We start from the raw sequence: 56876 nt of genomic DNA, 5'->3' as shown, positions 1-56876 counted from the left end.
CTGCCGCAGCCGGCGGTGGCGAAGCTGGCGGAGGCCACGATCAAGGCGGTGAAGAGTCCCACCTCGGTGGAGCGGCTCAGCGCGGACGCGGCGCTGGTGGCGGGCAGCACGCCCGAGGAATTCGCCCGCTTCATCGCGGCCGAGCAGCAACGCTGGAAGCCGATCGTGGCGCGCGCAGGCATCAAGCCGGACTAGGCGTTGCCGCCGTCGCTCCTATACTTCAAGGCACCGGCCCCAGGCCGGTGTCAGGAGGCAATATGGGACGCAAGTACATCGATTGCCGCGACTATCCGAGCGAGAAAAACTGCACTGTGGCGCTTAGCGCCGACAATGAAGACGAATTGCTCGAGGCTGCGGTCCAGCATGCGGTGGCGGTGCATCAGCATCAGGATTCCCCTGAACTGCGCACGCAGCTGAAGTCCTTGTTCAAGGAGGGTGCCCCGCCGGCCTGAGCGCCGGCGGTGTCAAGCGAGAGGCGGGACCGGCCAGCGGCTGATCCCGCACTTCCGGCACGCGGCTAGCGATCCTGATAGGGGTCGTACCAGGCCCTGCGCAGGTGCACATCCCCATCCTGACGATGGATGTGCAACTCGGCGTTCTCGCGCCGGGCCATGTCCCAGCCGGCGGCAATGGCCGCTTCCATGGTCGTGAATCGCTGGGGCTTGAAATCGAGGCCATCAAACTGCAATAACCAGCCAGTCTCCGCGGGCAGAACGCGAATGATGCGCGATTGCATATCGCTTCCCTTTCCAGGATGTTCTTGTTTTCTCCGGACCGCTACGCAGCCCAGCGCAACTCCGCAACTCCGCAACTCCGCAACTCCGCAACCCCGTATTCGCCGCTATTTTCTTTCGAGAAATTTATCGCTAGCCTAGATGCGTACCAAGGTACGGAGTCAAGCGCGATGCATCACACCATGACAATCGGGAAGCTCGCCAAGGCAGCAGGGGTTGGCGTGGAGACGGTGCGTTACTACCATCGGTGCGGGCTGCTGCCGGTGCCGGAGCGCGCCTTTGGCGCCGTTCGCCAGTATTCGGACGAGAGCCTGCAACGGCTTCATTTCATTCGCCGGGCGCAATCGTTCGGCTTCACGCTGGACGAAGTCCGCGTCCTGTTGCGCCAGGACGATGGCGACATGTGCGGCACGGCGCGCGCGCTGGCCGAACACAAGCTCGGGCTTGTGGAAGATCGATTGAAGGATCTGCTACGCCTGCGGGACGAACTGAAGACCCTCATCGCGCAATGCCATGCCAATGGCAGCGGGACGTCCTGCCCCTTGATCGATAGCTTGTCCAACGTCAAACGCTTACCTCCGCCACCCGGGCCCTGAGCCGGGGCGCGGCGAAGTCCAGGAAGGCGCGCAGCTTCAGCGGCAGCAGGCCCTGCCCGGTGTGGACCAGGCTGATGGGCCACGGCGGCGGCTCGAACGCTTCGAGCACGATCTGCAACGCGCCCGCGCGCAGGGCGCCCGCCATCTCATATTCTCGATTTTTGGGAGGGTGATTCCCGATCGTGCCAGATTATCTTTATGGATGGAAGGATCTAGTATCGGGCGAACCCCCTCAATCTGGAGTCCCTCCCGTGTCGACGCTTTCGAACCCTCACCCCCACACCCTGCGGAAATCCGCCTCCGTCAGGCACCTGCCCGTCAACCTGTTCGCGTCGGTGATGGGGATCGCCGGGCTGTCGCTGGCGTGGCGGCAGGCCAGCCGGGCCTTCGGGGCCAGTCCGCTGATCGCCGAAGGCGCCGGCCTGCTGGCGCTGGCTGTGTTCGTCGTGCTGGGCGCCGGTTATCTGGTCAAGGCGGTTCGACTACCCGGCGGCGGAGGCCAGCGAGTACCGGCACCCGGTGGCGGGGAATTTCTTCGGCACCATCACCATCGCCATCACCATCGCCATCCTGCTGCTGTCTACGGTGGTCGCTCCGCTGAGCCAGGCGCTGGCCGAGGGGATGTGGACCGTGGGCACCGTGGCGACCCTCGCCATCTGCTTCGCCAGCTCCAGCCAACATGACCCAGCGCGTGGATACCTTCGCCGCCTTGCTGTTCTACTTCGGTCTGTTCATCTTCCTGGCGCTGGCGCCCAAGGAGTATCGCCATCGTGGTGCTGTTCGTCCGGACGCTGCACATCCTGGTCAACGGCGATTTGCTGGGCGGTTAATCCCGCGCCCGGGGGCTTGCCGGGCCCACTGGCATCTAGACTGATTCCGTTGCAGCTTAACTTTGCGCACTGCGCGAAAAGCCGGGGCCCAAGCAATGGAGGACCCATCATGCACACCGTCGTCAGAACGTATTCAGGAAGCGGCGCCAGCGAGCTATTCGACCTGCTGGCACAACACAAGGACGAGATCGAACCGTTGATGCGGGAAGTTCAGGGCCTGCTCAGCTACACGCTGGTGCGCGGAGACGCCGGCGGCTTTTCGGTGACCACCTGCACCGACAAGGCGGGCACGGACGAAAGCGTCAAGGTCGCCAAGACCTGGATCGCGGAGCACGCCACCGGAATCTCCGTGGGCGCACCGACGATTACCGAAGGTACGGTGATCGTGCAGTCGAAGTGATGGATAGGGGCAGGGTGCGGCGGTTCCTCGAAGGTAGAATCGCCGCCATGACTGGCCCCGATGACACCACCGAGTTCTGGCGCGACCCCGCCATGCCCTGCGTCGAGAGCCGCCGGGCGTGCCAGAGCCGTGCGGCCTATCGGCCGCATAGCCATCCGACCTGGTCGATTGGCGCCGTGGATGGCGGCGCCAGCGCTTTCACGGGCACCGGCCCCGCGCCGGTGACGCTGCACCCCGGAACGCTGGTGATTGTGCCGCCGGGCCACGTTCATGCCTGCAACCCGGCGCCGGACAGCGCCTGGAGCTACCAGATGCTCCATCTTGAGCCCGGCTGGGTCGCCGCGATCTGTGCGGAGGAGGGGGCGGATGCCCTTGGCGCGACGGTTCGGGTGACGCAGCGGCCGGCGCACTACCAGGCGTTCTGCCGGCTCAATGCGCTGCTTTTTTCCGCCGCCAGCATTCCCGAGAAGGAAGCCGCGCTGATTCTCTTTGTGGGCGACGCCCTGCGCCTGGCCGGGCAAGCCATCGACACGAACCCGCCCGGTGCGGCCGTCTGGCGCCAGCGGCTGGCCGCCGTGTTCGCCGCGCTGGCCAACTCGCCCGTGGAGGGCCATCAGCTCGCGGCACTGGCAGAGCTGGCTGGCCTGAGCCGCTACCAGCTGATTCGCGCCTTCCGCCGGGCCACCGGCATGACGCCGCACGCGTGGCAGGTCAACCAGCGCGTCAACATGGCCCGCGAGCACCTGCGGGCCGGCGAGGCGATTGCCGATGTGGCCTACCGGCTTGGTTTTGCGGATCAGAGCCACTTCCAGCGCGTGTTCAAGGCGCACGCCGCCGTGACGCCGGCCCGGTATCGGGCCTGATCGGGCCTGATCCCCCCAATCCTGCAATTTCCTTCAAGACGCGGCCCGTGCGGGGCGGCAGACTCCGCCGGTTTCCTCAGCGAGTCCGCGTCATGCACCTATTCCTCATCGTCGCCACGGCCCACTTTCTGGCGCTGCTGTCGCCCGGCCCCGACTTCTTCCTGATCGCCCGCACCTCACTGGCCGCCGGCTGGCGACGCGCCGCCGGGGCGTGTCTCGGCATTGCGCTGGCCAACGGCGTGTTCATCACCGGGGCATTCGCGGGGGTCTCGGCCATGCAACCAGACAGCGCGCTATTCGGCCTGACGCAACTGGCCGGCGGCCTGTACCTGCTCTATCTCGGCTGGCAGTTCGTGCGGTTCGCCGGGGCCACCCCGCTGGGTGCGGCGAACCAGGGTGGCGGAGCGGCCACCGGCTTGGCGCAGGCGGTGGCCAGCGGCTTCCTGTCCGGCATCCTCAACCCCAAGAACGCCTTGTTCTACGCCAGCCTGGCCGCCATGCTGAGCGGGCCGCACGCCAGCGCGCCGTGGAAGGTGGCGTACGGCGTGTGGATGTTCGCCGCGGTGCTGGGGTGGGACCTGCTGGTCGCGGTGTCCATCGGTCACGCGCGCGTGCTGCGGCGCTTCTCCCGGGCGCTGCCGAAACTGGAACGGGCGGCGGGCGGCATGCTGATCGTGTTCGGGGCGGGGGTGCTCGTGGTGGTGGGCCGGCGGGCAATCGGGGCGATGCAACGGCTTTAACTCGCTTTGCCAAAAGTTTCACTTGCCCGTCAGATTTGGCACTCCATACTGGTTCGACCACGTCTGACTATGGCACGGGAGACTATATGGGGCGGCCGGGACGTTGTGTGAGGACGCGGATCGCACTGGGCGCCGCAGCATTGTTCCCCTCGGCACTGCAAGCGCAGACGTCCATGTGCAGTACGAGTATCAGCGGAACGTTCTCGGTTGGCGTGTTCTGCCAGCCGACAGCGGGTACGGCGGCCAATATCGGCACCCTGACGGGCACCACGTTCAATACGACGGCCGGGGCCAGTATCCGGGCGACCACGTCCGCAGCCAACGCCACGGCAACCGTGGCGGGCACCACCATCATCAACCAGCCGGCGGCGGCCGCGAACGGCGTGACGGCCCAGGTCACCGGCACCGTCACTGCCGGCAATGCCGCCGCGATCCTCGACGGCGGCACCACGTCGATCACCATGCAGGGCGCTGGCCTGGACGGGGTTGGCGTAATCAACCTGAGCCCGGGCAGTTCGACGATTACCGTGACGCCCGGCACGACGCTCAACATCACGAACCGGGTCGGCGGGAACGAGCACGACGGCCTGGACATCACTGCCAACGGCGGCGGCAGCGCCGCCATCGTGCATCAGGGCAGCGGGACCATTTCGACGGTCGGCGGCCACGGCATGAACGTGAAAACCACGGCGACCAGTGCGGGCGCGGTCTCGGCGACGGTCGGCAGCGGCGTGACCTTCCTTATCGACAACACCACGGCAATCGAGGATCCGTCGGACCCGGGTCTCGAGGCGGGCCCCGCCAATCATGCCGGTATACGCGCCTACAGCCCCGGCAGCGGCGCCATCACCATCGACAGCAACGCCACGGTCCGGGCGACCGCGACCAATGCGTTCGGCATCATGACCGATGCCGGTACCGGCACCACCCGCATCCGCAACGGCGGCGCCATCACCACCGACGGGCTGAACGGCTTCGGCATCCGATCCAGCACGCAGGGCGGCGACGTCGCGGTGGTCAACGAGGGCGCCATTTTGGCCACGGGGCAGGCGGGGCATGGCATCTATGTCACATCGGGGCTGACCACATCGGGCTCGCTGTCGGTCGACAACCGGGCGCCGATCACGGTTGGCGCCACGGGGAATGCCGAGGGCTCACGCGGCATCTATATGATCGCCCGGGCTGGCGGGACGGCCACCGTCACGGGCACCGGTGACATTACAGTGTTCGGCAACGCTGCAACGGTGCGCGCCTTCGGCATTACCGTTGGCGCGGAAGCCGGGGCCGTCACCGTCGACTATTCGGGCAACATCACCACCTACGGCGACGGCTCGGCTGCCATTCGCGCGCATTCCGTCAGCGGCAATACGCAGGTGACCTACACCGGTGCCCGCCTCGAAACCTTCAACGGCAATGCCAACGGGATCTACGCCACCACGGGTGCGGCGACCAACACGGTCGGCATCACGGCGCAGGGCACGATCATCACGCACTCGGACAATGGCGGTGGAGAAGGATCCGGCGGCGGTTCGTTCGGTCTGCAAGGCACCAGTCTGGGCGGCGATGTCGACATCAATTTCCTGAGCGGCAGCATCGACGTGAATGGCAGCGGCGCGGCCATCGTGGCGGGCAGCGGCTACAACGGCGGCACTGGGCTGGGGAAAGTCACCGTGCAGAATGCCGGCACGCTGACGGCGCGCGGCAACGCCCAGCGTGGGATCGCCACGCTCTCGGGAACGGGCGCGCAGACCATCATCAATCGCGGCGCGATCCAGACGCTTGGCGCGATCGACGCGCAGGGCATCCTGGCGCGGGGCAGCGGCGCGGCAGCGATGTCCGTCGTCAATGAAGGGGCGATCTCGACCGTCGGGAACAATGCGTCGGGCCTGGAGATCACCTCGGTGGGCGGCGCGGTCGATGTGCAGAACCTCCAGCCGGTTCGGGCGGGATGGGGCACGAGCGCGGGCATCGCCACGGCCGGGCTGACACAGCTCGTGCGGAATGCGTCTTCCATCGAGGCCCTGAGCGATCAGGCCGTGCGTGCCGACAGCAACGGCTCGGCGGGATCGTTCCGGCTCGACAACACTGGCACGATGACGGGTGTTGTCTCGGCGGCAACGTCTGACGTCACGCTCAACAATAGCGGCACGTGGAACCTGCGCAGCTTCGCGGATAGCACGGGAAGCGGCTCGCGGGACAGCTGGAACGTGGCAATCGCCAACCTCGGCACGGGCCTGAACAACACGGTCGATAACGCCGGCACGCTTGCGCTGGCCGCGCAGCCGGTGTCAGGGGCGGGCGGCACGCGGCAACCGGCCGACGCCATCGTCACGTTCAACCCGGCCGGCGCTTATCTGCCGCTGGGCCAGACGGCCAACACGCCGGTAGCCGGCGGCGCGGTGCAGGGGCAGATCCTTGGCGTGCAGACGTTCACCAACAGTGGAACCATCGATCTCACAGGCGGCGGTACGGCGGTCGGCAACGTGCTCTTGATCGGCGGCGGCCAGACGGCGGGGCAGTACGGCGGGGGACGCTATGTCTCCAATGGCGGCACACTGAAGCTCAATGCCGTGCTCAATGAGGGCGGGCCTGCCTCGCGTGCCGACATGCTCGTTGCGGATGCCACGGCGACCGGCTCCGGCGGCGCCACGCGGATTCGGGTCAACAACGTCGGCGGACAGGGTGCGCTCACGGTCGCCAACGGCATTCCGCTCGTGGAAATCCTGAGTCCGGCGGCCAGCGACAGTGCGCCCGGCGCCTTTGCGCTGGATGGCCGCGCCGTGGCCGGCGCCTACGAATACCGGCTGTTCCAGGGCGCGCCGGATGGCAGCGCCGCAAACGTCTGGTATCTGCGGTCCGAACAGGACCCAGGCCCGACCCCGCCTCCAACGCCGGCCGGCGCGCTCTATCGCCCCGAGGTGGCGGCCTACCTGGCCAACCAGCGCCTGGCCGGGCAGATGTTTGTCCATAGCCTGCATGACCGGCTGGGCGAGCCGCAGTATGTAGAAGGACAGGATTTCGACCGCGAGAACGACAAGCCGCGCTCAGGCTGGTTGCGCGCGGTAGGCAAGTGGGAGGGCAGCCACAGCAGCAATGGCGTGTTCAAGACCAGCACGGACGCCTTCCTGCTCCAGGGCGGCGCCGAACTGGCCAAGTGGAAGGTCTTCGGCGAAGCCGCGCGCGCGCACCTCGGCCTGATGGGCAGCTACGGCAACGCCTGGACGGACGCGCAAGCGCAGGGCAACGCCTTCCGAGCCAAGGGGCGGGTAGAAGGGTGGAGCGTGGGCGCCTACGGCACCTGGTACCAGAATGACGAACACAAGCTCGGCGCCTACGTGGACACCTGGTTCCAGTACGGCTGGTTCACCAATCGCGTGGAGGGCGACCTGCTGCCGGTGGTCCGCTACCACGCGCAGGGCTTCGCCGTATCGGCGGAGGGCGGTTACGCCATGCCACTGCGCCACGATTGGGTCATCGAGCCGCAGGGCCAGTTGATCTACGTCGGCTACAGTGAGGACGACATCACGGAGCCGAATGGCACGCGCGTGAGCGGGGCGGATTCGCACGGCTGGATCACGCGGCTCGGGGCGCGACTGCATCGCACCTATGTGCGCGATGACGCGCGCAAATGGCAGCCGTACCTGACCCTCAACTGGTGGCATACCAGCGTGGGCAGCAACGTGTCGTTCAATCAGCTTCCCGTGGGGAGCATGTACCCGGACAATCGGTACGAAGTGAAAATCGGCGTCAATGTGGACTTCCGCAAACGCTGGACCGGCTGGACCAATGTCTCGGGCGCGTGGGGCGCGCAGAGCTTCTACCAATATGTGGTGCGCGCGGGGGTGAAGTACACGTGGTAGGGGGTCTTCAGCCTCAAGACAGGATCATGATGATGACCATCCCCGAGATCGTGAGGAGCGTGTTGCCGACGGCATAGCACACCGTATAGCCGAGACCCGGAACCTGACTCTGTGCCACTTCGCAGATCATGCCCAGTGCCGCCGTGGTGGCCCGGGCGCCGGCGCAAGCCCCCAGCAGGATGGCCGGGTGAAAGCGGAATACGTACTTGGCCAGGAACATGCTGACCAGCAACGGCACAGTGGTAGCGAAGATGCCCCAGAGCAGCAGGCTGATGCCGAGCTTCTGCAGGCCCGCGATGAAGCCCGGACCGGCGGAGATGCCCACCACGGCGATGAAGACGTTCAGGCCGACCGAACTCATGAACCAGATCGTGGGCTCGGGAATCTGGCCGAACGTTGGCCGTATCGCCCGGATCCACCCGAACAGCAATCCAGCGATGAGCGTGCCGCCGGCGGTGGAAATCGTCAGTGGGATGCTGCCCAGCCTCAGCACGGCCGCGCCCACCAGCGCACCGATCAGGATGGCCAGCGACATGGAGGCCACATCCGTCACTTTGGTCGGGCGGTCGATGTAACCCAGTTGCCGGGCCGCAGCGTTGATGTCCTGGGTTCGGCCCACCACCGTGATCACGTCACCACGGTAAAGCTTGGTCTTCGGCAATAGCGGAATGCCGGTTTCGGTCGGCCCCCGCTTGATGTGCTTGAGAAACACCCCACGCGCTCCCGGCCAGCGGGCCAGTTCGCGGAGCGTGCGGCCATCCACCGCCTTGTTGGTGACATAGATGTCGACCCCCTCGGTCTGCACATCGAGGAGTTCGGCATCCTCGACCTCCAGGGACATCGGCCCCATCCGTTCGATCAGCTGGTCACGCTTGCCGCCAATTGCGACGATATCGCCGGGCGCCAGCTTTGTGTCCATCGCCGGTTCGATGATCCCGCCATCGCGCCGAATGCGCTCGATGAAGGCGCGATGGCCCTCCGGGGTGTGGGCTTCCAGGTCTGCAACCGTCCTGCCGATGAACGGACTGTCCGCCCCAACGCGATAAGCGCGGATCTCGAAGTCATGCCATTCCGTCCCCGCTTCGGCGGCTTCTCCTGCGCCGAGTTCCCGCTCGTAGTCCTTGCATGCGGCAACAAGATCGATTCCCAGCAGCTTTGGCCCGAGCTGCGCGAGGATCAGGGCTGACCCCACCGTGCCAAAGATATAGGTAACGGCATAGGCGATGGGCATGCTCTCCAGCAGTTCGCGGGTCTCGTCCGGCGGCAGGCCGAGGCGGTTGATGGCATCGGTGGCCAGGCCCATCGAGGCGGAGATGGTCTGCGATCCCGCGAACAATCCGGCCGCCGAGCCCAGGCTGTAGTGGGCCATGACCGCCGCCCCGGTCACGGCAGCCAGGGAGAGCAGGCATGACACGGCCGCAAAAATGACCTGGGGCACGCCGTCACGGGCGATGCCACGCACGAATTGCGGGCCGACGCTATACCCCACGGCGAAGAGGAACATCAGGAAGAACACAGCCTTGACGTTGGGTGAGATGGTGACGCCGAGCGTGCCGATGGCGATGGCGACGAGCAGGGTTGCAGTGACCGCGCCAAGGCTGAAGCCCTTGAAGCTCTTGCCCCCCACCCAGTAGCCAATGCACAGCGCGAGGAAGATGGCGATCTCCGGATACGCCTTTAACGTCGATGCGAGCCAGGACATGGTGATACTCCATTGTCAGCAAGGGATACGGCGTGGATTCCATCTCTTCGTCCAGAACCACGCGGGACTGTGCGCCGGCTCCCAAGCGACGCTCATTGGGCTCGAAGCGATTCGGCGAGCCGGAGGAGGTTGTGCGGGTCCACCCGGATCAGGCCGCCGCGCGGGCTATCGATGTCCGCGATCAGCATGAACGACGCCGCGACAACCAGTGGCAGCACGAACAGCATCCTTCGCTCCGAGCGCGACTTCCTGACTGCGTATCCGATGAGTACATTGCTGCAGATCGCAACCAGCAGCATGAACAACCACGCGGCACTCGGAATGCGGTTCCACCACGCTGCCTGCGTGTAGCCTTCGCTGTTCAGTACATCGTTCATTCCCGCCGCCACCAGCGCGAGGACCACATTTGGTTCGGCGATGGCGTTCCGCTGCACGATGGTCCAGAGCTGCGTCTGCAATGCCGAAGTCTCGGCATTGGCGTGTTGGAGTTGCGTAGCGTCACGGATCGTGTAAAAGCGCAGCCGCTGGTCCAGATACAGCCTGAGCAGGTTACGAGTCTTCTCTGCGTCCTCACCAGGCAGAAATCCCGCGCGGAGGAATTCCGTGCCGATGGCGTTGGCTTCCGCTTCCTCGTAGTTCTTGCGCAAATCGTAGCGATTCACCGCCATGGCGAAGCTGAAGCCAATCAGCAAGGCCAGCAGTGTCAGCACGGAACCCTGGATGACGCCGTCGCTCGAATCGGATCGCTCTGCTGCATCGCGCTCCTGAAACAGCAGGCGCGAGCCGAGCCATTCGGCCAACCATAACGTGATGAGTGTGATCAGGAACACCAGTAGCGGGTAATCCTTGACGACCAGTTCCACGGTCTTCTCCGATAAACGAGAGCGTCTCAGCGCGCGCGGGGAAATAGATTGACCACCCGATTGGCCAGGGCGCGTGCCACGGCGTACGGGAGGCAGATCAGTACTGGCCCGAGCACGGCCGCCGCACCGGGATGCACCACACCATAAATAAGCAGTTGCGCCAGGGCATCCAGCGTAATGCCCATGGCCAGCAAGTCGCGTACTGCAGACAAGCCGCTGCGCAGCAGATCCTTGCGATGCGCGGCATCGGTGACCAGGGCATGGATATAGGGGAGGCGTCCCGCATGAGCATCGCGCCACCCGGCACGAACGCCGAGAATGACGGCAATCAGCGGTTGCAGGACAAAACGCATCCGGCCAGGGCCCGTGAGACGTTGCGGCAGCTCCTCAAGAAACTGGTGCGAGAAGAGATAGATTCTCCCGGTCTCGAACGTCTCGCGCACGGCCGACGGCAGCGCAGCTACGAGGATCAGTACGGCGATGACAGTCAGGACAGTGCTGACCTTCCTGCGCTCGATATTCATAAGGCCTCGCCAGATGCGTAAGACTCCCCCTTCACAGATAAGGAAAGGCGATTATCTCCATCCGCCATTGCGCTATATCAACCTGTTCGCGCGAAGTGCGCTGGAATTGCTCAGTCGTCTTCTTGTCGGGTATCCGACACGCAAGGGCGAGCCGCCCTGCCATTTTTGTTGATCTGCAGCAAGCATTTCAGTACGACATCACCTAGCGTGGACATTACCCAGTGGGCCGAGGGCGTAAGCGACTGTCGCGAGCGCGTGGCGCTGGACAAAAAGAATCCCGAAGGACGCTTCGTCCATTGGGTTAAGCGCTAAGCGAGGTGAATAATGGCCGTCATTTCAGACAAGGTTACCGCCTACGATGAATTCAATTTCAAGGTGCCCGATGATCAATTTCCGAAGGAGGGCATGTCAGCGCGTGCAGCGGCCGCGGTGGTAATCAGTGAAGAATGGACCGACGCGAATCCGATGCTGAATATGTCGTCTTTCGTGACGACGTGGGCGGAGCCGGAGGCGAGAGAGGTTGCTGCGCGCAACATCTTCAAGAACTATATCGACCACGATATGTACCCGCAGGTCTTCGCGAACGAGCAACGGATGGTGCGCTGGCTGCATCAGCTCTGGAACGGGCCCAAAGGTGCGGAGCCCTATGGCACGGCGACCGTCGGCTCGTCCGAGGCCTGCATGCTTGCGGGCCTCGCGCACAAATGGAACTGGCGGCAGAAACGCCAGGCGGAGGGCAAGGACGCCACGCGACCCAATATGGTGACGGGCGGCAACGTGCAGATTGTCTGGAAGAAATTCCTGCGCTATTTCGATGTCGAGCCACGCATCGTACCGCTCAAGCCAGGTAACTATCGGCTGACTGCCGAAGACCTTGACAAGTACGTTGACGAAAACACGATTGCTGTCGTCGCGATTGCTGGACAGACATTCACCGGGGAAGACGACGACATCCAGGCCATTCACGACTGGCTGGACGCCTACGAGCAGCGCACAGGCATCTCGGTGCCGATGCATATCGATGGGGCTTCCGGCGGCTTTGTGAACCCGTTCCTGTACCCCGATTACAAATGGGATTTCCGTCTGCCACGGGTGTTATCGATCAATGCCTCGGGCCATAAGTATGGGTTGACGCCGCCGGGGCTGGGATGGGTGATTTTCCGCGAGCGCAAGATCTTCAACGAGGATCTGGTCTTCTATGTGAATTATCTCGGCGGGGAGATGCCCACCGCCACGCTCAACTTCAGCCGCAACGCGTTCCAGGTCGCCGTGCAGTACTACCTCTTCCTGCATCTCGGCTTCGATGGGTATCGGCGGGTCATGAAGCACACCTTGGACAACGCGATTGCATTGCGCAAGGTTCTGGTCGAAAGCGGGTATTTCGACATCATGAACGAGAGCCAGCGCATTCCGGTAGTGGCTGTGACCCTGAACAAGAAGTTCAAGAATTTCAACGAATTCGACGTCTCGAACAAGGTAAGGGAGCGCGGCTGGGTATTGTCTGCCTATACGATGCCGCCGAACGCGGAGTCGGTGACGAGCCTGCGCGTTGTCATTCGGCCGCACATCAATCACACCGTGGCGATGTTGCTCGCGCAGGATATCGTCAAGGCCTGCCAATACCTCGAAAAGAATGGCGGCAATGCGAAGCCTCCCATGCTCCACGCCAAGGAGAAGACAACGCAGGTCAAGTGCTAGTGGGAGGAGTGGAGGGGCCTATTGGCCTCTCCCTGCCTATATTTCCTCCCTCTGCGCCTCGATGCGTCCGTCCCGGATGGCTGCGAGAAAGGCTCGATAATCTCCGCGATTCTGCGAGCAGTACTCTGTGGCGAATTCGCAGATGGCGTCGTCAAACGTTTGGCCGGAGCCCATGTATCCGGCGATCACGGCGGCATCCCCGGAGCGCGCATGGGCGCGGGCCAGCGCGTGGGCGCACATCCGTCCATACTGGCGAAGCATGCCGGTGTCCCAGTCTTCAATCACCGCGCTGAGTTTCATGTCGCGCAACTGTCGGACGAAGAAGTCGCGGCCGTTCTTGCCTCGGGTCCACCCAAGAAAGACGTCGCTGGCCGCCTGCATCAGGCGCTGCCCGGCGACGACGCGCTCGCCATGATTCTCATGCTGGCTCGCGCCCGCGTACGGTTCCAGCACCGATGCTCTTGCTTCCTTTACCTGCAGGAAGATGGGATCGTTATCGGACGCCAGGAACAGGGCGACGGCGCACATTGTGCCGACGCTGCCGACGCCAACCACCTTGACGGCAAGATCCACAAGGTGAAAGCGGTCGAATAGCACGCGGGTGTGGGCCGGCAGGCTGTCGCGATAGACCGACAGCGCCTCGGAGAAACCTGATGCCATGCCGGGCGCCAGTTCCTCTGTCGGATGGAAGATCAGCGGTGGCTCGTCCTTGATACGCGGCGTGGTGCCCGCATCCGTGACGAGCTTCGGATAGAGGTAGTCCGGAACCGATTTGCGTCGTTCCGCCTCGAGGCGCTCGGCCAGACGCTTGCGCGCCTGCGCAACCACCGCGGGGTCGCCATTACGATCCTCATACTTCTGCAGATCAATCCTGTCGTACCAGACGTCCAGCGATCGCATCCAGCCATAGTTGAACATGCGCTCGCGATACTCCCTGACCAGGTCGGTCACCACGCGGGCCGCGTCGGCCTTTGGCAAGGCAAGATGTTCGGCGGCGATGGCGGCGCTGGCCGCCAGACGCTTGAGGTCCCACTCGAATGGCGCCGGCAGCGTTTCGTCGAGATCGTTGATATCGAAGATCACGTTGCGCTCTGGCGTGGCGAACCCCCCGAAGTTCATGAGGTGCGCGTCCCCACACGCCTGCACGCGGATACCACTGGTCGGTGTGGTGCTGAGGTCCGCCGCCATGATGGCCGCCCCGCCTCGATAGAAGGCAAACGGGGAGGCCGCCATGCGGCCGAATCGGATGGGTACCAGCTGGAGGATCCGCCCCTCATTCGATGCCTTCAGGCACTCCACGGGATCGATGCGGTTTGGCGGGGGATGCCAACCGGCCTGCGATGCGCGCGGGGCCATGTCGCGCAGGGCGCGGCCTTTGGCGGCGCGTTCGTCCGCCGTCAGGTAACCCGCCGGATGTGTCGGGACTGCGGTACTCATCTGGCGTTTGTCTAGTTTCGTCATCCCGGACTCCTTTTCTCAAACCGGATCGCCCCGCAGCAAGGCCGGCTCGCGCTGCGCTGTTTCGTATCCATGATCGCTTTCCACGATATCGGCGACTGACGTCTGCCGGTCTATCTCGCCCACACTGTGGTCCAGCCCTTCCGCGCGAAGCAGGGTTCGCGCCTCGCCGAGTGCGCCTACGAGCCGTAGCTGTACGCCCGCCGCATGCAGCTCGTCGGCAAGGGCGGCCAGCATGCGTGCCCCCGCGATATCCACGGCGGGAGCGGCCGAGAGGTCGCAGATGACCCGCGACAACGGTCCTGCGAACTTGCGGCACTCTTCGCGAATGCGGGCACGGACGTGGTCGACGTTGAAATAGAGCAGCGAGGCCTCCGGGCGCAGCACGAGCGTGTGCGGCACGGGTTCGTTCTCTGGATGGCGCTCAGCGTCTGAAAATGCCCGCGTACCCGGTATCCGTCCCAGCACCGCAACATGCGGATGCGCGGCGCGCCGGATGATCAGCACCATTGAAACCAGCACCGCGATGATCACGCCTTTCAGGATGCCGAGCAGAAGCACGGCGGCGAACGCCACCATGGAGACCACGAACTCGAACCGGCTCACGCGCCAGACGTGGCGAAGCTCCGTCAAATTGACCAATCCCTTCACTGCCACCAGGACGATGGCTGCCAGCACGACAGTGGGCAGGTCTGCCAGCAGGCCCGTGAGGAAGATCAGGCACAGCGCAACCGCGATGGAGGCGAACACGAGTGCCAGTGGGGTCTTCGCGCCGGCCTGGTCATTGACAGACGACTGGGAGAGTCCGCCTGCGACCGGGTAAGCCTGGAACAGTCCCGCCGCCAGGTTCGCCGCACCCAGGGCCAATAGCTCCTGCCGCGCATCGATCTCATACTGATGTGCCTGCGCAAGTGCCCGCGCGGCCGATACGCTCTCTACGTAGGATAGGAGCAGGCATGCAAAGGCCAGCGGCACGATGCCGTCAACGTCCCGCAGCCGCAACTCCGGCACCCGAAATGCTGGCAGGCCCTGCGGTATGGCCCCCACCACCTTGAACCCTAGCGGCTCCAGCGAGGCGATCGACGCGATCACAATGGAGACCATGACCACGGCGAGTGCAACGGGCTTGCCGGGCAGGAATCGTTCCCCCAGCAGCAGTACCACGATGACTGCTGCGCCAAACGCCAGCACTGTGATGTTGGTATGTGGAAGCTGGGTGGCGAGGATTTCCACGCGCTCGAAGAAGAACTCGCCCCCGCCTTTGACACCAAACAGTTTTGGCAGCTGGGTCAGGGCGATGGTCAGGGCCGCGCCGGCCTTGAAGCCCAACAGGATGGTCTCGCTGATGAAATTGACGAGTGAACTGAGTCTCAACAGCCATGCCAGGAAACACATCACGGCGATCAGCACGGCAGTCAGCGCGCAAATGGAAGCCCAGCGCGCCGGGTCTCCGGCGGCCATCCCGGCCACGGTGACGCCAACCAGCATTGAAATGGCCGATGTCGGTCCAATCGCGAGCTGGCGCGATGTGCCGAATACTGCATAGAACAGGCCGCCGACCAGGTAGCAGTAGATGCCGTACTCCGGCGGCAATCCGGCAAGCGAGGCATACGCCAGGGATACCGGAATGCCATACGCGGCCAGCGTGACACCTGCCACCGCATCGTGTGGAAGATATCCCCACGAATAGTTGGACAGCCATTGCCATGGCGGAAACACAGCGCGCCAGCCAGTTGACGACGGCGCCGGTGGTTGCGATGCGTCTGGATTCGCGAGCTGCTCGCGCATGACGTCCTCCCCATCTTCGTGGAACCGACCCCGACGCGGCTCTGGCCTTCGGGTATATGAAGAGATCTGCGCTTTATTCGCAGGACGGGTTTAGCGGTGCTTCGGTACGATTGACAGCATCTAGCAGCAACTTGCTACGGGCACATAACAGGGTTTCGTCGAAGCGTGCCCTGGCATCGCTAAGGCCCGCCACGTCCTGGTGCTTCGCGCGTGGAGACTTAAGCAGCATATCGATCTCCGCATGAAGTTCGTCACCCAGATCGCGCACGAACTCCGGACGCAACATGCCCTGCGAGATCAGGTGAGACAACTGATAGAGGAGGGCGCTCAGACCCTCGGCGTCCGAGGCCGGGCCCTGCTGTCGAGGGCTGTTGCGCTTGTGCATACATCGTCTCCTGCCTGTGTTTCGCTACTGCAGCGTCGCCAATTGGCAAACAGACGTTCTGGTATGCATGTCATCTGCTGCGTTCGATCGGACGTCTGTCGAACAGTCGCGACTGCTTTCCATGAAAAGTAGGCGACATTCACAGGCTATCGTTGACGCAACGCAAGCCATCGAAGGGCGGCGGGAGACGTGGCACATCCTTCCCGGACTAACGACCACGATCCGGGCTTCGGGCGTCGAAATGCGTCACCACGTGCTAGTGACGTGGAACGTACTCGTCGTGAGTGGATCCGCTGCGGGAGCTCCTGGTCAGCCCCTTCAGGCGCCGAACAGGATCTCCGCCACCTTCCCGGCTGCTGCCTCGAGCAGCGGGCGGCGTGCCAGCATCTCGTCAAGCGGCAGACGCGCGGTCGGCGCATGTACCGCCAGCGCGGCCAGCACCTTCCCCGATGCATCACGTACCGGTACGGCCATGGCATTGAGGCCGAGCGAGTCCTCTTCCTGGTTGATCGCATAGCCCTGGCCGCGGATGGTGGCCAGTGCGGCCTCGAGGTCCGGCACGGTGACCAGCGTGTTGCGCGTGAAGGCGGCAAGTTCCAGGCGCGGCAGCAGTTCCCGCCGCTGGGCGCCTGGCAGGTGAGCGAGCAGCAGTTTGCCGATGGCGGTGCAGTGCGACGGGACGCGGCTGCCGGGGCGCAACTGCACGCGCAGTGGCCAATGACATTCCACGCGGTCGACGTAGAGCACCTGCTCGCCGTCGAGCACGCCGATATTGCAGGTCTCGCCGATCTCGGCTACCAGCTCGGTCAGGATCTGGCGTGTGGCCAGTGACTGGCGCGGTGCCGACAGTGCCGACACGCCGATCTGGCGCAGGCGCGCACCAAAGATAAAGCGGTCACTACCGGTTTCACGTGCGATGAGCCCGAGCTCCTCAAGCTGGCGCACCACACGATGGACGGTCTGCTTGGGCATCGTCGTGAGTTCGGCGAGCTCGCTAAGACTTAGTGCGCGCACGTGTTCGCCCAGTGCTTCCAGAATGCCAACGGCCTTCTCGAGCGCTGAGCCTGTGGTGCGGGTGCGTTCGTTCTCTTCCATATCGATCATCAACAAAGGCCTATCGCCACAAGGGCGCCAGCGTCAGCAATGCTGACGCGCACAATACCAGCAGTACATACCTGCGAAAGCCATCGGCACCGCCTAGCGCAAACAGCCGCTCGCCGGCCATATGGCCCCCGATCATACCGACGCCAGCAATGGCGTAATCGCTCACGCTCATCACGCCAAACGCGCCGCGCATGCCGAGCGTGGTCACCGAGACCATGCCGAGAAGCAGGAATACCGATGTCGCGGTCAGCCGGGCCTGGCGTGGCTCCAGGCCGGGAATCGCCATCAGGCCCGCCATCAGCGGCGGCCCCGATACGCCGGCCATGCCCTGTGCCACGCCGGCGCAGACACCCACCACCATGAGTCGGGACGGCGTCATCGTGCGGATCAGCCGCCGGCCCGCCACGATGATACCGATCGACAGTAACAGGATGCTTGCCAGCGCGACGCGCATTGCGGGCTCTGGCAACCACTGCATCAGCGCGAGGCCGGGCACCATGCCGACCACGCCTCCCGCACAGATGCGCGCCAGCAGCCGCCAGTCGAGCAGCCGGTACTCGCCCGCCACGATTGGCAGCGTGCTCAACGTTTGGAACAGCACCGCGATCGCGACCGCCTGCGCCGGTGACCATACCAGCGACAGCAGCGGAACCGCTACCAGAGAGAAGCCAAGTCCCGATACCGCGCGCACGAGTGTGCCCGAGAATACGATCGCGGTGGTGGCCGCCAGCGGCATCCAGCTCGTGCTAGTCATTGGACCGTTTGCGCAAGATCGATTCGACGCGTGCGGCCGCTTGCAATAGCGCGGCATCCTCGCCAAGGCGGCCGACCAGTTGAACGCCAACCGGCAGGCCATCGCGCTCGCCGACGGGCAACGTCAGCGCGGGGAGGCCGGACAGTGTCCACAGGCGCTGTGGCGCACGCGAACCGGACCCCTCGGCAAGCAGCGGAGCCACGCCAATCGTGGCCGGCGCCAGCGCGACCTCGCCGGGACGCAGCATGGCATTGAGCCGCATGGAAATCGCGGCCTGCTGCGCGATGGCCTCATCGAAGCGCACGGCACTCACCTGATCGCCACGCTCGACCATTGCCATCAGCTTCGCCGACACCTGGCCTGCCGGCGCGGCGCGAAGCGTTGCGCCATGACGCTGGGCGAGTTCGTAGGTGAGCAATATATCGGTCAGTTCAGCCTCCACCGCCACGATATCGGCGTCGATCGTGAGTGGATCGAGACCGAAACCCGCACCGCGCAGGTACTGATAGCACGCATCGAGCGAAGACGATACCGGTGCCGATACCTCCTCCGGGAACCACGGCTGCAACACCCGCAGTGCCAACGGCGTGTTCCCGGACACTTCGGCCGGGCTATCGGTCAACACGTGGTCCGCCGCCATCACATCCGCCACGCTAGCGGCCAGCAGGCCAGGGTGGTCCAGCCGCGCGGACAGGCACAGCATGCCCGTGGTCGGGTAGCGCCCGAAACTCGGCTTGAATCCCACTACGCCGCAATATGCGGCGGGCCGGATGATCGAGCCGATGGTCTGTGTGCCCAATGCAAGCGGCACCAGGCCCGCGCCCAATGCCGCTGCCGAGCCGCTTGACGAAGCGCCCGGAGAGCGCAGCGCGTCGCGCGGGTGCACAGTGGCCGCAGCGGCTGCGAGCGCGTACTCGGTGGATGCCGTGATGCCAATCGGCACGGCGCCGGCATCTATCAGCCGCTGCAACAGCGCGGCATTCCCGGCGGGCCTTCGCCCGGCATGCAGTGGAGATCCCCAGGCGCAGGGCTGACCCGCCGCATCGATGACCTCCTTGACGGCCACCGGCACGCCATGGAGCGGCCCGTGCGCATCGGCGGAGAGGGCGTCTAGTTCGGCTGCGCGACGCATCGCGCCCAATGCATCGAGTTCGACAAATGCGCGTAGCGTACGGTTACGCTGCCGCGCGCGGACCAGCGCGGAAGCGATGCGCTCCTGCACGCTGGCCGGGGGGTACGACGAATTAAGGGCTTCCATGTTCCTATCAGTCCGACACCATCGCGGGTGCGGTTCCATACGTCTTGCGCAACTCATCGTCAAGCGCGGTCAGGATGGTTGACTCCAGTTCACGGAAGCCGGGCGTGCCCAACGTCCGCGGGTACGGCAGGTCGACATGCTGGTCGAGCTTGATGCGGCCCGGCCGGCTGGTCATCACCACCACGCGCGTGGCCAGGAACAATGCCTCCTGCACCGAATGGGTCACCAGCAGCACGGTCTTGCGGTGCTCGCGCCAGATCCGCAACAGTTCCTGCTGCAGGAAGCCACGCGTCAGCGCATCGAGCGCGCCGAACGGCTCATCCATCAGGATCGTGCTCGGCTCCGTGGCAAACACGCGCGCCAGCGCCACACGCTGTTTCATGCCGCCAGAGAGCGCATCGGGCCGCGCGTTGCCGAATTCGCCGAGACCCACCAACTCGAGGTAGCGGTTGGCAATGGCTTCGCGCTCCTTGCGCGGCACGCCCTGCTGACGCAGCCCGAAAGCGATATTGTCCCGGATGTTGAGCCATGGGAACAACGCGTACTGCTGGAACACCATGCCGCGCCGCATATCGGGACGGGTCACCTTTTCTTCGTCCACAAGCACCGAGCCCGCGCTTGGCGCCTCGAAGCCGGCCACGATATTGAGCAAGGTGCTCTTGCCGCAGCCGGACGGGCCGATCAGCGCGACAAACTCGCCGGCGGCGATGTCGAGCGACACCGGCCGCAGGGCTTCGACCGCTTCACCGGCACGCGTGTGGTAAAGCTTGGAGACATTGTTGATGACCACGCCTTCACGGGTCGGGTTGGACACAGCCTGGTCCATGTTCACTCCTTGAAGCCCAGCCGATGGCCAAGCATGCGAAAGCCGGCATCGATCAGGATACCGAGCAGCGCGATGATCACCATGCCCGCCAGCACCTGGTCGGACCGCAGGATCTCCATGCCATTGGCGATCAGGTAGCCGAGTCCCTTGTTGGCGGCCACCAGTTCCGCCGCGATGATCGCGGCCCAGCCGATGCCGAACGAAATCCGCAGGCCCACGAGGATGGTCGGCATTGCGGCCGGCAGGATGACCTGCCAGAACAGCCGCGCGTCCGAATTGCAGCCGAGCACGCGCCCGGCACGCACGAGCACAGGATCGACGGCCTTCACGCCCGAGACCGTGTTCAGCAGGATCGGGAAGAAGGTGGCGATAAAGATGATGAAGACCTTGCCCGCCTCGCCGATGCCGAACCAGAGGATCGCCATTGGAATCCAGGCCAGCGGCGAGATCGGCCGGAACAGCTCCACCAGCGGTTCGAGCACGCTGGCAAGCCGCGGCCGCGTGCCCTGCAGCAGCCCCAGCGGAATCGCCACGAGCGCCGCCAGCAGCCAGGCCGCCAGCACGCGGCCGAGGCTGGCGCCGATGTCGCGGAAGATCGTGCCGGACGCGAACAGGTCATACAGGGTGTACGCGGTCAACTCCGGTGAGGGCAGTACCGCCGGACTGGGATGGGTCATGACCACCACGGCTTCCCATACCAGCACCACGGCGATCATCGCCGCAAGGTAAGGGAACACGCGGCTGGCCACGGACCGGGAAAGCGAAACCATCAGCAACTCCTTTGCGACGATGGACGATCAGGGCTTTTCGGCGGCCAATGCCTGGCGTGCCGGCTCGGGCGCGAGCTTTGGCTCGTCACCTTCCTGCAGGATGGAAGCCTGCTTGAGGAACGACGCGTAGACTTTCAGGGTTTCGGCATCCGGCACCATGTCGGTCGAATAGACCGAGATGCCTTCCTTCAACGAATACTCGATTACCTTCGGCGGAAAACCGATCTCCTTGGCCCACATCTCCACGGCCTTCTGCGGCTCCCTGTTGATCAGCTTGATGGCGCGGATCTGTGCGGCCATGATGTCGCGCACGAGGTCTGGGTGGGCATCGATAAATTCGGTACGGCCATAGAAGCCGTCACCCACGTAGTGACCACCCTTGAGCGGCAGGATTTTCTCGGCCTTGAGCAGCACGCGCGTCTTGCCGCCAGCGAGTGCCATCGAGATGTGTGGATCCCAGGTAATGCCGGCATCGACACTGTGCTGCTCCACCAGCGTGCCTACCTGCGAGCCCGAGGTCTTGAACAGTTGCACGTCGGACGCTTTCAGGCCCGCTTTCTGCAAGGCGTTGAGCAGGAGGGGATATTGCTGGGAGCCCTCCCCGGGATAGGCAATGCGCTTGCCTTTGAGGTCGGCGATTGTGCGCACCGGCGAGTCGGAAGGCACCACGATGGCGGTCTGTTCGAGAATCGTGATACCAAGCAGTTTGGCCGGCAGCCGCGCCGAGGCCACCACGGCCGGGCCCATGCCTGCCGAGGCCAGGTCGAGGTTGCCTGCCGCCATCGCCTGATTCTCGGGCGCGCCGTACGGGAAGCTGTGGAACTTGAACGTGACGTTGTACTTGGCTTCCAGCGGTGCCAGATAGCCGGCGGCCTTGGCGATATAGATGGGCTGCGTGGCGGGTTGCACACCGATATTGACAACTTGCGCAGCCCCTGCGGAGAACGTGGTGGCGGCAAGCGCCAACCCAAGTACGTCGCGTGCGCGACGGGTGACGGAACGGAGAAACATGCTGACTCCCTGGCGCACGTCAGTGGGGTGCGCAAATGGTTGAACGACTTTTTAAATTTTCGGGACCATACGTCCCAAAAATTTGATTTTTCTTATGCAAAAGTCGGGCCAACCCGAAAACCACCGGGAGTCATTCCATCAAAGCGGCGGATTGGCGAAAAAAGCGGAGGACTGGTGCGCCACGGCCCCTTTTTGGGGCCACGCTTTGGTGCATCGGCGATTTGGCAAGCCGGTTGCGTTTCCCGAACGCCACATCGCATTACACCGAAGGACCGAACGATGACGAAGTACCTAATCTCCTTTCCTGGAAAGGCAATGGCAGTCCCCGCCGAGGAATTTGCCGCGGTGGGCGAAGCTGCGCGCGAGGTCATACGCGAGGCGAAGGCTGCTGGTGTATACGTGTTCGGGGGCGGCATCAACGCGGATGTCGCACCACTCATGGTCGCCCCAGACGGCACAGTCACAAGCGAAACCTATCCCCAGACGAAGGAGTTCGACGGCGGCTTCTGTGTCCTGGAGCTCCCGTCGCGCGAAGCCGCCATCCAGTGGGCCGCACGGATCGCCAAGGCTTGCCGCTGCGCGCAGGAACTCCGCGAGTTTGGGTATGACCTGGAGAGCTGACGGGCAGGGCCCGTATCCGCTGCGATCGCCAGGCGACCGGCTAGCTTCTGCGTTCGGCCAGTTTCGGCTATTCGCGGCCAGCTTCCAAATGGCCGGAGCGGTCAAGGAACCGCCGTCGGCAAGTGCCGTGCATGTCACACATCGATCACTGCGCGATCTCGCCGATATAGCGCCTGGAAGTACGTTTCTACCGCGAGAGCCATGATCCGGGGGCCGGGATGCGACATTTGAATTCAGCCCAAGTACGACATTAGGAAAAACGGCCGATCTCCGTTGCACTGTCGGTCGAGTGTCCCCGTCCCGCATTCATTCAGCCGCCCCCTCCAGAACAGCGAGCGCCGCCGCGCAGGCCCCGCGTAGCTGCTCGCGCATCAGGTCCTGAACGTCGGCGGACTGCAGAACGATCGCGTCGCGAATGCGGACGGACTGGTCGAACGAGGCGCGCATGCGGCCCCCGCGAACCATGGCGATGCGGCGCAGCCGCCTGACCGGTCCCATCAGGCTCAGATGGGTTTCCTGCAGCGTTCGGTTGTCCGCGATCGCCATGATGATGGTGTAGAAACGGTCGAGCGCATCGACGTAGCTTGTCGCATCGCCCGCATCCACTGCCACGCGCATTGCGGTCAGGACATCATCGAGCTGGGCCGCGCCCAGCGGCGTGATGCGCGCCGCGGCTTCCTGTACCGCGAGGCATTCCAGCGCTGCCCGCACCGTATAGATTTCCTCCACATCCCTGCGCGTGACTGTTCGCACATGCGCGCCGACGCGAGGCAGGATCGTCACGAGGCCTTCGCGTTCCAGCTGGACGAACGCTTCCCGCATGGGCGTGCGGCTCACATTGAGCTGTTTGGCGATCTGCACCTCCGACAGCCGGCTGCCCGGCGACAGTACCCCCTCCACGATTGCCTCACGCAACGCAGGCACGACCAGAGCTTCACTCAACGAGTCGCTGAACCCCGCCGGCGTCCGCAGACGCTCGTGATACTTGCTCGCAATGGCTTCCAGCGTCAGCGCCTTCCCTTCGGTTCTCGATGCAGACATTGACTTCTCCCAGATCTTTGCATACCCTGTATACAGGGTATTCGAAGTATACACCATTGCACCTTTGGGGGCCATATGGCACCAGCATCGTTTTCACCGCCAGTGCTGATCGAACGCGCTGGCGGCGTCCTGACCTTCGTCCTCAATCGTCCAGAGGCGGGAAACGAAGTGTCGGCGCCCATGTTCGAGGCGATGGTGGCTGCGCTGCGCAGGGAAGTCGAACGACCGACCGCGCGCGTGTTGCGCCTCCGCGCGGCAGGCGAGGTCTTCTGTGCGGGGCGCGAGCGAGCGGGGCGCGACGCGGAGACCCTGCACGCCGAAGTCAGCCGCCTCATCGAACTGAAACGCTTGCTGCGCTCCACCTCGCTCATCTCCGTCGCGCAGGTACAGGGCGACGCGCTGGGATTCGGGTTCGGCATCGCGATCCTCTGCGACTTCACGCTGGTGTCGTCGCGCGCGTCCCTCGGCTTTCCCGAAATGCGCAAAGGCCTGCCGCCAGCCGCCATCATGGCCTACCTCGGCAACTACGGCCGCCCCAAGCAACTGTTTCCCATGCTGCTGTTCGGCGACGCCATGACGCCCGCCGACGCCCTGCAGGCGGGCCTGGTCACGCAGATCGCGGCGCCGGCACGCCTGCAGGCAGAGACCGACGCGCTGATCGCGCGCGTGGTCGGCATTGACGACGCCGGTGCGCGCCAGTGCAAGGCGTTTTTCCAGGCCGCGCAAGAAGGGTCGGTCGAGCAGAACTTCCGTTGTGCGACGGAACTGCTTACCGCTACGAGCCTCCGCATCATGCAGCGTGCCGGTCATTAAAGGATATTTCCATGGACTTCGACAATACATCGCGCCATGAGGCGCTGCTCTTCATCGATGGCGAGTGGGGGCAGGCCCCTGACGGACGTACGCTGGAGATCGTCAATCCGGCCACGGGCGATGCCATCGGCGTGCTCGCCGTGGCGTCTTCACACGATGTGGACCGCGCGGTCCGCGCGGGGCATGCGGCGTTCGAGAGCGGGGTGTGGCGCGACATGCCGATCCCGCAGCGGGCGCGCGTGCTCGATCGATTCGCGGACCTGTTCGAGGCGGACCTCGAACACCTCTATCAACTCGAAACGCTCAACAACGGCAGGCCGATCAACGAGACGCGCGCGCAGATCGCACGCCTGCCGCAGTTCTACCGATATTTCGCCGCGCTCGCGCTCACGCGCCGCAGTGACGTCATTCCGGTCGAAAGTCCTTATCTCTGCTACACGCAGCGCGTACCGCTCGGCGTGGTCGCCTTGATGACATCGTTCAACCACCCGCTGATGATCCTGTCCAAGAGCCTCGCGCCCGCTCTGGCCACGGGCAACAGCGTGGTGATCAAGGCGTCCGAGCAGACCCCGCTCACCACCGTGCGGCTCGTGCGTCTGTTGAGCGAGGCGGGCGTGCCAGACGGCGTGGTGAATGTGGTGAACGGTGTGGGAAGTGAAACCGGCGCGGCGCTGGCCAGCCATCCGCTGGTGCGGAAAATCGTCTTTACAGGAGGCACGGAAGTCGGGCGCGCCATCGGCGAAGCGGCGGCGCGCAGCTTCGCCATGACGACGCTCGAGTTGGGCGGCAAGGGTGCCGCAATCGTGTTCGACGACTTCGATCTGGAGCGCGCGGTCAATGGTGCGGCGTTCGCCGCCTTTATCGGTGCCGGACAGACCTGCGTCTGCGGCGCCCGCATTCTCGTGCAGCGATCGATCTATCGCGCATTTCTCGAGCGCTTCCAGGCGAAGGTGGCCGCCATTCGCATTGGCGACCCGTCGGATGCCCAAACGCAACTCGGCCCGGTGATATCCGAACGGTCACGCCGGCGCATCCTCGCCATGCTCGACCGCGCGAAAGCGGACGGCGCGAAGGTGCTGACAGGCGGCTGCGCACCGGCCGCTTTCGCGCGAGGCTTCTATCTTGAACCGACGGTCTTCTACGACGCCGACCCGCAATCCGAGATCTGTCAGGAAGAGGTATTCGGGCCCGTGACGGTCGTGATGCCGTTCGAGGACGAGGCCGACGCACTGCGCATCGCCAATGGCACGCGGTTCGGCCTCGCGGCATCGGTGTGGACGCGGGACGTAGCACGCGCGCATCGGATCGCCGGCAAGCTCGAGTTCGGCCTGGTCTGGATCAACGACCATCACCGGCTCGACGCGGCCTCGCCGTGGGGCGGTTTCAAGCAGAGCGGTGTGGGTCGTGAGACCGGCGTCGAGTCGTTCGACCAGTTCAGCGAGCCACGTGCGGTCACGATCAACACCTCCGGGAAGACGACGGACTGGTATGCCGAAGATGGCGAACCGAAGCGCCTGAACTGACCGGACGACGACGCACGGCGACAGGCTTTCGAGGAGCACGCGTGGATATGGACCTGCTGGACGCATCCCCGGAGGATCGCCGCAAGCCAAGAGTGGCATGCCGGCGGCTCGCGCGCGAGGGCACGACGCTCGCACTGGCCCTGTTGCTCGGCGCGTGCGCCGTTGGCCCGGACTATCGCAGGCCTGCGGTGGAGATCCCGCAGAGCTTCAAGGAAGGCGTCAGCTGGCAGCGCGCTCAGGCGAATCCGGAGGCGTCGATATCGAGTACGTGGTGGCGCCAGTATCGGGACAACACGCTCGATGGACTCGTCGAGCGCGCGCTGGATGCCAACCAGTCCATCGTAGCCGCCGAGGCGGCGTATCGCGTGGCATTGGCGACTGTGCAGGTGAACACTGCCGCGCTGTTTCCGATCGTGACGGCGGGGGCGTCCGGCGCGCGCACCGGCACCGCTACGGGCGTGACCCAGGCCGGGGCAGGAACCTCATCGATCGGCAGGACGGCGAGTACCGGTGTCTTCAACAGCGTGAGCGCCAGCGCTTCGGTATCGTGGGAACTCGATCTATGGGGCGCGATCCGACGCCAGATCGAGTCGGCCAAGGCCAGCGCGCAGGCCAGTGATGCCCTGCTTGCCGGTGTGCGGCTATCGATTGCAGCCAGCGTCGTGATCGACTATCTGGCACTGCGGCAGGCCGACTATGACATCCATTCGCTGGAGCGGCAGCAGGACATCGACCGCAGCATTCTCGACATCACGCAGGCATCCTTCCGCGAGGGAGCGTCATCGAGCAATGACGTACTGGTCGCGCAGGACGTGCTCGATGCGGTGGTCGGGAACCTGCAGGCAGCAAGGATCGCACGCGAACAGGACGAGCATGCGATCGCCGTGCTGACGGGCGTACCGCCGGCCGCATTGTCGATCGCGCCGGACCCCGCGTACGCGTTCCGCGCACCGGATGTGCCGCTGGAACTGCCATCGCAGTTGCTGGAGCGGCGGTACGACGTGGTCAGTGCCGAACGCCTCGCCGCCGCTGCCAATGCAAAGATCGGCGCGGCGATTGCGGCGTTCTTCCCGACGCTGACGCTGTCCGCACAGGGCGGCTTCCAGAGCAATACGTTCGCGCGCCTGTTCTCATTGCCGAGCCACTTCTGGACGCTCGGTCCCGATGTCGCGGCGACGATCTTAGATGCGGGAGAGCGCAGTGCCGAGGTGAGCGTGGCACGCGCGAGCTACGACCAGCAGGTGGCCACGTATCGCAATACGGTGCTGACCGCATTCCAGAGCGTCGAAGACAGCCTGTCTTCGCTCAACCATCTCCGCGCGCAGGCGGCGTCCTCGGCGGACATACTGGCTCGCAACCGCCAGCTATTCGCCAGCGTGCAGGCGCAGCGCCGCATCGGCACCGCGAGCGTCGAGGATCTGCTCGATCAGCAGCTCACGCTGATCGAGGCGGAGCAGAGCTTGCGCGATACCCAGTCCGCGCTCGCGCAGAGCGAAGTCACCCTTATCAAGAACGTCGGCGGCGGTTGGGAGGCCTTGCCATGAAGTTGTCTCCATCCAGGGCGCTGGTACTCATTCTGGGCGCGGCCATGCTCGCTGCCTGTTCCCATAGCACGCCACCGGCACCGCCGCCTCCGACGGTGGACGTCCTGACCGCGCACGCGCAAAGCATCCCGCTGATTCGTCAGTTCGTTGGCCGGCTGTCCCCGTTCTACAGCGCCAACGTCACGGCGCGCGTGTCGGGCGTGCTGGACAAGCGCGTCTATGCCGAGGGCACGGCAGTGCGGAAAGGGCAGGTGCTCTTCGAGATCGACCCGTCGTTCTACAAGACGCAGCTCGACAGCGCCGTGGCGCAGCTCGCGCAGGACCAAGCGACCTATGTCGACGATCGTGTCACCGCCGAGCGTAACCGCGCGTTGCTGCCGGTGGGATCGATATCGCAGCAGACCGTCGATAACTCGGATGCGGCTGAGCGCAGTGCCGCCGCGCGCGTACAGGCGGATCGCGCGTCGGTGGAGAGCGCGCGCATCAGTCTCGGCTACACCCGGGTGACATCGCCGATCGCCGGTATCGCGGGGCAGCAACTCGTGACGGCAGGCGCGATCGTCGGCAACGGCACCAACGATGCCGGTACGGCGGGCACGTTACTCACGACCGTCCAGCAGATCGACTCGGTCTACGTGAACTTCACCATGAGTTCGGCCGACCTGACGTCGCTGCGCCAGTCCGCAGACCATGGCGGCGTCGATCTGGTCAGCCAGAATGCGACGACGGTGCAAGTGAGCCTGCCCAACGGCGCGCCCTACGATCACACTGGCACGCTCGACTTCTCGGACGTGGCCGTGAACGCGACCACCGGCGCTGTCAACCTGCGGGCGCTGGTCTCCAATCCCCGGCACCTGCTGCTGCCGGGGATGTACGTCACGCTCACGGCAGACTTTGGCCGTCAGAACGATGTCTTCCTGATTCCACAGCCCGCGCTGCTGCGCGATACCCGCGGGGCTTACGTACTGGCGGTGGGCGCCAATGACAACGCAGTGCGCAAGGATGTCGAGACAGACGGCAGTCAGGGCACCGACTGGATCGTCACCAAAGGCCTCGCTCAGGGCGACCGGATCATCGTCACGGGTCTGCAGGCCGTACGCGAAGGCGGCCAGGTCTCGGTGCGCAAGTAGGAGGTATGCATGGCTGGCTTCTTCATCGATCGACCCGTATTTGCGTGGGTCGTCGCTATCCTGATCTCGCTGTTCGGTGCCATTGCCATGCGCAGTATGGGCATCGACTCGTATCCGGAGATCGCGCCGCCGCAGGTGACCGTCACGGCCAACTATCCTGGCGCCAGCGCGGCGACGATGGAATCGACGGTGACGCAGGTCATCGAGCAGCAGCTCACCGGCATCGACAACTTGCTGTACTTCAGCTCTAAATCGAGCGCCAACGGCCAGACCGTCATCACGCTGACGTTCGCCACCGGCACCAACCCGGACATCGCGCAGGTGCAGGTGCAGAACAAGGTGACGCTGGCCACGCCACTGCTGCCCGCGCAGGTAACCCAGCAGGGCGTCGTCGTGGCCAAGGCCAGTCCGGACATCCTGATGTTCATTGCCTTGCGCTCGAACAGTCCCGCGGTAGACGCGCCGCGGCTGAGCGACATCCTCGCGTCGCAGATCCAGCCGGTGATCGGGCGGATCAGCGGGGTGGGCAACACGACGCTGCTCGGCTCGGAATATGCGGCGCGCATCTGGATCGATCCCGACAAGCTGCAGGGCTATGGGCTGTCGACGACGCAGGTGCTGAACGCAGTCAATTCCCAGAACGCACAGTTCGCGGCGGGGTCGCTCGGTGCGGACCCGGCCGTGAAGGGGCAGGTCTTCACGGCAACGGTATCCGGCGACAGCCTGTTCTCATCGCTGCAACAGTTCCGCGACATCATCCTGCTGTCGAGAAGCGACGGCACGACGGTGCGGCTCTCCGACGTGGCGCGGGTCAGCTTCGGCGCGCAGACGTACGGTATCGCACCGGTCTATGACGGCAAGCCCGCCGGTGGGATGGCGGTCTTCCTGCTGCCCGGTGCCAACGCGTTGTCGGTCGCCAATGCGGTCAAGGCACAGATGGCGTCGCTTGCCCGGGATCTGCCCGCCGGGGTGACGTGGAGCGTGCCCTATGACACCACGCCATTCATCACGGCCTCGATCACCGATGTGGTTCACACGCTGATCGAAGCGATCGCGCTCGTGTTCATCGTGATGCTGGTGTTCCTGCAGAATCTCCGGGCCACCATCATTCCCACGCTTGTCATTCCCGTGGCGCTGTTGGGCACGTTCATCGGCCTTTCGCTGCTGCACTACACGCTCAATCAACTTACGCTGTTCGGCATGGTGCTGGCGATCGGTATCGTGGTCGACGACGCGATCGTAGTGATAGAGAACGTCGAGCGCATCATGAGCGAGGAGGGCACCGAGCCCAAAGCCGCCACGCACAAGGCCATGCGGCAGATCACGGGCGCCATCATCGCGATTACGGTGGTGCTGTCAGCGGTGTTCGTACCGTCCGCGCTGCAGCCAGGCGCGACGGGCATCATCTACGCCCAGTTTGCATTGACCATCGCCGTGTCGATGATCTTCTCCGCGTTCCTGGCCATGTCGTTCACGCCGTCGCTGTGCGCCGCCATCCTGAGGCCGGTCCACCCCGACAATAAAGGACTGGTCTTCCGCTGGTTCGATCGCGGTTTCGGGTGGATGTCGCGCACCTACATTGGCCACGTCAGCCGCGCCGTCCGTCATGCGCCGCGATGGATGATGGGCTTCGTGCTGTTCGTCGTGCTGGCGGGCTTCCTGTACACGAAGCTGCCAACAGGCTTCGTGCCGGACGAGGATCAGGGCTTCATCCTCGTGCTCGTGAACCTGCCGTCGGGATCGACGCTCGCCAGCACGAGACGCGTCATGGGCGAAGTCCGCGACAAGCTTCTCCACAGCCCGATCGGGAAGGACATCAATGCCATGTTTCAGCCGGTCGGCTTCAGCTTCGTCGGCACGAGCGAGAACGTCGGCATGACGTTCATCAAGCTGACCGACTGGAGCCAGCGATCGCAGAGCGCGATGGCGCTGATTCCGCAGGTCAACCAGATCCTGCATGGCGTCACCGAGGCGCAGATCTTCGCGACCGATCTGCCGACGATCCGCGGATTGAGCCAGTTTGGCGGCATCGACATGTACCTGCAGGCGAGGAGCGGGCAGTCGCGTGACCAACTGGAGGCCGCCGAGAAAACACTGCTCGAGGAAGCCGGCAAGAGCCCCGATCTCTACGGCATCCGCGCCAATTCGCTGCCGAGCGCGCAGCAATTGCACATCGCGGTGGACCGCACGCAGGCGGAGTCCATGGGACTGTCGCTGACGGATGTCTACAACACGATTCAGATGGAACTGGCGCCGTTCTTCGTGAACCAGTTCACGTACGGGGGCCGCGTCAAGCGCGTGTACATCCAGGCGGACGCGCCATTCCGCATGGGCATCGATGCGTTCCGGCACCTGTTTACGCCCGCGCCTAACGCTGCCGGCACGACGAACGCCGGCTCGCCCGCCACAGCGGCGACGCATGCACCGGTGAACCCATCGGCGGCCAACACGCTGGTCAGTCCTTACAACATCGTCCCGCTATCCAGCGTGGTCAGCACCAACTGGGCGGTCGCACCCACTGTGCAACCGCGCTATGACGGCTATTCCGCTATCGAAATCGTGGGCAATCCGGCATCGGGCTATTCGACAGGGCAGGCCATGCAGGTGCTCCAGAACATCATCGACCAGAAGCTGCCGCCGGGCTTTTCTGCGGACTGGACGGGGCAGTCCTATCAGGAGCTGCTGGCTGGATCCTCCGCGACCACGCTGATGGCGCTCTCCATCGTCGTGGTGTTCCTGTGCCTCGCCGCGCTCTACGAGAGCTGGTCGATCCCTGCCTCGGTACTGCTGGTAGCCCCCATCGGGATGCTCGGCATGCTGGTCTTCTGCCTGTGGCAAAACGTGCCGAACGACATCTACTTCAAGATCGGCCTCGTCACCGTCATCGGCCTCGCCGCGAAGAACGCCATCCTGATCGTCGAATTCGCAGTCGAAGGACAGGCTCGCGGACTGAGCCTTTATGACGCGGTCGTCGCTGCGGCAAGGCTGCGCCTGCGCCCGATCCTGATGACCTCGATGGCGTTCATCCTCGGTGTGTTCCCCCTCGTGGTATCGACGGGCGCCGGCGCGGCGTCCCGCCATGAACTCGGCATCGGCGTCATCGGCGGGATGCTCGCGGCGACGGTACTTGGACTGCTGTTGATTCCTGTGTTCTATGTCTCGGTCAGGCGAGTGCTCGGAGACAAGCTCGACACGCCTGCCGGAACGCGCGAGGACGCTTGACGGGAGGTCCCGGAAGCGAGCGGACTTTGGCGCATTGCCCGCCAGATCCCGCGGGTAGGAAACGTGGTGTGCTTCGTCGGAATCGTGGGCGAGTCCATCTCGCTCGACGAGGCGCGTCGTACGGCAGTGGCGTCGACGCTGCGCGCGCTGGCGCTGATCAAAAAAAGCTGCGGCACGCTCGACGCCATCCAGGCCGTGCCGCGCATCAACGTATTCGTGCGAAGCGCGCCGGACTTCACGATACAAAGCGAAGTCGCCGACGGCGCCTCCGACGTCTTGTATTCGGTGCTGGGCGAGGTCGGCATACATACGCGCTCGTCCATCGGTGTCCTGCAATTGCCGTAGGGCGCATCGGTGGACGTGGATTTCATTTGCACCGTGCGGCCGGCATAGCGCAGGGGATCGGACAAAACGCGGCAGGGCACGGCGCAAGCGCGCCGTCCATCTCGGAATGCATCGTGATCTTGCATACGAGGTTGCAGCGTCGAGGGAATATTGCCCCCCCGTCAAGTGTTTACAGGAGGGAGCACGATCTTTCGACAAGGAGTCGCCGTGCACGACTTTTCGCTCTGGTCCTATGCTGCCCGACGGCGCGTGATCGCCGGGATCGTCTTTGCCACGTTTTCCTTGCTGGCAGGAGCCGTCGGTCAGGCGCGACCGACCGACGTGGACTTGCTGCCGGCGCATTATGTCCTGCAGCGTGCAAACGTCTTCTTCGATGTGAACGTGTCCCACAAACCGCTCCGGATGCGCTTTACGCGCGTGGACGCGCAACTGGAGCGGGGCGTCAGCGGTGACTATGCTCAGGTGGCGGTCAAGATCGACGTCGCGAGCGTAGAAACACGCCCACGCTTCCTGTCACCCATCGTACGGGGCAGTGGCATGCTTGACGAGGCTCACTACCCCGAGATCCGCTTCGTCAGCACTCGGTTTGTGCGAGATCAGGCGGGCAGTGGCTGGCTTCACGGAGACTTGACGATGCACGGTGTCGTGTGCCCGGTAGATTTTTTGGTTACGCAGGTCCCCGGCGCCATACAACCACCGAACGATGGCCCGCTGGAATTCGCGGCGTCCGGAGACATCAGCCTGCAGAAGTTTGGTCTGTCGACGTGGTTCCCTGGAGTAAGCGACGCTGTACACGTGACGATTGACGTCGCGTTCGCACAGGCGCCTTGAGGCGTTCTAGGGCAGTGGGCGTCGGACATCGAGTTGATGCCGCGCAGCCGCAACGTTCGCCTGCCCTTTGACTTGAGCGGATTCGTAGATGAGCTGCTCCGCCATTTCCAGGGCATCATCGACCTCGATGCCCAAATATCTCACCGTGCTCTCGATCTTCGTGTGACCAAGGAGCAACTGCGCGGCGCGCAGATTCTTTGTCCGCCGGTGGATGGCTTGGCAGGTCTTCAAGTGGTCGAATCATTGGCAAAATCGTTCCCGGACTTTGAGTTCCCGTTCGGCGACATCTACACGCGAAAAGGGCTTGGCTTGCGCGAACGGGAATTGGCCACAGTCGCAGCGCTATGCGCACTGGGAAATGCGTTACCCCAACTTCGTATGCATGTACATGCCGCATTGCATGTGGGTTGCAAACCTGGTGAGGTGGTTGAGGTGGTGATGCAGATGGCGGTCTACGCCGGTTTTCCCGCCGCGCTAAACGGATTGGCCGTCGTGCGCGAGGTTTTCGCAGAGGCAGGGATCCAGCTCCCGCTCGATTGAGGTTCCGGGGCCGGGGCGGGACCAGCCTGTCTTTGCCCTCGGCCGCGCGGGTACCGGAGGCAGCCACCGACCCCGAAGCGGCCATCGCGCGTACCGCGTGGCTGTTCGCGCTCTCAGGCGAACAGGAGCGGGCACGTTATGGGTGGATCGACTGCGCTACTATTATCAGGGCGACGAACGCAACCAGTTCGCCACGCTCGCGCGTAACTGCGAGGAGTTGAGCGAGGGCAGCAAAGCCGAGATGCAGCCGCGCGGGTTCTGCACGTGGATACGCGCGAAGTCCCGGCGCTGGTCCGGCAGCTTACGCCAAAAGAAAAGCGCGCCGAAGCGCGCTTGCCAACCAACCAGCCTAACCAACCAACCGAACTTCAGCGCATATAGCCGGGCGGCGGAGGCGGCGGGTAGTACGGCAGGTAGTTCGGCGGCGGCACGGCAGCCGCGCGGCGCGGTGTCATCTGCGATGCCATGGTGCCGTACACCGGCACACGATTGCCGCTCGCGTACATGCATTGCGTGTACGCCGAGTCGTAACGCTGCTGCGTGCCGTAGCCCGACTGGTACGAGTTGCCCGCACCAACCGCGGCACCCGTCAGCAGGCCGACGCCGGCACCGACCGCAGCACCAGAGCCGCCACCGAATGCGGCACCGGCTGCGGCGCCCAGCGCGGTACCGATCGCCGCGCTACCGACTGCACTGGCGTTGGCGTTGTCCTGCGCCGTGGTGCCACCCACCTGTCCGAACGCATACTGACGACAGTTGTAGTCCTCAGACCGAAACTGATCGAAATTCTTGCCGGTGCCCGGTAATGCCATCACGCTTGGGCCCGACGGCAGCACCGCGCAGGCGCCGAGCGCGAGCGTGGAGGTCAGCAATAAAGCGATGGAACGCGTATTCATGATCGTTTCCTCCCTGTCTCAGGACCCGGCCGGAGGATGCGCGGGCACCTGTTCCCAGGCGCCTGGGCAGGTCTTCACATACGGGTAGTAGCCTTCCGGCCGCGTGCAGTGGTACCAGAACTGATTCGGATTCTCATTGTTCCCGGCAACCGGCGCGCCGCCGGCACCGCCAGCTGGCCCCCCATAACCACCACCCAGGCCCGGGTCGGCTGGTGCAACGATCGGATTGCCGTCGGCGCCCTGCTCGATGTACTGCGGCGGCTGCGTTGGCACGGCAACCACGGCTGGCGGTGGATAGTAGCCGGGGTAATCCGGATAACCCCAGCCACCACCCCATCCCGGACCCCAGCCAGGGCCGACAAACACGCCCACGCCAAAGTGCCTGTGCCCGTACCCGTACCCATGCCCGTGGTACCCATGCCCGTACCCATGTCCAAATCCGCGCGCCTCCGCGGTGCCGCTTCCGAGAAGTGCCGCGGCTGCCGCCACTGCCACAACGATAAGGCCAAGCTTGCGTCCGCTCATGATAAATACCCCAACGTGTCGTGCCTGCCGGTGGAGCCACTGCCGGGCTCCTGCCGCAAAGAGCTGTCGCCGGAAAACTGGTAGCGCTGTCAAGTATTTAACGCCAATTTGCCTTAGCCGGCCGACCGCAAGCCGCTTTAGAAATGTGACGTTACCTTTATTACGGGGCGGACAACGGCCGTGATGAACGCTGTAAGCGTCGCGTGCTGACGACGAAAGGCGCCAGACAGCCGGGTGACGTGGTTGACGAGCCGGAGAGTAGCCTACATCTGGCGCTTGTTGAGCATCTGGTGAGCAAGTACATCGACAGCGACTCGAATACCCAGCTCGTTTGCACGACGCAGGGTATGCATCTGATGGTGTCGTTGCATGAATCAACACTGAAGATCGACCGCGTGGCTTTTGTGATCGAAAGTATCCGAGCGAGAGGGCGATGGGGCAGATCAGACGAGCTCGTTCATCGAATATGCAGATGCGCTTCGAGCATCTGTGCCAGCACATTGACCTTCGGCGTCAACTGCCGCGCGACCGGCCATAGCAGGCTGAGCGGTAAGCCATCTGTTGCGGTTTGATCAAGGATAGTGACGAGGCGGCCGGCCTTCAGATCATCCGTCACCAGCCACGTCGCGAGCTGCGCGATGCCAAGTCCCGCCCGTACGAATGCGAGTTGTGCCTCAGCGTCGCCTGCCACGATGCGTGGACGCATGACGCATTGCCCGACTTGCCCGTCCGCCAGGGCATACGACCAAGGTGACTGCGTGCCGTCGGGCCGTCCGTACACGATACAGGCATGATTTTGCAGTTCGTCTATCGTCTGCGGTATCCCGTTTTTCTCGAGATAGACTGGCGCCACGCAGAAGACCAGCCGTTCGCGGCCTAGAAAGCGCCGACCGAGCGACGAGGGCACATCCGGCGGCCCTCCGATGCGCACGGCAAGATCGACGCCTTCTTCGGCCAGGTCGATGAAGCGGTCCGCAAACAACAACTGCGGCCGCACGTCCGGATACTGCGCGGAAAAGCGGGACAGAACCGGCACGACGCGCAGACGGCCGAACGAGGCCGGCAATGCAACGCGCACGGTGCCGACCGGCTCGCGCCGTTGCGCGGCGAGAACGGCTTCCGCCTCTGCAAGCTCCGTCAGGATGCGCGTGCAGGTTTCCTGAAACGCGCGCCCCGCGTCGGTGAGCGCGAGACTGCGCGTCGTCCGCTCGAACAGCACGACGCCGAGCCGCCGTTCGAGCCGGGCGACACTCTTGCTCACCGCCGAACTCGTCAGGTTCAGCCTCTCTGCCGCAGCCGTGAAGCCACCCGCGTCGGCGGCGTAGACGAACGGAATGATGCCCTTCAGGCGTTCGGTCGCTAAGGTAGCCAATTGATGATCTAAATTCGGTCTAATGAAGAAATATTATCGCATATGGGAATTGAGATCTGAAGTATGCTCGAGCCACGGACCAAACTAGGCTTACCAATGAATCATCGAGCACTCATCGTCGGCGCCAGCGGCATTGTCGGGCGAGCCTTGGCGGATCGTCTGCTGTCGGCGGGCTGGACCGTTTTTGGACTGTCGCGCGGACTTAATGCCGGGGTGCCGGGGTGCCGGTCCGTGGTGGCCGATCTCGCGTCCGCCGAATCCGTCGCGGCTGCGACGGCGAGCGTCGACGTTAGCCACGTGTTTTTCACCGTCTGGGCGCGGCAGGCGAATGAGAAGGAAAACATCCGCGTCAACGGCGCGATGGTCCGCAACGTCCTCGATTCGCTGGGCCGACGCGCAAAGCTCGAACATGTGGCGCTGGTGACCGGGCTGAAGCACTATCTCGGCCCGTTCGAAACCTATGCGTCTGGTGCCGTTCCGGATACGCCGTTTCGGGAATCGCAGGGACGTCAGCCGGTCGAGAATTTCTATTACGAGCAGGAGGACCGGCTCTTCGACGCGGCGGCGCGCGACGGCTTTACATGGAGCGTGCATCGCCCGCACACGGTCATCGGCTTTGCGCCCGGCAACGCGATGAACATGGGGCAGACTCTCGCCGTCTACGCGACGCTGTGTCGGCATGCTGGGCGGCCTTTCGTGTTTCCAGGGTCCGCTGCGCAGTGGAACGGCCTCACGGACATGACCGATGCCCGCCTTCTTGCACGGCATCTTGAATGGGCGTCGACGAGCGAAGCGGCGCGAAACGAAGATTTCAATGTGGTAAACGGCGACGTGTTCCGCTGGAAGACGATGTGGGGGGAACTGGCCGGTTATTTCGGCATCGAAGCGGCGCCGTTCGACGGCATCGTGCGACCACTCGAGGGTCGGATGCAGGATGCCACTGATCAATGGCGCGAGGTTGCCGCCAAGTACGGGTTGGCGGAGCCGGACATCTACCGGCTTGCTTCGTGGTGGCACACCGACGCCGATCTCGGACGTCCAATGGAAGTCGTGACGGACATGACTAAAAGCCGCAAGGCCGGTTTCCTCGATTACCAAGGTACGCCAGATGCGTTCTTCGATCTTTTCGAGCGACTGAAGGCAGAACGTCTCATTCCCGGTTGAAGGGTGGCGAACGACTGCTGTGGAGGGCGATGAGCACATCCGAGTATCGACCCCGCTATGTAACGGGAAGACAAAAATTGCTTTCCAGCTTCGCGTGGCCAAGCAACAATTGATGCTCGAGGGTTCTTAGTGCGACGGTAGATGAGCGATGCTTTGGTTCGCCGCATAGTGTGGGTGCCGTACGCGGTGTCGTCTAAGCCAATTACGCAATCCAGCGATGCACGATCCTGGCGTACTGACGAGTTGACAGGGGCCGAAGCGTGGTTCCGATTTGGAAACGAGGGGTCGGATGAAGGCAATCCGCGGTCGGCGATCCATGCCTCAAGACTTGAACGGGTCTGCTCCGTAATCTCGACTGGACCGGCCTGTGCGTCTTCTGCTAGATAACCATCGCTCGAGCACCGACGCGGCTGCCTTGACAAACGTCTCGCACGCGTAGCCTCGTGAGATCGCGTGCTCGAAGCTTGCTGTCGATCACGAGATTGAACAGCGCGAGCTCACAATGGTTCGACGACATTTGCAGCGTTGTGCGAATCGCCCAGATCTCGCAGAGCTTCAGCGGTGGCTTTTGTCCTGTGAGCTTACCCTTGTTCCACCGGACCCGCGGCGTGGCAGGTGAACTCGACGTCTCCATGATCCTCTCCTTTCTGAGGAAGGGAGGGCCAGTTTGCTCGCGCGTGTCTCGCCACTCCTTCAATCAGCCGCTCGCTCCAATACATCCAGCGCCGCCGCGTAGTTGCTCGCGCATCAGTTCCTGGACGTCGGCTGACTGATGAACGATCGCGTCGCGAATACGCACGGACTGGTTGAACGAGGCGCATGCGTCCCCCACGAACCATGGCGATGCGGCGCAGCCGTCGGACGGGTCCCATCAGGCCCAGATGGGTTTCCTGCAGTGCGCGGTTATCGGCAATCGCCATGATGATGGTGTAGAAGCGATCAAGCGCGTCCACGTAGCCTGTCGCATCCCCTGCATCCAGTGCCACCTGCATCGCCGTCAGGACGTCATCGAGCTGAGCCGCTCACAGAGGCGTGATGCGCGCCGCGGCTTCCTGCACCGCGAGGCACTCCAGCGCTGCCCGCACTGTATAGATTTCCTCAACATCCCGGCGCGTGACGGTACGTACGTGCGCGCCGACGCGCGGCAGTATCGTCGCGAGGCCTTCGCGCTCCAGCTGGACGAACGCTTCGCGCATGGGCGTGCGGCTCACATTGAGCTGCTTGGCAATCTGTACCTCCGACAGCTGACTGCCCGGCGGCAGCACCCCCTCCACGATCGCTTCGCGCAGCGCGGGCACGACCAGCGCCTCGCTCAGTGAGTCGCTAAATGCCGCGGGTGTCCGCAGACGCTCGTGATACTTGCTCGCAATCGCTTCCAGCGTCAGCTTGCCGCGCTGAGCCCGTGTGTTGTTCGCTGCGCCCTCAGTAGGCATTGACTTCTCCCAGATCTGTGCATACTGTGTATACAGGGTATACTAAGCATACGTCATTTTGGGGAGCCCATGGCACCAGATCCGTTTTCGCCACCCGTGCTGATCGAACGCACCGGTAGCGTTTGGACCTCCGTCCTCAATCGGCAAGAGGCGGGTAACGAGGTATCGGCTGCCATGTTCGACGCAATGGGGGCGGCGCTGCGAAATGAAGTCGAACAGCCTGCCTAGACATCTATTTCAAGATCGGCCTGGTCACGGATATCGGCCTCGCCGCGAGGAACGCGATCCTGACCGTCGAATTCGCGATCGAGGGACAGGCGCGCGGACTGAGCATCTACGAAGCTGTAGCCGCCGCCGCGAGGTTGCGGCTGCGTCCGATCCTGATGACCTCGATGGCGTTCATCCTCGGTGTGCTCCCACTCGTGGTATCGACCGGTGCCGGCGCAGTGTCTCGCCATGGACTCGGCATCGGCGTCATCGGCGGCATGCTCGCGGCAACCGTACTCGGGCTGCTGTTGATCCCTGTGTTCTATGTTTCGGTCAGGCGGTTACCCGGGGACAAATTGGATGCCGGCGCTGGGCATCGGCAGGAGCCCTGACGCCAGCGGGAATGGGTCGATCATGCGGTCAGGGAGCCGAACTTCAATGGATCCTACATGCAGGATGATTTTCTGTAGCAAGCGCCTCAAATCACGGTGCTGGTCGATGTTCATCCGGGTTAAAGCTATTCTGTCGCGCCCCATGGGGCGACATCCCGGCCTACCAATGTCTCTTCTCGGGAGTCCATCCATGTCATTCCTTCAACGCTCGTTCGTAGTCGGCGCCGTATCGTCCGCCATCGTTGCATCCTTCGCCGTCGCGCTGCCGGCGCAGGCGCAATCCGCCCCAATCACCGCGCTGCGCGGCAAGATCACGGCCGTCAGCGGGGACCAGATGAAGGTCCATACCCGCGCCGGCCAGGACGTCGACGTGCAGCTGAACAAGGAGACGGTGGTGCGCGTGGTGGAAAACGCCGATCCGAAGGACATCGCGCCGGGCAGCTATATTGGCACGGCGGCCGTGCCGCAGGCCGACGGTAGCCTCAAGGCGCTGGAGGTCCATGTGTTCCCGCCGAGCATGGCGGGCACCGGCGATGGCCACCGTCCGTGGGATCTGGGCAACAACAGTTCGATGACCAACGGCACGGTCGGCAACGTGCTGGTCAGCAATGGCCGCACGATTACGGTCAAGTACAAGGGCGGCGAGAAGAATATCGTCGTGCCGACCGACGTGCCCATCGTCAAGCTGGAACCGGGTGACCGCTCGCAACTGAAGGCCGGCACGAACGTGGTGCTGTTTGCCAGCAAGCAGCCCGATGGCTCGCTGGCCGCTCGTGCGATCTCCGCGGGAAAGAACGGGGTCGTGCCGCCGATGTAAAGGTGTTGTCAACCATGCGAGTCATCATTCATCCGCGCTTTGTTCGCATCACGCACTGGCTCAACGCGATCGCCATCGTCTGCATGGCGTCCAGCGGCTGGGCCATCTACAACGCGTCGCCAATCTTCCCGTTTTCGTTTCCCGCGCGGCTGACACTTGGCGGGTGGCTGGGCGGCGCCATCGCGTGGCACCTGGCGGTGATGTGGCTGCTGGTGACCAACGGGCTGGTCTACCTGGCTTGCGCGCTGGCCAGTGGCCACTTGCGGCGCCGGCTCTTGCCGCTGCATCCGCGCGCCATCCTGCGCGACGGGGCGCTGGCATTGCGCTTTCGCCTGTCGCATGACAGCGGCGAGTACAACGCGGTGCAGCGACTGCTCTATGTGGGCGTGCTGCTGGTCGGCGTCGTGGTGGTGCTGTCCGGGCTGGCTATCTGGAAGCCGGTGCAGTTGCAATGGCTCACGGCGCTGATGGGCGGCTATGACAGGGCGCGCGTGGTCCATTTCGTCGCGATGGCAGCCATCGTGGCCTTTGTCGTCGTGCACTTGGTCCTGGTGTTCATGTTCCCCCGGACACTGGTGTCGATGGTGACCGGTCGCGACACTCACCGGAGTGCGCATCAATCATGAGTCAAGATCCAAGGGACAAGAAGCGGATGGAAGCCGAAGCCCCGGAGGGGTTGCATCACCCGCCACAACAGTTGCCTCGTCGCGCTTTGCCGGAAGGCATCGCCGAGGCCGATTTTCGTCCGCAACTGGTCCGCTTGCAACGCCGCATGTTCCTTCGCTCGTCGCTATCGCTGGGTGCGGTGGCGATGTTGTCCGGCTGCACGTTGCAGGATAGGGACAGCGTGGACAAGGTCCTGTGGGCGATGTCGCGCTGGAACGACCGCGTGCAGGGATGGCTGTTCAGCGGCACGCGGCTGGCGCCCACCTACACGCGTGCGCAAATCACCAATCCATTCCCTTTCAACGCGTTCTATCCCGAGTACGACGTGCCGGACATCGACGGCAGCGACTATCGACTGGAGGTCTCCGGACGCGTCCGAGACAAGCAGCCGTGGTCGCTGGAGATGCTGCGCAAACTGCCGCAGGCGGGGCAGATCACGCGCCATGTCTGCATCGAGGGCTGGAGCGCCATTGGGGAATGGTCAGGCGTGCCACTGAAGACGTTCCTGCAGCACGTGGGCGCGGACCTGTCGGCACGTTATGTGGGCTTCAAATGCGCAGACCGTTATTACTCCAGCCTCGACATGGCCTCGGCGCTGCATCCGCAAACCATCCTGGCGCTGGACTACGGCAGCGATCCGCTGCCGCCCAGGTACGGGTATCCGCTGAAGGTACGGGTGCCGACCAAGCTCGGCTTCAAGAGCCCCAAGCACGTGGCGGCGTTGTTTGTCACCAACGAGAATCCCGGTGGGTATTGGGAGGACCAGGGGTATAACTGGTTCAGCGGGCTGTAGGGCGTATGGTGGCAAACCATCAGGAGTGGTTCATAGACGGGGCGACAGGCCGCCATCGACTCGCAGACTCATGCCCGTCGTGTATCCCGCAAGTGGACTCGCAAGAAAGGCGATGGTGCCCGTGATCTCGTCGAGTCGGCCAACCCGGCCGACCGGCACCTGCGCCGCAAGCATTGGCAGGACTGCGTGCTCGATGATCTCACAGGGCGCATCCTTAACTGCCAGGCCACGATCTACGTCGACTTCACGGAACCGGCTGTTGAGGTCGGCACTATGTATCGTGCCGGGAGAGACGGCATTGACGGTAACCCCGTCGGCCGCTGCCGCCTTTGCTGGCGATACGGTCATGGAGTTCAAGGCTGCCTTGGAGGCCGAAAGCAGATCGTACTCATCGGAAATGAAACTCGTACTCCCCATAAGATTACGGACACCAGAAGCAGCCCCCACACCGTTCTATTTTTTTTGTTCACGAAGCGACCCAATGGTTGTGGTCAGAGTCAGCTCGTGACTACAAAACAGACGCTCGAGATTCTATCGTCAATGTCTGCTCTTGGCCGGGTGCAGCCCTGCAGCCCTAGGCCGGAAAGGACAGGCCGACGATGGGTGCGGTGGAGATAAAACCCTCATCCGCGGATTTTGAGGTGTTCGTTCAGACTTCCCGTACCGTAGTTCCGGAATCCCAGTTTCAATCTCGGCGCGCAATGACCCCGTGAGTCGTCCGGCCATATAGACAACCTGCTCGGCCCCCGAATAGCCATCACTGATTTCCTTCACCTGGTAGCCCTTGGCTGCAGCAAGTTGGATGGCACGATTGATTGCTTCGGACTTGGTTTGTACGGTCATTGCCTGTTCCATTGTCCCTTTGATTCTGTGTCTGGCCGCATGGCAACAAGCATACCTGAATGATTCCTTGTGGGCTGCGACGGAAGCCCGCTCTATTAGGCAACCGGCAAACTAAGCCGCAAGAGCGTGAGGGACCCACTCTCCGTCACGACGAGCGAGCACGCATGTCGACAGCGCGTACCTCTTCTCAGGAAAATCTCTACTAGTCATGTCCTGCATGAATGGCAGTGCGCCTTCCCATCCAGAAGCCGACACGAACAACAGATCGCGCGCGGGAACTGCAGCGAGAATTTCGCCAGGCATCTGTTCCTCGACCTGCTCCCATAATGATCCCAAGAGCAACAACGTCGCCTCAAAACTCCCCCCTGCGGTGACCATGTAGCGAGGCGCCTCGCCATGAAACTCAATCTCGGGTAATCGCATAGGCAAATTGCGAAGGGCAACTGCATGCAACTCTTCCTCTGAAATCGAGGCGTCCGTGAGTTCTCGATAGGTAACGAAACGGAAGTGAGTTGGCAAGTCGATTGCGTACATGACGATCAAGTCCGCCGCAAACGGCCTCGTGACAGGCGACTCGTCGCGAGCGAGCACTAAGACGTCATCAGAGGGGTCGGCCGGCTCCATCACTTTGAGGATGGGGACTACCAGGCTAAGGTCCAGGCAGTCTGCTGCGCTGGAGCGTGAAGTCAAGGAACTGCGCAAGGCCAATGAGATCCTGAAGCTGGCCAGCGCGTTTTTCGCTCAGGCGGAGCTCGACCGCCGATTGAAGTGATGAGAGCCTTCATCGACAAGTACCGCGACAGCTTCGGGGTCGAGCCGATCTGCAAGGTGCTGCGGATCGCCCCGTCGGGCTATTGGCGTTACGCGGCGCAGCGGTGCAATCCCGCCCTGCGCAGTGCCAGAGCCCGGCGTGACGATGTTCTGATCGCGCATGTCGAGCGCGTCTGGCAAGCCAACATGCAGGTCTATGCGCCGACAAGGTCTGGAAGCAATTGAACCGTGATGGCATTCCGGTGGCCCGTTGCACCGTCGAGCGGCTCATGCGCCGCCGAGGGCTGCGCGGTGTCGTCCGCGGCAAGGTGGTGCGCACGACCACAAGCGATACGCGAGCGCCGTGTCCGCTTGATCGCGTCAATCGACAGTTCAAGGCCGACCGACCCAATCAGCTTTGGGTTTCCGATTTCACCTACGTCTCGACCTGGCAGGGCTGGCTGTACGTGGCCTTCGTCATCGACGTGTTCACCCGGCGCATCGTTGGTTGGCGGGTCAGCAGTTCCATGAACACCGATTTCGTGCTCGATGCCCTGGAGCAGGCACTGTACGCCCGGCAGCCTGAACCGGAGAATGCCTTGATCCACCATAGCGACAGGGGTTCGCAATACGTATCGATTCGCTATAGCGAACGCCTGGGCGAAGCCGGCATCGAGCCTTCAGTGGGCAGCAGGGGCGACAGCTACGATAATGCGCTGGCCGAGACGATCAACGGCCTGTACAAGGCCGAGTTGATTCACCGCCGTGCTCCGTGGAGGACCCGGGAATCGCTTGAGCTGGCAACGCTGGAATGGGTGTCCTGGTTCAACCATCACCGGCTGCTCGGCTCCATCGGGTACGTGCCGCCGGCCGAGGCCGAAGCAACGTATTATCGGCAACTTACCGAACAGGCCGCCACGGCCTGACTTAAACCAACCAGCCTCCACGAAAGCCGGGGCGGTTCAATAACCCGCGAACCTGTCCATTAGAGCGGGGCCCGCTCACTATCCCGACGCGGAATGGTAGTTCACGGGCGAACCGGCAGACCGCGAATGGGCGGAATTTGCCTCTGTCGCCAGGGCGACCGTCACGGAGAGAGCGACGGCGGAGACGGGCCGCAGCGGACATTGAGACTCTCACCCAGATTCGTGGCCATGGACCGGCGGGGGCTAGACGCCATCTCCCTACCGAGGAGCTTGCCAAAGTTTCGTGTCGTGCTGGCAACGGCCAAATATGAGTGGTGATCTAGCTACCTTCCTGAACTGCCCCCGAAGTGCGGGGCGCCTCGAAGGAGAGCCGGACAATGCGCGCCGGGATATGTTCGATCTGTAGCCGCGCCCCGAACTCGCGTGCAAAAGCTTCGCAGCTTGCCATCCCGGACGCGTCGACGGCGTACCTCTCGTCCCGCCGATCCGATATCTTTTGACCCGCGATGGCCAGTTGTACGGCCAGCAACCCGGTACTGCGGACCGTGGCCTGAAGGGTCACCCGTAGCGAAGCCTCGGTGCGCATAGAGACTGTATTGAGGGCGCTTCGGACCAGCTCTCTGTAGAGCGTGCGATTTACCCAGACCGGCAGGCGCACCGCCCCTTCAGCCTGCCACTCGAGCACCGGGCTTGGCTTCCCCCGATCATGCCAATCCTTGACAATCGCCTGTGTTTCCGTGTCCAGGCACACCTGCGACAGGGCCGGCGCCTCTTTCTGCATGGTCAGCAGTTTCCGGGCATCGTCGAGCTGTTCACGAAACCTCGCCCACAGCGCCCCTGCGCTTTCTGCTTGCACCGCAGCCGTTGCAGCTGCATCCACGTTGAAGATTTCTGTCAATATGTCAGCGGTCCGCGAAAGCGCCCCGTAATGATCAAGCAGAAGGGTATGCCTCGCTGCGTCGAATGCCGTGGCCCGAGCGGCTTCGTCGCGCAGCGTGACAAACAACGCTTCGCGCGGCGTAACATCGATGGTTCCACATAACATGGCGACCCTCTCGCCATCGGCGTTGTGGACAGGAGCACCCCAATGGTGGGCAAGGAATACTCTGCCGTCGTCGCGGATGCCTCCCCACTCCAGACCGTATGCAGCATCGTGCTTCACCGCTTCCGTGAAACGCCGGGTTAGAAGTTCCGACTGGCGCGCATCGTTGCTGAACTGGGCAAGCACTTCCTCGAGCGAGGTTCCCGTCAGTTCCGCATGTTCTCCCGCCGCGAGACGCGCCCGATCGTTCGCATAGAGCACACGTCCTGCGCTATCACGCAGCGTCGCAGGCACCGGCAACGCATCGACCACGCTGCGCATTTCCATTCCCCCTGACGATGACATGTCGCCACCACTGACCTGTCCTGCCGCTTCACCAGTTTCATAGCGCCGCACGAGTTCGCCGAGTTCGATCAGTGTGCGCACGTTCAGCTTCTTCATCAACCGCGTCTTGTAGGTACCGATGGTTCGATCGCTTAGCAGCAACCGTTCCGCGATCTCGGTCATGCGCATGCCCTCCGCCAGGTAGCGCATCACGGTCAGTTCGCGAGGAGACAACGCGAGCAAACGCTCGGCTTCCGGGGATGGCGCCGCGCCGGCAGATTCCGACATCGGGAAGTAAGTTCGACGCAAACCGAGCGCCCGCACGCCTGCGACAAGTTCTTCGGGCGCGCCGGCTTTGCTGACAAAGCCGGCGGCGCCGGCTTCCGTGGCCAGCGCAATGGAAGCCGCACTGTCGATCGCGCTGTAAACCAGGCTATGTACCGCGCTGGCGTAATGCCGCAGGCGGCGTAGTACCTCCAGGCCATTCAGGCGGTGGAGACGGAGCTCCAGGATGAGGATCTCTGCCTGTAACTGGCGAACGTGACGGATGGCATCGAGTCCATCGGCGGTTTCCGCGAGTACCTCGTGCCCCGCTCGCTCGAGCAGCAAACGGGCGCCCTGCCGTATCAGGGGATGTGGATCAGCAATAACAATGCGGCCCATTCGACACTCCGTTAGGTGACCCGGCACGCGCGGCGTGGTGAAGGGAGTGTAGTGGTTTCCTGACAAGAAAATCGTGGTTCCCTTATTTTGGCGGCTTCCGGCGATTTCCATACTTTCAGTGTTCCCAATCACTGCATCGAGGGAGAAGCCATGAACAAGATCTTCCATACCGTCTGGAATGCGGCCCTTAACACATGGGTCGCCGTCAGCGAAATCGCCACGTCGCATAGCAAGGCCACGTCGTTGCTCACGGGTGCCATGCTGATTGCCGCAGCACCGGTGGCGCATGCCGCACTGCCGTCGTGGCAGGAGCTTGGGACCTATTACTACGACAACGGCACCTATCAGACCTACCTGGGCGGGCAGGGAGACAAGACATGGGTTCCCAACGCTACGGGCACCTACGGCAACTTCGCTGCGCAGATTCGCGGTGACAACGTGTTCCGCGAGAACGGCGGCGAACTGAACTTCGCCGGGGGCTACTACCGCAATACCGGCCGGATCATCGTGCTCGACGGCGTGACCGGCAAGATCACCGGCGGCGGTGGCGACGTCACCCCCAACATCCTGTCAGACCCCGCAAAATCCGCAGCCAATATCCTGTTGTACAACCCGAACATAAAGAATCCCCCCTACCAGCTCATCATCGGCGACAACGCCACGCTCGAAGTCGCCCTGCGCGGTACCTCCAGCACGCCGTGGGGCAAGAACTACATCATGTTCACCAACAACGGCAACTACAGCAATAACGGATCGAACTACCTGCTCGGCACGAACGCCCATGTGATGGTCACCTCGGGCGGGTTCCGCCTCGACCCGTACACCCACGATCGCTTCAATCTCTCGAACATCATCTTCAACGGCGGGTACTTCTCCACCCGTGACGGCGATGACACCGTCTATGCGGACGAGAACGGCCAGGCTGTGGGCTATGTCGAGCTGGGCAAGGGCGCGGACCAGTTTATCGTGCTGCCCGGTGTCAGTATCGTCGGCCATGCAAAGGGCAACATGGTCAAGATGTACGAGACGCAGACGGGCGACAAATGGAGCGCGCACCTGACGGGCAGCCAGAATGACAGCTCCGCCCATGACAACCCCGACGACCTCGTGGAACTCCGAGAAGGTTCGACAGCCTCGGGCATCAACTTTTCCTTCGGCCAGTACAACGACACGATGATCCTCGCAGACGGCGCTAGGCTACTGGGAGGCACCGTCGACATGTTTAGCGGCAACGACACCCTCGTGGCGCATGCGGATCCCTCCAGCGGCCCGGGCATCGACCTGACCGAGGGCGCCTCCATCGATATGGGCGCCGGCAACGACATTCTTACGCTACACGGCACCACATTGCATGCGGTCGGAACCGCCACGGCGGCAGCCGTACGCATGGGCGCCGGCGACGACACCATCGACCTTAACAAGCAAACGGTGCTGGGCACGACAGGGCGGACGACCATCGACCTTGGGGCCGGCAATGACACCCTCAATATCGCGGACGCGACGCTGCGCGACACCACAGTCAACATGGCTTCCGGCAACGACACCGTGAACGTGCGGGCTAGTGCCGCCGCAGGACAGAGCGTGTTCGATGGACAAATCGCCTTCCTCCGTGGCAACACTGCAGCCGACAACCAGTTCCACGTCACAGACGCCGCAACGCTGACGCTGACGCACGGCAGTTCGCTGGACTTCGCCGGACGGATTCACGTCGATGAAGGAGGCATCCTGCGCGGCGAGGGCAGCACCAGCGTGGTCGCCGAAAGCGGCACCGACATCCGCGGGACCGTGCAGATGGACAACGTCAGTGTCGGCGGCACCGGCACCTTGACGCTGGCAGGTGGCGCCACCAACGGCGGGATCGTGATCTTGGCGGGCCCATCCACCAGCATACCTGGCAACACCCTGATCGTTCGGGACGGCTACGCTGGCGACGATGGTCGCATCGTGATCCGTACGGTAATGGGCGACGACGACTCTCCCACCGACAGGCTTGTGCTGGAGGGCGGCGACGGCACGGGTCAGACCGGACTTGTCGTGAAGTCGGCGGGCGGCGGTGGCGCATTGACCAACCAGGGCATCCGCGTCGTGGAAACGCGCGACGGCGCCACCACGGCCGATGGCGCATTTCATCTGGACCCGGCTTCGGACGGATACCGGCAGGGCATTGGCTCGTTGGCAGTTGGCGCCTACGACTATCTACTGGCGCGTGGCGGCAATGGGGGCATCGCCGAGGACTGGTACCTGATCTCTCGGACAGAAGCCGGCAACACCACGCCTGTGGATACACACCCGGCGGTGCCGGAGGACCCGTTGAATCCTGGTGCGCCGCAGGACACCACCCTACCCACGGTATCGGACACTCTCCCAGCCGCCCCCGCTTACCGCCCCGAAGTCGGCGCCTATCTCGGCAACAGGCAGGCCGCCGCGACAATGCCCGTCCATACCCTGCATGAACGCCAGGGCCAAGCACCGGGGCTGCGCGACCCCGACTCGGACCATCCCGGCGACTCGTCGGCATGGGCGCGCGCGATGGGAGCCACCAGCCACCACGACGGGGCGAATGACTTGCACGGCGCCAATACCGGCTACATCGTCCACGCTGGTAGCGACGTGCTGCGATTCGCCGATGGGAAAGACGGCAGCATCCGCCTCGGTGTCATGGGCCTATACGGCAGTACATCCAGCCGCACCGACAATGGCACCATTGGCGCGCGTGGCACCGTTGACGGTTATCAGGGCGGCATCTATGGCACATGGTACGGCCGTCCCGACATCCTTTCCGGTCCCTATGTCGATACCTGGCTGCTCCTGGGCACGCAAACCAACACGGTGATGGGTGACGGCCTGCCATCCGAGTCATATCGCTCCCACACCTTCACCGGCTCGCTCGAGGGCGGATACTCGTTCCTGATTCGCGATAGCGGCCGCACGCAAGTCTATGTCAACTGGTGGCACGGTCCCGGGTCCCAGACGCTGCAATTCAATAGCGATGTGGTGCGCGATGCCTTGCCGGCAAACCGCTACGAAGTGAAAGCGGGCGTCCAAGGGAATATCACACGGCGGACGTCGGTATGGGGCAGCGCCGGCGTCGAAACGGGTTCCGGCGGCTATCTAGGGGGCAAAGCGGCGATCGGTGCCAAATACAACTGGTAGCGCGACGCGCACCGCCGGCCGACATGAGCCTTCGTACCGGTGTAAGCCGTGCGGATCTCCCCATCGTCCGCTAAGGGATCGATAGCGGTCCATCACAACTGGCTGATTCCACATGGCGCCGCCGTATTTAACCTCTACACCCGACTCTGCGTCGGACAGTCGCCGCCGCTGCTCCATCGCCACCTTACAATACACAGGCCGTCGTGGACGTCTCAACAGGAGCCATTGATCCTTGTGCCGAGTGGACGGGCCCCTTAATTGACCACTTCGAGATCCGGTAACTTCCACGTCTTGTCGAAGAACGGTTTTTCAGGCCCATACAGCCGGAAAAGCACCTCGAAACGTCCGGCCCGGCTCGTGGGAATCCAGTTGATTTCCTTGCCCGCGGGTGGAGTCGGCCCGAAATAGATGTCGACAGAACCATCAGCGTTTGAACGCAGGCCAGGGGTCGTAGAGGAGCGGCTCGCCCAGCGCATTTTGCGAATCAGCGCGTGGGTGCGTCCATCGTAGACCGTGGCTGACCAATAGAGTTTGACCGGCGCGTTTGCCGGTACGGTCAGCCGATAGGATTTCCGGCCATCGAGCCTGTTTCCATTCTTGTCCTTGATAGTCATCAGATAGAACTGGCCTGTTCCGATCCGCTTCGCGCTGAAGTAGGCCATCGAGTACGTAATAGCGCGCCCATCTATAGGATAACTATCCGGCTTCGCAAAAAAGTTCGGCATCCCTTCGGCAACTTCGGAAGACGCCGGCAAAGCCCAATGCGTGCCTTCGTTGAATGGCGGAATGAAGACCTTCTCGTATTGGACATCAATGTACGCGCGTGCTTCTCGCGCTGCCGACGCAAGGATGGCATTCGCCTTCGCGTCAGGGGTGAAACGCTTGCCTTGCCGAATGCCAATCGATGTCAGGATGTCGATCATCACTTTATCGCGCGTCAGCCAAGGTTCGGCCTGCACGAAGCGGTCAAGTGCGTCGAAATATGTCGCATCGTAGGGGATGGTTGAATCGAAGACCTGATCATAGGCATCGACGAACTTGGTCTGCTCGTGGGCAGAAGACAATGGGTAGAACTTGATGCGCTTTCCATACGTAACTGCCTTCTCGATGTCGGCATCGCTGCCCGATTGCAAATTCGAGCGAAGAATGGCAAAGCCACGATACGTATCGGACCGAACGGGCCGGTAGCCGTCGGGAACGGCCTCTTTGTAATCGGGTGGCATGATGAGGTATTTGCCACCGTTGCCCTTGTCCGCGCCGGCCGGACCCACGTCCTCGAGCGCGTTTTGCCACGCATCGTCGATACTTCCGGTGATTGAGCCATCCTCGGCCGGCGGAATTTCAAGAACCATGGGCCCTTGCCGTACATCGTAAAACGGCATGAGATAGATCGTATCCGGATTGGGTGTGAGTGTTTGGTTCTTCCAATTTAGCGGTCGGGACCAGTACGCGACCTGGTTAGACGCTCCGCCAAGCCTTTGGAATGCGTCCAGCATCAACTGGAAGTTGACCGCTGGCATGCCCCAGAGAACCGCCTCAACGGCACGCCTCTCCATCATGCGTTCTGCAAGCTCTCGATTCGGCCCCTTTGCGGCTGGCGGAGCGGCCCACGACGAATGCAAGGACAGTATCAGGATGAGGGTGCCGAGCACCATCTTTGTCATTCTCGTCATCACGTTCTGCGCTCCATATTGGACGGGTGGTCAGCTGGCGAGCTCATGCCCTACCTCCCGAATGTCATGTTCAGGCCTGCAAACACGGTCCACTGGGGAACGCCATTGCCGTCGTGTGCCACCGTGTACTGGGGTTCGATAAAGGCGTTGAAGATAGTTTTCCCCTCTTTCCATGCCTTGCCTGCCCCCATGCCGATTGGGATGTAATAACTCCCACGTTGGAGGTCGAAGCTCCACACGCCGGTGGACCGAATGTACCAACCACCTGGAAGGTTAAAGATGCCAAATGGCTGGACAGTCAAGCCTTGCACCGCAGGTCGGCTGCTTTGCCCAGCGAAAGAATGTTGCCACTGGATCAATGCGCCAATCAACCGGGCAGGTGTCGGATCGACGATCACCGCTGCGACGCCCGCCTGCCATTTCCCGGTCCCCAAGCTCGCATCCGTGGCAGTGGGCATGGTCAGCAACGGTCCCACGCCAACTTGCACGCCAGTTTGCTTGAGCAGAAATATATCGAACAGATTGATGTCGCCAAGCCCCGTATCGTATGTGCCATCCGATCGAGGGCGGGTGCTCAACGGTGCGGTTACACGCAGGATTTGCGGCACCCCGACTAAGCCGCGGGGAAGAATAGGCAGCGTACCCCGGAGCAGAAAGTCATTGGTATGGGCGTCGCTCCCAAACAAGCGTGGCGTGTAGTAATTTTGCAAATTGAGCGACGGAGCGGGGTTGAGCGGATTATTGCTCGCGTTCGCCTCTTCGGTAGAAACCTGTGCGTTGCACTGCCCGCCCCACGTGACAAGTGCTAAAAAAGCCGCACACGCGGCCCCCGCCAACGTACGACGAATCGTCATCGCGAACCCCAATTGTTCGGCGGCAGCTCGCCCGCCACCAAAGTTAGTTGAAATTGGAGTACTAAGTTTGACGCGTCAGGACCAGCCGTAGAAGTTAAATTTTTCGATGGCGATATAAAAAAATATGAGAGCTGTGGCGTTTCCACGTGTACTTGACCCCAAGCGCAGCCTTCGTCTGAAAGGAGATCGTCATGGAATTAGTGAATTCGTCTGTTCGCTATCGTGTGCCGTGGAATAAGGGCTTACCGGACAAAAGCCGCCATTGAAAATCAGCGAGGTCTGGGCTATTCGCACGAGACTGCAGATGTCTGCAAACATCCGCGATCTAGCTATGTTTAATCTCGCAATTGATAGCAAGCTGCGAGCGTGCGACTTGACTCGTCTTCGCGTGCAAGACATCTGCCATGGTAACCAAGTGGCCATGCGAGCGACGGTACTGCAACAGAAGACTCAGCGACCCGTTCAGTTCGAGATCACCGCCCCGACTCGTGAGAGCGTGGAAGCTTGGATCAAGGATCGAGGATTGAAGCCAACGAACTTCCTATTCCCCAGCAGACTGCTTTCATCGCCGCACCTGTCCACCAGGCAGTATTCTCGATTAGCCCATGGCTGGGTTGCCTCCATCGGCCTTGACGATACAGCTTACGGCACACACAACATGCGACGCACCAAAGTCGCATTGATCTACCGCCGCACCAAGAATTTGCGCGCCACACAGTTGCTTCTGGGTCATGTATCGTTTTCCACACACCAGATATAAAGGCAGTTGAAATCAGATACGCACTTGGTTGCCATCCGCTCGGCAAGCGGTCCTGTGGGACTCGCTAAGCTGTCGCCGCTAGCAAACGCCCCAGCGACGGCATCCCGACCAATATCTGTCATTGACGAGGTGGTAGCCCAATGACCCAGAAGGGTCGTGGATTCAATGGGTCGATGCAACACTAGACGCTGCGTAAGCAGTGGAGGTGCTGCAAATGAAACAAAGGCGCCGGATTTACTACACCGAGGCTCAGAAGGCACTAATGTGGGGGCGGTGGCGAAAAGGGGACACGCTTCACCAGATCGCCCGGCTGTTTGATCGGTACCATTCATCAGTACAAGGGATCCTGGCGAAGTCCGGCGGCATTCAACCGTCACCGCGACACCGTTCCAGGCTTGCCCTGACCCTCGCCGAACGGGAAGAAATCTCTCGCTCGGTAGTGGCGGGGCTGTCGGTGCGATCAATCGCCTGCCGGCTCGGACGCGCCCCATCGACGATTAGCCGGGAGTTGCGGCGCAATGGCGGCAGCCAATGCTATCGTGCAAGTCAAGCCGAAGAGCGCGCCTGGGTTCGCGCGCTCCGTCCGAAGACCTGTAAGCTCGTCAGAAATCCTACGCTGGCACAGGTTGTGGCGGCCAAACTGAAGATGCGATGGTCTCCGGAACAGATTGCTGGCTGGCTCAAGCATGACTATGCGGTCAACAAGGACTACCAGGTGTCACACGAGACCATCTACCGTAGCCTCTATGTCCAGGCCCGCGGTGCCCTAAAGAAGGAGTTGGTTGCACATCTGAGGCGGTGCCGGATCATGCGTCACGCACGGAATTACTCGGCGAAGACCGACGAGCGAGGAAGAATCCGTGATGCCGTTTCAATAGGCGAGCGGCCTGCGAACGTTGAAGACCGCGCGATACCAGGCCACTGGGAAGGAGACTTGCTCTTCGGCAGTGCCAACAGCCAGATCGTGACCTTGGTCGAGCGTCAGACGAGGTTCGTGATGCTGCTCAAGGTCTCCAGCAAAGACACAGAGACGGTCGTCAACGCGCTGATCAAACATGCTGGAAAGCTGCCACAAGAACTGTACAAATCCCTGACGTGGGATCGCGGCAAAGAACTCGCCGATCACAAGCGCTTCACTGTCTCGACCGACATCAAGGTCTACTTCTGCGACCCTCAACATCCCTGGCAACGCGGTTCCAACGAGAACACAAATGGCCTCTTGAGGCAGTACCTCCCAAAGGGCACTGATCTCTCCGTCTATTCCCAGGCAAAGCTCAACGGCATAGCGAGGCAACTCAATGAACGGCCGCGAAAGACATTAAACTTCGACACACCCGCTGAACGATTCCATCAGACCGTTGCGTTGACCGGTTGAATTCACAGTCGTAAGGCGCCACTATGCGGTGGGCGGCTTCGGAGGACCCCCTCTGCTGAATCGTCGTTCAATGCGGGGGAAAGAGGGTGATGTTGCATCGCCCGCTCCAGATCGAGCCAATTCACCAGCCGCTGTCGCTTGACGTTCAGCGGTACCGTTGCGGGCCGCGGGGGCTCGCCGTGGAAGGTGCGGGAGGGCGCGCCGAAACGGCGGTTGTCGCGCAGCGACTGCACCTCGGCCGCAATGGCCAGTGCGTGACCCAAGCGCTTGTTCTCAACGATGGCGCCCTGGTCGACCTCCGGGAACCGGTCGTAGGTGGTGTAGGGCAGGGAAGTGCCATCCGCCCACAGCTCGATGCGCCCGTCCGGATACTCGGCCACCTCGATGTAGCGATGGATCAGGCGGCGGTGTTCCGGAAGATCCTCCAGCAGGTATAGCACCTTGGCGTACTGCAGCGTCAGACTCTGTGAGACCTTGCGCCACTCCCGCCAGCTGAAGATCCGCGCCAGGTCCTCGTCGCCGCGCAGCGGCCGGTGTGCGTCGAAGTCGCTGCGTGGCACCCTGGCGAAGCGGGTATTGAAATCGGCCATGAAGGCCGGGGCATAGGCGTTGGCTGCGTCCATCGTGCGGATCCCGCGCAGGCGCAGCTCCTTCACCAAGCGGTCCTGCAGCGTGCCATTCATCCGTTCCACACGGCCCTTGGCCTGGCCGTACTGCAGCGTCAGACTCTGCGAGACCTTGCGCCACTCGCGCCAGCTGAAGATCCGTTCCAGGTCTTCGTCGCCACGCAGCGATCGATGGGCGTCAAAGTCGCTGCGCGGCACCTTGCCGAAGCGCGCGTTGAAGTCCGCCATGAAGGCCGGCGCGTAGGCGTTGGCGGCTTCCATGCTGGAAATCTCCCGCAGCCGCAATTCCTTGACCAACCGGTCCTGCAGCGTGCCATTCATCCGTTCCACGCGGCCCTTGGCCTGGCTCGTGTTGGCGCACAGGATGTCGATGTTCAGCTCGAACAGCGCCCGCCCAAACTGCGTATAACCGCGTTCCTCGGGCGATGGCGGCCGGTTCGAACGGAAGATCCCGGCCTTGTCGGAATAAAAGGCCATCGGCTTGCCGTGGCACCCGACATAGGCCCGTGTCGCCATGAAGTACGCCAGCGTCGATTCGGTCGGCACGAACAGCAATTGCATCAGGCGGCCCGTGGCGTCGTCAACAAACACCAGCAGCGTGCACGCCGGCGCGCGGTCCTCGAACCACGCGTGATCGCTGCCGTCGATCTGCACCAGCTCGCCCAGGCAGGCCCGGCGGTTGCGCGGCTGGTGGACCTTGGGCGGGCGCAGCTTCCTTGGCACCCAGAAGCCGGCGTCAATCATGATCCGGCGCACGCATGCCGGCGAGATCTCGATGCCATGGCGCTCGCGCAGCTTCTCGCAGGCCAGTGTGGGGCCGAAGTCGGCGTAGCTGTCGCGGATCAGGCCACGGACACGGGATTCCACGCCCGGAGGCAGTTGCCGGTTGCTGGAACGCCCGCGTTTGCGCGAAACCAGGCCGGTGGGTCCGTCTTCCAGAAGCCGCAGAACCAGCCGCCTGACATGCCTGCAGCTGAGGCCCAGACGTTCGGCAGCCCGCCAGCGCGCCAAATGGCCGTCGGCCACCGCCTGGATCACCTTCATGCGGTCCACCTCGCGCATGCTCATGGTCACCAATCCCTGTCCGTGCATCGCTGCCTCCCGAAGCGCCCGGCGAACTTCGGAGCCTACGGGGAGACAGCCTCAGGTGACATCTCTATTCATCGCAAAGGTGACATTACTAATAATGGCCAACATGAACTGTCCACATAATCTATCTTATGTTAAATATAGGCTGCACTTTGTTGCCCCCAAACCATCCGATCAACAGTCAGTCCTGTCTAGCTTCTATCTTTCCTGCGGTAGGACGCACGCTTTGCCCTCAGATCTTCAATATGTCTGGCAACAGCCGTTCGAACTCTCGCTTCACGACCGCGTAACACTCACATACGCGCTGCTCCAACCCCGCCCGGTCGAGTACCGCAATATGCCCATGGCTGTAGCGAATCAGCCCCGCGGCCTGGAGCTTTAGAGCGGCCTCGGTGACGCCGGAGCGCCGCACCCCGAGCATGTTGGCAATGAGTTCCTGCGTCATCGTCAGGTCGTTTGAGGGCAGGCGGTCAATACTTAGCAGCAGCCATCGGCACAATTGCTGGTCGATGGAATGATGGCGATTGCAGACCGCTGTCTGCGCCATTTGTGTGATGAGTGCTTGCGTATATCGGAGCAACAGATGCTGGAACGACCCGCCCCGTACGAATTCCTGCTTAAGGATCGCTGCGCTCAAGCCGTATGCGTACCCCGCGCTTTGCACAATGGCGCGGCTCGGGGTTGTTTCCCCGCCCATAAAAATCGCGATGCCGACCACACCCTCGTTGCCAACGATTGCGATCTCGGCAGACGCTCCGT

General features: G+C 63.1%; 50 protein-coding genes, 5 pseudogenes and 1 other annotated feature (2 of these 56 running past the window's edge). Of the genes and pseudogenes, 27 read left to right on the top strand and 28 right to left on the bottom strand.

Annotated features, from left to right (window positions below; all coding sequences use genetic code 11):
• On the top strand, positions 1-195 hold the end of the coding sequence (locus KHO18_RS00780) for a Bug family tripartite tricarboxylate transporter substrate binding protein (RefSeq protein ID WP_211942594.1). The gene continues 804 nt to the left of window position 1, outside the view; the window shows 195 of its 999 coding nt (coding positions 805-999); the start codon falls outside the window, past its left edge; the stop codon is at positions 193-195.
• A 62-nt stretch (positions 196-257) separates the two neighbouring features.
• Positions 258-452, top strand: a complete 195-nt coding sequence (locus KHO18_RS00775; RefSeq protein ID WP_092296395.1) for a DUF1059 domain-containing protein — start codon at positions 258-260, stop codon at positions 450-452.
• Positions 453-517: 65 nt separating this feature from the next.
• Here KHO18_RS00775 and KHO18_RS00770 read toward each other — a convergent pair whose 3' ends face one another.
• Positions 518-736, bottom strand: coding sequence for a DUF2188 domain-containing protein (locus KHO18_RS00770; protein WP_211942593.1), 219 nt, complete (start codon positions 734-736; stop codon positions 518-520).
• A gap of 168 nt (positions 737-904) precedes the next feature.
• Between KHO18_RS00770 and KHO18_RS00765 the strand changes: the two genes are divergently transcribed.
• Positions 905-1330 carry a MerR family transcriptional regulator gene (locus KHO18_RS00765; RefSeq protein ID WP_144198338.1) on the top strand — a complete coding sequence of 142 codons (426 nt, stop codon included), beginning with the start codon at positions 905-907 and terminating at the stop codon, positions 1328-1330.
• On the opposite strand, the gene KHO18_RS00760 is transcribed toward KHO18_RS00765, so the two are convergent.
• On the bottom strand, positions 1299-1475 hold the full coding sequence (locus KHO18_RS00760) for a type 2 periplasmic-binding domain-containing protein (protein WP_144198339.1): 177 nt from the start codon (positions 1473-1475) through the stop codon (positions 1299-1301). The two genes, KHO18_RS00765 and KHO18_RS00760, sit on opposite strands and share 32 nt — an antisense overlap.
• A gap of 106 nt (positions 1476-1581) precedes the next feature.
• Here KHO18_RS00760 and KHO18_RS00755 point away from each other — a divergent pair, with 106 nt between their 5' ends.
• The 5 genes from KHO18_RS00755 (at position 1582) to KHO18_RS00735 (ending at position 8023) form a co-directional block, all read left to right on the top strand.
• Positions 1582-2013: an SLAC1 family transporter gene (locus KHO18_RS00755; protein WP_244844417.1), complete on the top strand. Its 432-nt coding sequence runs from the start codon at positions 1582-1584 to the stop codon at positions 2011-2013.
• 256 nt (positions 2014-2269) lie between these two features.
• Entirely contained in the window at positions 2270-2560 is a 291-nt protein-coding gene (locus tag KHO18_RS00750; RefSeq protein ID WP_092296383.1) for a hypothetical protein, read from the top strand.
• Between the two features lie 47 nt (positions 2561-2607).
• Positions 2608-3423, top strand: a complete 816-nt coding sequence (locus KHO18_RS00745) for an AraC family transcriptional regulator (protein WP_144198340.1) — start codon at positions 2608-2610, stop codon at positions 3421-3423.
• Between the two features lie 92 nt (positions 3424-3515).
• Complete coding sequence (locus KHO18_RS00740) at positions 3516-4163, top strand: LysE family translocator (protein WP_144198341.1); 648 nt, start codon at positions 3516-3518, stop codon at positions 4161-4163.
• A gap of 173 nt (positions 4164-4336) precedes the next feature.
• Complete coding sequence (locus tag KHO18_RS00735) at positions 4337-8023, top strand: autotransporter outer membrane beta-barrel domain-containing protein (protein WP_244844415.1); 3687 nt, start codon at positions 4337-4339, stop codon at positions 8021-8023.
• A 13-nt stretch (positions 8024-8036) separates the two neighbouring features.
• On the opposite strand, the gene aspT is transcribed toward KHO18_RS00735, so the two are convergent.
• The 3 genes from aspT to KHO18_RS00720 form a co-directional block, all read right to left on the bottom strand.
• Entirely contained in the window at positions 8037-9725 is a 1689-nt protein-coding gene (gene aspT, locus KHO18_RS00730) for an aspartate-alanine antiporter (protein ID WP_211942592.1), read from the bottom strand.
• A gap of 92 nt (positions 9726-9817) precedes the next feature.
• Complete coding sequence (locus KHO18_RS00725; RefSeq protein WP_244844414.1) at positions 9818-10588, bottom strand: bestrophin-like domain; 771 nt, start codon at positions 10586-10588, stop codon at positions 9818-9820.
• 26 nt (positions 10589-10614) lie between these two features.
• Positions 10615-11112 carry a hypothetical protein gene (locus KHO18_RS00720; RefSeq protein WP_186296862.1) on the bottom strand — a complete coding sequence of 166 codons (498 nt, stop codon included), beginning with the start codon at positions 11110-11112 and terminating at the stop codon, positions 10615-10617.
• A 324-nt stretch (positions 11113-11436) separates the two neighbouring features.
• On the opposite strand from KHO18_RS00720, the gene KHO18_RS00715 reads away from it, so the two are divergent.
• Positions 11437-12810 (top strand): glutamate decarboxylase, encoded by a 1374-nt coding sequence (locus KHO18_RS00715; RefSeq protein WP_144198345.1) that lies wholly within the window; start codon positions 11437-11439, stop codon positions 12808-12810.
• A gap of 36 nt (positions 12811-12846) precedes the next feature.
• Here the strand turns inward: KHO18_RS00715 and KHO18_RS00710 are convergent, their stop codons facing one another.
• From KHO18_RS00710 to KHO18_RS00670, 9 genes are all read right to left on the bottom strand, one after another.
• Entirely contained in the window at positions 12847-14271 is a 1425-nt protein-coding gene (locus KHO18_RS00710; RefSeq protein ID WP_144198346.1) for a DUF2252 domain-containing protein, read from the bottom strand.
• 15 nt (positions 14272-14286) lie between these two features.
• Positions 14287-16056 (bottom strand): SulP family inorganic anion transporter, encoded by a 1770-nt coding sequence (locus tag KHO18_RS00705; protein ID WP_211942591.1) that lies wholly within the window; start codon positions 16054-16056, stop codon positions 14287-14289.
• 73 nt (positions 16057-16129) lie between these two features.
• Positions 16130-16441: a hypothetical protein gene (locus KHO18_RS00700; protein WP_144198348.1), complete on the bottom strand. Its 312-nt coding sequence runs from the start codon at positions 16439-16441 to the stop codon at positions 16130-16132.
• Positions 16442-16759: 318 nt separating this feature from the next.
• Positions 16760-17545 carry an IclR family transcriptional regulator gene (locus KHO18_RS00695; RefSeq protein ID WP_144198349.1) on the bottom strand — a complete coding sequence of 262 codons (786 nt, stop codon included), beginning with the start codon at positions 17543-17545 and terminating at the stop codon, positions 16760-16762.
• 10 nt (positions 17546-17555) lie between these two features.
• A complete protein-coding gene (locus tag KHO18_RS00690) occupies positions 17556-18299 on the bottom strand; it encodes a sulfite exporter TauE/SafE family protein (protein WP_186296854.1) in 744 nt (247 codons plus the stop codon).
• A complete protein-coding gene (locus KHO18_RS00685) occupies positions 18292-19557 on the bottom strand; it encodes an amidase (protein ID WP_211942590.1) in 1266 nt (421 codons plus the stop codon). The genes KHO18_RS00690 and KHO18_RS00685 overlap by 8 nt, the downstream gene beginning before the upstream one ends.
• Before the next feature lie 7 nt (positions 19558-19564).
• A complete protein-coding gene (locus KHO18_RS00680) occupies positions 19565-20383 on the bottom strand; it encodes an ABC transporter ATP-binding protein (RefSeq protein ID WP_144198352.1) in 819 nt (272 codons plus the stop codon).
• Positions 20384-20385: 2 nt separating this feature from the next.
• On the bottom strand, positions 20386-21153 hold the full coding sequence (locus KHO18_RS00675) for an ABC transporter permease (protein WP_144198353.1): 768 nt from the start codon (positions 21151-21153) through the stop codon (positions 20386-20388).
• A gap of 27 nt (positions 21154-21180) precedes the next feature.
• Complete coding sequence (locus KHO18_RS00670) at positions 21181-22164, bottom strand: ABC transporter substrate-binding protein (RefSeq protein ID WP_144198354.1); 984 nt, start codon at positions 22162-22164, stop codon at positions 21181-21183.
• Between the two features lie 315 nt (positions 22165-22479).
• On the opposite strand from KHO18_RS00670, the gene KHO18_RS00665 reads away from it, so the two are divergent.
• The gene (locus tag KHO18_RS00665) at positions 22480-22785 is read left to right on the top strand and encodes a YciI family protein (RefSeq protein ID WP_244844412.1); all 306 of its coding nucleotides are present in this window, start codon (positions 22480-22482) and stop codon (positions 22783-22785) included.
• Positions 22786-23091: 306 nt separating this feature from the next.
• Here KHO18_RS00665 and KHO18_RS00660 read toward each other — a convergent pair whose 3' ends face one another.
• Complete coding sequence (locus tag KHO18_RS00660) at positions 23092-23826, bottom strand: GntR family transcriptional regulator (protein ID WP_144198355.1); 735 nt, start codon at positions 23824-23826, stop codon at positions 23092-23094.
• Positions 23827-23901: 75 nt separating this feature from the next.
• Here KHO18_RS00660 and KHO18_RS00655 point away from each other — a divergent pair, with 75 nt between their 5' ends.
• From KHO18_RS00655 to KHO18_RS00620, 8 genes are all read left to right on the top strand, one after another.
• Positions 23902-24639 carry an enoyl-CoA hydratase/isomerase family protein gene (locus KHO18_RS00655; RefSeq protein WP_144198356.1) on the top strand — a complete coding sequence of 246 codons (738 nt, stop codon included), beginning with the start codon at positions 23902-23904 and terminating at the stop codon, positions 24637-24639.
• An 11-nt stretch (positions 24640-24650) separates the two neighbouring features.
• The gene (locus KHO18_RS00650) at positions 24651-26162 is read left to right on the top strand and encodes an aldehyde dehydrogenase (RefSeq protein ID WP_211942588.1); all 1512 of its coding nucleotides are present in this window, start codon (positions 24651-24653) and stop codon (positions 26160-26162) included.
• Positions 26163-26209: 47 nt separating this feature from the next.
• Positions 26210-27706 carry an efflux transporter outer membrane subunit gene (locus tag KHO18_RS00645; protein ID WP_144198358.1) on the top strand — a complete coding sequence of 499 codons (1497 nt, stop codon included), beginning with the start codon at positions 26210-26212 and terminating at the stop codon, positions 27704-27706.
• The gene (locus tag KHO18_RS00640; protein WP_211942587.1) at positions 27703-28836 is read left to right on the top strand and encodes an efflux RND transporter periplasmic adaptor subunit; all 1134 of its coding nucleotides are present in this window, start codon (positions 27703-27705) and stop codon (positions 28834-28836) included. The genes KHO18_RS00645 and KHO18_RS00640 overlap by 4 nt, the downstream gene beginning before the upstream one ends.
• A gap of 9 nt (positions 28837-28845) precedes the next feature.
• Positions 28846-32058: an efflux RND transporter permease subunit gene (locus tag KHO18_RS00635; protein ID WP_144198360.1), complete on the top strand. Its 3213-nt coding sequence runs from the start codon at positions 28846-28848 to the stop codon at positions 32056-32058.
• Between the two features lie 33 nt (positions 32059-32091).
• A complete protein-coding gene (locus KHO18_RS00630; RefSeq protein ID WP_144198361.1) occupies positions 32092-32403 on the top strand; it encodes a RidA family protein in 312 nt (103 codons plus the stop codon).
• A 207-nt stretch (positions 32404-32610) separates the two neighbouring features.
• Positions 32611-33234, top strand: a complete 624-nt coding sequence (locus tag KHO18_RS00625; RefSeq protein ID WP_244844407.1) for a YceI family protein — start codon at positions 32611-32613, stop codon at positions 33232-33234.
• 162 nt (positions 33235-33396) lie between these two features.
• Entirely contained in the window at positions 33397-33774 is a 378-nt protein-coding gene (locus KHO18_RS00620; protein WP_244844400.1) for a carboxymuconolactone decarboxylase family protein, read from the top strand.
• Positions 33775-34142: 368 nt separating this feature from the next.
• Here the strand turns inward: KHO18_RS00620 and KHO18_RS00615 are convergent, their stop codons facing one another.
• Entirely contained in the window at positions 34143-34670 is a 528-nt protein-coding gene (locus tag KHO18_RS00615) for a YMGG-like glycine zipper-containing protein (RefSeq protein WP_144198363.1), read from the bottom strand.
• A 982-nt stretch (positions 34671-35652) separates the two neighbouring features.
• Positions 35653-36567: a LysR family transcriptional regulator gene (locus KHO18_RS00610; protein ID WP_144198365.1), complete on the bottom strand. Its 915-nt coding sequence runs from the start codon at positions 36565-36567 to the stop codon at positions 35653-35655.
• Between the two features lie 96 nt (positions 36568-36663).
• Between KHO18_RS00610 and KHO18_RS00605 the strand changes: the two genes are divergently transcribed.
• A complete protein-coding gene (locus KHO18_RS00605) occupies positions 36664-37731 on the top strand; it encodes an SDR family oxidoreductase (protein WP_211942586.1) in 1068 nt (355 codons plus the stop codon).
• Positions 37732-37786: 55 nt separating this feature from the next.
• Here the strand turns inward: KHO18_RS00605 and KHO18_RS00600 are convergent.
• From KHO18_RS00600 to KHO18_RS28345, 3 genes and pseudogenes are all read right to left on the bottom strand, one after another.
• Positions 37787-38365 (bottom strand): annotated as a pseudogene (locus tag KHO18_RS00600) (tyrosine-type recombinase/integrase).
• Positions 38313-38723: an FCD domain-containing protein gene (locus tag KHO18_RS28350; RefSeq protein WP_244844398.1), complete on the bottom strand. Its 411-nt coding sequence runs from the start codon at positions 38721-38723 to the stop codon at positions 38313-38315. The pseudogene KHO18_RS00600 and the gene KHO18_RS28350 overlap by 53 nt, the downstream one beginning before the upstream one ends.
• A 30-nt stretch (positions 38724-38753) precedes the next feature.
• Entirely contained in the window at positions 38754-39164 is a 411-nt protein-coding gene (locus KHO18_RS28345; protein WP_244844396.1) for a GntR family transcriptional regulator, read from the bottom strand.
• Positions 39165-39391: 227 nt separating this feature from the next.
• On the opposite strand from KHO18_RS28345, the pseudogene KHO18_RS00590 reads away from it, so the two are divergent.
• The 4 genes and pseudogenes from KHO18_RS00590 to KHO18_RS00575 form a co-directional block, all read left to right on the top strand.
• A pseudogene (locus tag KHO18_RS00590) lies at positions 39392-39763 on the top strand (efflux RND transporter permease subunit); the annotation flags it as partial.
• A gap of 190 nt (positions 39764-39953) precedes the next feature.
• Positions 39954-40580, top strand: coding sequence for a DUF5666 domain-containing protein (locus tag KHO18_RS00585; protein WP_244844395.1), 627 nt, complete (start codon positions 39954-39956; stop codon positions 40578-40580).
• Between the two features lie 14 nt (positions 40581-40594).
• Positions 40595-41206 (top strand): cytochrome b/b6 domain-containing protein, encoded by a 612-nt coding sequence (locus KHO18_RS00580; RefSeq protein ID WP_186296858.1) that lies wholly within the window; start codon positions 40595-40597, stop codon positions 41204-41206.
• Positions 41203-42039, top strand: a complete 837-nt coding sequence (locus KHO18_RS00575) for a molybdopterin-dependent oxidoreductase (RefSeq protein WP_244844394.1) — start codon at positions 41203-41205, stop codon at positions 42037-42039. Before KHO18_RS00580 ends, KHO18_RS00575 begins: the two co-directional genes overlap by 4 nt.
• A gap of 30 nt (positions 42040-42069) precedes the next feature.
• On the opposite strand, the gene KHO18_RS00570 is transcribed toward KHO18_RS00575, so the two are convergent.
• From KHO18_RS00570 to KHO18_RS00560, 3 genes are all read right to left on the bottom strand, one after another.
• Positions 42070-42456 (bottom strand): SDR family oxidoreductase, encoded by a 387-nt coding sequence (locus tag KHO18_RS00570; protein WP_211942584.1) that lies wholly within the window; start codon positions 42454-42456, stop codon positions 42070-42072.
• Between the two features lie 120 nt (positions 42457-42576).
• Positions 42577-42882 carry a hypothetical protein gene (locus KHO18_RS00565; RefSeq protein WP_144198370.1) on the bottom strand — a complete coding sequence of 102 codons (306 nt, stop codon included), beginning with the start codon at positions 42880-42882 and terminating at the stop codon, positions 42577-42579.
• Positions 42883-42993: 111 nt separating this feature from the next.
• Positions 42994-43416, bottom strand: a complete 423-nt coding sequence (locus KHO18_RS00560) for a DUF1444 family protein (RefSeq protein ID WP_211942583.1) — start codon at positions 43414-43416, stop codon at positions 42994-42996.
• Positions 43417-43513: 97 nt separating this feature from the next.
• Between KHO18_RS00560 and KHO18_RS00555 the strand changes: the two are divergent.
• A pseudogene (locus KHO18_RS00555) lies at positions 43514-44558 on the top strand (IS3 family transposase); the annotation flags it as partial.
• Positions 43612-43728 (top strand) — a sequence feature (AL1L pseudoknot). (Overlaps the previous pseudogene by 117 nt.)
• Before the next feature lie 1069 nt (positions 44559-45627).
• Here the strand turns inward: KHO18_RS00555 and KHO18_RS28705 are convergent.
• A pseudogene (locus KHO18_RS28705) lies at positions 45628-46587 on the bottom strand (response regulator); the annotation flags it as partial.
• A gap of 150 nt (positions 46588-46737) precedes the next feature.
• On the opposite strand from KHO18_RS28705, the gene KHO18_RS00545 reads away from it, so the two are divergent.
• Entirely contained in the window at positions 46738-49740 is a 3003-nt protein-coding gene (locus KHO18_RS00545) for an autotransporter outer membrane beta-barrel domain-containing protein (protein WP_211942581.1), read from the top strand.
• 254 nt (positions 49741-49994) lie between these two features.
• Here the strand turns inward: KHO18_RS00545 and KHO18_RS00540 are convergent, their stop codons facing one another.
• Both KHO18_RS00540 and KHO18_RS00535 read right to left on the bottom strand, forming a co-directional pair.
• The gene (locus KHO18_RS00540) at positions 49995-51404 is read right to left on the bottom strand and encodes a DUF1254 domain-containing protein (protein ID WP_244844393.1); all 1410 of its coding nucleotides are present in this window, start codon (positions 51402-51404) and stop codon (positions 49995-49997) included.
• Positions 51405-51463: 59 nt separating this feature from the next.
• Positions 51464-52267, bottom strand: a complete 804-nt coding sequence (locus KHO18_RS00535) for a hypothetical protein (RefSeq protein WP_244844392.1) — start codon at positions 52265-52267, stop codon at positions 51464-51466.
• Positions 52268-52458: 191 nt separating this feature from the next.
• Here KHO18_RS00535 and KHO18_RS00530 point away from each other — a divergent pair.
• Positions 52459-53027, top strand: a pseudogene (locus KHO18_RS00530) (tyrosine-type recombinase/integrase).
• A gap of 214 nt (positions 53028-53241) precedes the next feature.
• On the top strand, positions 53242-54402 hold the full coding sequence (locus KHO18_RS00525; RefSeq protein WP_211942579.1) for an IS30 family transposase: 1161 nt from the start codon (positions 53242-53244) through the stop codon (positions 54400-54402).
• 2 nt (positions 54403-54404) lie between these two features.
• Here KHO18_RS00525 and KHO18_RS28340 read toward each other — a convergent pair whose 3' ends face one another.
• The gene (locus tag KHO18_RS28340) at positions 54405-56120 is read right to left on the bottom strand and encodes an ISNCY family transposase (RefSeq protein WP_244844391.1); all 1716 of its coding nucleotides are present in this window, start codon (positions 56118-56120) and stop codon (positions 54405-54407) included.
• A 229-nt stretch (positions 56121-56349) separates the two neighbouring features.
• Positions 56350-56876, bottom strand: the 3' portion of a protein-coding gene (locus KHO18_RS00515) for a Crp/Fnr family transcriptional regulator (RefSeq protein WP_211942578.1). It continues 193 nt past the right edge of the window; only the last 527 of its 720 coding nucleotides appear in the window; its start codon lies beyond the right edge, outside the window; it ends in the stop codon at positions 56350-56352.

The organism is Cupriavidus campinensis, from assembly GCF_905397395.1.
Lineage (GTDB): Bacteria > Pseudomonadota > Gammaproteobacteria > Burkholderiales > Burkholderiaceae > Cupriavidus > Cupriavidus campinensis.
Note: the sequence above shows the minus strand (reverse complement) of the source record. Positions and strands in the feature narration are given on the sequence as shown.

What these genes read in the sequence shown, in the direction of transcription:
- KHO18_RS00775 (WP_092296395.1), top strand. Translation starts at nt 258, where the DNA reads ATGGGACGCAAGTACATCGATTGCCGCGACTATCCGAGCGAGAAAAAC.
- KHO18_RS00770 (WP_211942593.1), bottom strand. Translation starts at nt 736, where the DNA reads ATGCAATCGCGCATCATTCGCGTTCTGCCCGCGGAGACTGGCTGGTTA.
- KHO18_RS00765 (WP_144198338.1), top strand. Translation starts at nt 905, where the DNA reads ATGCATCACACCATGACAATCGGGAAGCTCGCCAAGGCAGCAGGGGTT.
- KHO18_RS00760 (WP_144198339.1), bottom strand. Translation starts at nt 1,475, where the DNA reads ATGGCGGGCGCCCTGCGCGCGGGCGCGTTGCAGATCGTGCTCGAAGCG.
- KHO18_RS00750 (WP_092296383.1), top strand. Translation starts at nt 2,270, where the DNA reads ATGCACACCGTCGTCAGAACGTATTCAGGAAGCGGCGCCAGCGAGCTA.
- KHO18_RS00745 (WP_144198340.1), top strand. Translation starts at nt 2,608, where the DNA reads ATGACTGGCCCCGATGACACCACCGAGTTCTGGCGCGACCCCGCCATG.
- KHO18_RS00740 (WP_144198341.1), top strand. Translation starts at nt 3,516, where the DNA reads ATGCACCTATTCCTCATCGTCGCCACGGCCCACTTTCTGGCGCTGCTG.
- KHO18_RS00735 (WP_244844415.1), top strand. Translation starts at nt 4,337, where the DNA reads ATGTGCAGTACGAGTATCAGCGGAACGTTCTCGGTTGGCGTGTTCTGC.
- aspT (WP_211942592.1), bottom strand. Translation starts at nt 9,725, where the DNA reads ATGTCCTGGCTCGCATCGACGTTAAAGGCGTATCCGGAGATCGCCATC.
- KHO18_RS00720 (WP_186296862.1), bottom strand. Translation starts at nt 11,112, where the DNA reads ATGAATATCGAGCGCAGGAAGGTCAGCACTGTCCTGACTGTCATCGCC.
- KHO18_RS00715 (WP_144198345.1), top strand. Translation starts at nt 11,437, where the DNA reads ATGGCCGTCATTTCAGACAAGGTTACCGCCTACGATGAATTCAATTTC.
- KHO18_RS00710 (WP_144198346.1), bottom strand. Translation starts at nt 14,271, where the DNA reads ATGACGAAACTAGACAAACGCCAGATGAGTACCGCAGTCCCGACACAT.
- KHO18_RS00705 (WP_211942591.1), bottom strand. Translation starts at nt 16,056, where the DNA reads ATGCGCGAGCAGCTCGCGAATCCAGACGCATCGCAACCACCGGCGCCG.
- KHO18_RS00700 (WP_144198348.1), bottom strand. Translation starts at nt 16,441, where the DNA reads ATGCACAAGCGCAACAGCCCTCGACAGCAGGGCCCGGCCTCGGACGCC.
- KHO18_RS00695 (WP_144198349.1), bottom strand. Translation starts at nt 17,545, where the DNA reads ATGATCGATATGGAAGAGAACGAACGCACCCGCACCACAGGCTCAGCG.
- KHO18_RS00690 (WP_186296854.1), bottom strand. Translation starts at nt 18,299, where the DNA reads ATGACTAGCACGAGCTGGATGCCGCTGGCGGCCACCACCGCGATCGTA.
- KHO18_RS00685 (WP_211942590.1), bottom strand. Translation starts at nt 19,557, where the DNA reads ATGGAAGCCCTTAATTCGTCGTACCCCCCGGCCAGCGTGCAGGAGCGC.
- KHO18_RS00680 (WP_144198352.1), bottom strand. Translation starts at nt 20,383, where the DNA reads ATGGACCAGGCTGTGTCCAACCCGACCCGTGAAGGCGTGGTCATCAAC.
- KHO18_RS00675 (WP_144198353.1), bottom strand. Translation starts at nt 21,153, where the DNA reads ATGGTTTCGCTTTCCCGGTCCGTGGCCAGCCGCGTGTTCCCTTACCTT.
- KHO18_RS00670 (WP_144198354.1), bottom strand. Translation starts at nt 22,164, where the DNA reads ATGTTTCTCCGTTCCGTCACCCGTCGCGCACGCGACGTACTTGGGTTG.
- KHO18_RS00665 (WP_244844412.1), top strand. Translation starts at nt 22,480, where the DNA reads ATGGCAGTCCCCGCCGAGGAATTTGCCGCGGTGGGCGAAGCTGCGCGC.
- KHO18_RS00660 (WP_144198355.1), bottom strand. Translation starts at nt 23,826, where the DNA reads ATGTCTGCATCGAGAACCGAAGGGAAGGCGCTGACGCTGGAAGCCATT.
- KHO18_RS00655 (WP_144198356.1), top strand. Translation starts at nt 23,902, where the DNA reads ATGGCACCAGCATCGTTTTCACCGCCAGTGCTGATCGAACGCGCTGGC.
- KHO18_RS00650 (WP_211942588.1), top strand. Translation starts at nt 24,651, where the DNA reads ATGGACTTCGACAATACATCGCGCCATGAGGCGCTGCTCTTCATCGAT.
- KHO18_RS00645 (WP_144198358.1), top strand. Translation starts at nt 26,210, where the DNA reads ATGGACCTGCTGGACGCATCCCCGGAGGATCGCCGCAAGCCAAGAGTG.
- KHO18_RS00640 (WP_211942587.1), top strand. Translation starts at nt 27,703, where the DNA reads ATGAAGTTGTCTCCATCCAGGGCGCTGGTACTCATTCTGGGCGCGGCC.
- KHO18_RS00635 (WP_144198360.1), top strand. Translation starts at nt 28,846, where the DNA reads ATGGCTGGCTTCTTCATCGATCGACCCGTATTTGCGTGGGTCGTCGCT.
- KHO18_RS00615 (WP_144198363.1), bottom strand. Translation starts at nt 34,670, where the DNA reads ATGAATACGCGTTCCATCGCTTTATTGCTGACCTCCACGCTCGCGCTC.
- KHO18_RS00605 (WP_211942586.1), top strand. Translation starts at nt 36,664, where the DNA reads ATGAATCATCGAGCACTCATCGTCGGCGCCAGCGGCATTGTCGGGCGA.
- KHO18_RS28350 (WP_244844398.1), bottom strand. Translation starts at nt 38,723, where the DNA reads ATGCAGGTGGCACTGGATGCAGGGGATGCGACAGGCTACGTGGACGCG.
- KHO18_RS28345 (WP_244844396.1), bottom strand. Translation starts at nt 39,164, where the DNA reads ATGCCTACTGAGGGCGCAGCGAACAACACACGGGCTCAGCGCGGCAAG.
- KHO18_RS00585 (WP_244844395.1), top strand. Translation starts at nt 39,954, where the DNA reads ATGTCATTCCTTCAACGCTCGTTCGTAGTCGGCGCCGTATCGTCCGCC.
- KHO18_RS00580 (WP_186296858.1), top strand. Translation starts at nt 40,595, where the DNA reads ATGCGAGTCATCATTCATCCGCGCTTTGTTCGCATCACGCACTGGCTC.
- KHO18_RS00575 (WP_244844394.1), top strand. Translation starts at nt 41,203, where the DNA reads ATGAGTCAAGATCCAAGGGACAAGAAGCGGATGGAAGCCGAAGCCCCG.
- KHO18_RS00570 (WP_211942584.1), bottom strand. Translation starts at nt 42,456, where the DNA reads ATGGGGAGTACGAGTTTCATTTCCGATGAGTACGATCTGCTTTCGGCC.
- KHO18_RS00565 (WP_144198370.1), bottom strand. Translation starts at nt 42,882, where the DNA reads ATGACCGTACAAACCAAGTCCGAAGCAATCAATCGTGCCATCCAACTT.
- KHO18_RS00560 (WP_211942583.1), bottom strand. Translation starts at nt 43,416, where the DNA reads ATGTACGCAATCGACTTGCCAACTCACTTCCGTTTCGTTACCTATCGA.
- KHO18_RS00545 (WP_211942581.1), top strand. Translation starts at nt 46,738, where the DNA reads ATGAACAAGATCTTCCATACCGTCTGGAATGCGGCCCTTAACACATGG.
- KHO18_RS00540 (WP_244844393.1), bottom strand. Translation starts at nt 51,404, where the DNA reads ATGACAAAGATGGTGCTCGGCACCCTCATCCTGATACTGTCCTTGCAT.
- KHO18_RS00535 (WP_244844392.1), bottom strand. Translation starts at nt 52,267, where the DNA reads ATGACGATTCGTCGTACGTTGGCGGGGGCCGCGTGTGCGGCTTTTTTA.
- KHO18_RS00525 (WP_211942579.1), top strand. Translation starts at nt 53,242, where the DNA reads ATGAAACAAAGGCGCCGGATTTACTACACCGAGGCTCAGAAGGCACTA.
- KHO18_RS28340 (WP_244844391.1), bottom strand. Translation starts at nt 56,120, where the DNA reads ATGCACGGACAGGGATTGGTGACCATGAGCATGCGCGAGGTGGACCGC.